This is a genomic window from Acidovorax sp. A1169, assembly GCF_030704685.1.
Lineage (GTDB): Bacteria > Pseudomonadota > Gammaproteobacteria > Burkholderiales > Burkholderiaceae_C > Acidovorax.
This window is the reverse complement of record NZ_JAUZDX010000010.1, coordinates 1-57,671: the sequence shown is the minus strand read 5'-3', so window position 1 is coordinate 57,671 and position 57,671 is coordinate 1. Positions and strand designations below refer to the sequence as shown.

Here is a 57,671-nt window from a genome sequence, read left to right as displayed (position 1 = left end):
CGGCATGCTCGTCGAGCTCCGCGCGGCCCGTGCGCCGCCCGACCTGGGTGACCTCGGGCACCTCGGCGATCAAGGTCTCGGCCAGCGCACCCATGCGGTTGGCTTCGGCCAGCGCCGTGCCGGGCGTGAACACCATGCCCAGCACCAGCGAGCCTTCGTTGAACGCCGGCAGAAAGGCACGCGGAAAGAAGGGCACGCTGGCGGCCGCTGCGGCAACGGCCAGCGCAGCCACCGCGATCAGCGCCTTCGCATGCGCAAACGACCAGTGCAGCACCCGCTCATCGCGCCGCTTGAGCCAGGCCACCAGCGCGCTGTCGCCAAGGTCCAGCCGCTTCATGCGCGGCAGCAGGTACTGGCACAGCACGGGCGTGACGGTCATGGACACCAGCATGGAGGCCAGCACCGAGACGATGTAGGCAATGCCCAGCGGGGTGAACAGCCGCCCCTCGATGCCCGGCAGCGCGAACAGCGGCACGAACACCAGCACCACGATGGCGGTGGCGTAGACGATGCCCGAGCGCACCTCCACGCTGGCCCGGCGCACGACCTCCAGGGTGGATAGCGGCTTGCCCTGGGCGCGGTTCTGCTTGAGCCGGCGCAGGATGTTCTCCACGTCCACCACCGCATCGTCCACCAGCTCGCCGATGGCAATCGCCAGGCCGCCCAGCGTCATCACGTTGATCGACTGGTCGAGCAGGCGAAACACCAGCGCCGTGACGGCCAGCGACAGCGGAATGGCCACCAGCGAGATCAGCGTGGTGCGCGCCGACAGCAAAAAGGCGAACAGCACGATGGCCACCATGATGGCGCCGTCGCGCAGCGCCTCGGTCACGTTGCCGATGGACGCCTCGATGAAGTCCGCCTGGCGGAACAGCACCTTGGGCGCGGCCAGGCCGGCCGGCAGGCCCTGCTTCAGGTCGCCCAGCGCGGCTTCGATGGCGTGGGTGATCTTCACCGTGTCCGCCGCCGGCTGCTTTTGCACGCTGACGATGACGGCCGGCGCACCGCCGTAGCCCGCATCGCCGCGTTTCATGGCAGGCGCAAAGCGCACGGTCGCCACCTGCTCCAGCAAGATTGCGCGCCCATCCTTCCAGGCCACGGCCACACCCTGCAGGTCTTCCAGCCGGTTGGTGCGGCCGATGTGGCGGATCAGGAACTCACGGCTGTTGAGGTCGATGAACCCGCCGCCGGCATTGCCCGCAAAGCCCTTGAGCGCTTGCTCGACCTGGGTCAGGGACACGCCGAACTGCGCCATGCGCGCCGTGTCGGGCTCCACCCGCAGCTGCCGCACCTCGCCGCCGATGGGGATGACCTGGGATACGCCAGGGATCGACAGCAGCCGGGGCCTGAGCACGAAGTCGGCGTACTCGCGCGCCTGCATGGGCGTGGCCTGCGCGGCCTTGCCATCGCCTGCGGAAAGCGGCAGCGCGATCAGCATCACCTCGCCCATGATGGACGACACCGGCCCCATGACCGGCGCGATGCCGGCAGGCAGTTGCTCGCGCGCCTGCGCCAGGCGCTCGGCCACGAGCTGGCGGTTGCGGTAGATATCCGTCCCCCAGTCGAACTCGGCATACAGGATGGACAGGCCCACCCCTGAGGTAGAGCGCACCCGCGTGACACCCGGCATGCCGTTGAGCGCCGTCTCCAGCGGAAAGGTGACGAGCTGCTCCACCTCTTCGGGGGCCATGCCACCGGCCTCGGTGAGCACGGTGACCAGGGGCTTGTTGAGGTCCGGGAACACATCCACCGGCGTGCGCCAGGCGGTGATGGCCCCCCAGGCAAGCAGCAGCGCGGCGGCTGCCAGCACGAACAGCCGGTTGTGCAGGCTGTTGCGAACGATCCAGTTGAACATGGCGTGGCGCTCCGTTCAGCGGATCTGTGCGATCAGCGGTGCACCCTGCACCACCACGCGGTTGTCGGCACCCAGGCCCTGGGTCACCACCACGGTGGCGACGTCGAGCGAGCGGTACTGCACGGGCTGCGGGATGTAGCGCTCGGCACCGGACTTGATCCAGACGATGGGCTCATTGGCGCTGTTGCGCACCACGGCCTGGGCGGGCAACACGAAGCCCTTCACCTGCTCCTTGAGCGCGGCGACCACCGTCACCGGCTGGCCCACGGCCAGCGGCAAGGGGGTGCCCGCCTTGTCCGATGCGGCCCGAAAGGTCATGGGCAACACCCCGTCGCGCAGGCTGCGCGCCGCACCGATCAGCTGCAGCGTCACGCCAGCGACACCCTGCAGGTGCGCGTTGCCCGTGCGCGCCGGCAGGCCCGCGTCGGCGGTGGTGGCCTCGACCAGCACGCGGGCCGGGTCAATGACTTCGAACAGCACCTCGCGTGCCTCGACCACCTGGCCCCGGGTTGCATCGGCCCTGGCGATCACGCCGGACACGGGCGCCCGCAGCGCCTCGCGCGCGCCCAAGCTTGCGGAGATGCTTTTTTCCCTGGCGCTAAAGCTTTGCAGCTCGGCCCGCGCGGCCTCGATTTCCTTGCGTGGCACGGTGCCTTCCAGGCCTTCGAGTCGTTTGACGCGCTGGGCCGCCAGGTCGCGCCCGCTGCGCAGCTCGGCGAGCTGGGCCTGCTGGTTGGCCAACGCATAGGGCTCGGCATGGTGGGCGACATAGGCGAGGATGTCCCCTTGGCGCACCGCCTGGCCTGCCACCGGCAGGCCTTTGGGGCCAGCTTCCATGCGCCCGCCATGGACCGCCTGGACCCGGCCGCTGGCATTGGGGTCCACGACCACGCGGCCCGGCAGCTCAACCGTGCCTGCAGCCTCGGACTCCAGCGCCAGCTGGGTGCGCAGGCCCAAGCGCCGCTGGGCCAGCATCGGCACGTTGACGCTGCCATCGGGCAGGCGCATGAGACCGGATGCGCTGGTGGGTGCCGCCGGTGCATCCAGGTGCTCGCCATTGGGGCCATGGGCGCCGGGCGCTGCCCAGCCGGGGGCTGCGCAAACCGCAAGGGCCAGGGCGAGTGCCGCAGCGTGGGCTTGTCGGATCGACGGGTTCATCATTGCGCACCTCCCACGGACGAAGAAACGGCAGCCTTCTTGCGGCCGAACAGCCAGCCCACCGCCACCAGCACCACCAATGCCAGGGCCAGCCACACCGTTCGGGAGGGCCCGTGGGCATGGCCCTCGTCATGGGAATGGCCGTGGTCATTGGCTGCGGCACCTGGCACGGTGAGCGTCCCGTCGAGCAGATCGCTGTCGGCGCCCGCCAGGATGGTGACCACCAGGGAATGCTCCCCTGGCGCAGCCAGCGCCTTGAGCATGGCCGCGTCGTCCACGGCGTAGTCGCCCATATCCGCATGGAACTTGGCGGGTGCCTTGAGCGTGCCGGTTTCCACCTCGACCGTGGCGTTGAGCACTGGTTCGTTGGTGGCATAGCGGTTGATCAGCAGGGACAGTTCGCCGCCCTGCAGCCGGCCCACCAGTTCGAAGGCCTCCGAATGGGCCTCGATGCGCGGCACGGTGCCGCCGGTGCTGCCGGCCTGGGCGGGGGCGTCCAGATGCTCCCCGTTGGGCCCGTGGGCACCCGGGGCTGCGATGGAGGGGGCTGCCGACAGCAGCAGGGCCGCAAAGCCTGCGCAGAGCAGCAGCCCTGCACGGCGACGGGAGGTCGAGAAGATTGCGTGGTTCATGGAAGGTTTCCGAGGGCTTGTTCGAGTCGGGCCTGGGCCAGGCCCAGCGCTGTGTGCTGGCGGGCCAGGCCAGCGTCGGCCTGGGCTGCGGCGGAGACGGCGCGCAGCAGTTCTGGCAAGGGGGTTTCTCCGGCCTTGAAGGAGCGGTCGATGAGGCCGGCGCGTTCGCGCAGCAAAGCTGCGCGCTGCCGTTCTGCTTGCAGTTGCTGCTCGGTGGCGCGCACCGCTGCCTGCGCCTGGGCTGCTTCGGCGGCCAGCCGCTCGTGCGTGCGCTGCGCCCTGGTTTCGGCGACGTCGATCTCGCTCAGCGCAGCCGCCGCAAGCGGCTGGTTGCGGCCCTCGGTGCCCAGGGGGATGCGCACGCCGATGCCGATGCTGTGCTGCGCCGATTCGCCGCGCCCCGGCACGTCCTGGCGCAGGCGCAGCAGCAACTCGGGCGGGTCGCGCCGCGAGGTGGTCACCACGTCGAGCTGCTTGCGCGCCCGCTCCAGCGCCAGCCGGGCCAGGCGGGCATCGGGGTGGGACTCGACCGGCAAGCTCGGAGACTGCAGGGAGGCGGCTGCGGATGGCGCGACATCGGGGGCCAACTGCAGGCCCGTCAGCAAGGTCCATTGCGATTGGCTGGCTGCCAGCCGCTGCCGGGCCGCAAGGAGCAGCGCATTGGCTGCGAGCGTCTCGGCATGCGCGGCAAGGGCATCCGCGTGGGCCAGGTCACCGGCCTGCACGCGGCGCTGCACGTCGTCGGCCATGCCCTGGAGGTAGCGGACCTGGGCATCCGCCAGGCCGACCTCTGCGCGCTGGGCGGCAATGGCCCAGGCCGCTTCGCGCACCAGCCCGGCGTAGTGCAGCCGGCCAGCATCCACAGCCGCCTGCGCCAGTTCCAGGTCGGCATCCACGGCAGCGCCACGGGCGCTGCGCTGGCCCGGCAGCCACAGCGGCCAGGCCAGGCCGGCCTCGGTCTCGCGCCGGCCAGCGGATGTCTGCCAGCGGTCGTCCCGGTGCGACAGCTCCAGCGACGGGGGCGCGGCCCACAGGCTGGACGCGGCGGCCCGCTCGGCCTGTGCGCGCCGGGCCTGGCCATCGGCTTCGCGCGCCTGGACGGCCCGCTGCCAGGCGGAATCGACCGCCTGCGCCAAGGTGGGCGCGCTGGCGGATGCCGCGATGGGAGGTGATGCAGGGGTGGGCTGTGCAAGGCCTGCGCCCATGAGAACGCAGCCCAATGCACTGCCTGCAGCGACACGCGCCACAAGCCCGGGGATGGAGAAACTCACGTGAATCCTGACTGATCAACGGCGATCAGCACTGGCCCCGGAACACGCACAGGCGCGGGGCCACAGGCACTGATCGCACCGACAAACAACCGGGGCCTTGGGAACCAAGGCGCCGGCGCTACGGTGGGGTCAGGAGATCAGTCGAGGGGGCCTTCGCAGGCCGTCAAGGTAAGGAGGTGGAGCGGCAGCTTCGGCCACCTCTGCCGGAGCAGGCGGGCGGTCGACGAGCAAGGCCAGCACCGGAGCCTGGATCAGCGCCGCCGTGCCGGGGCCGGCATCGGCGAGCATGTGCGCGATGGACTCGGAGGAGTCGTCCTGGTGCGCCACACCGTCTTCGTCATGGTGGTGCGCAACGCCTTCCCAGTGCATTTCAGCATGGCTTGCCTGGAACGATTCGCCATGGCCCAACGCCACCAACTGCCCGGCCGTTGCAAAGGCCTGGCAGAAGAAAGACAGCAGCAGGAGAACGGCGAGCAGCCGGCGCATGGAGCGGGACGGTTCCAATGGAGGACAGGCCACCATGATAACCGTACCCGTGCCGGGTTCCATCCGCAGTGCCGCGGTGTCCATGCCCATGGGCAATCGGCAACCCACCCCAGCGCGCAGGGCACGCCCGCCCCGACGGACACGCCTGCTGCCTGCGTGCCAGGCGACATGGCTGCCTCACTGCGCGTGACACGCGTGCCCTCATCGCACCATGCAAGGCGCCTTGTTGTTGAACTTCCACCCCGGGATCAGGTACTGCATGGCGATGGCGTCGTCGCGCGCACCAAGGCCATGCTCCAGGTACAGGCGGTGGGCACGCTCGACCTCGTCCATGTCCAGCTCCACGCCCAGGCCGGGCTTTTGGGGCAGCGCTATGAACCCGTCCTTGATCTGGAACGGCTCCTTGGTCAGGCGCTCGCCGTCCTGCCAGATCCAGTGCGTGTCGATGGCGGTCACGCGGCCGGGGGCGGCGGCGCCCACGTGGGTGAACATGGCCAGCGAGACGTCGAAGTGGTTGTTCGAATGCGAGCCCCAGGTCAGGCCGAAGGCCTGGCACATCTGCGCCACGCGCACCGATCCGGCCATGGTCCAGAAATGCGGGTCGGCCAGCGGTATGTCCACCGACTGCAGAGCCAGGCTATGCGCCATTTCGCGCCAGTCGGTGGCGACCATGTTGGTGGCGGTGGGCAGACCCGTGGCGCGGCGGAACTCGGCCATCACCTCGCGGCCCGAGAACACGCCCTCGGCACCGCAGGGGTCTTCGGCATAGGCCATCACGCCGTGCAGGTCGCGCGTGATGCGGATGGCGTCTTTCAGCAGCCAGCCGCCGTTGGGGTCGAGCGTGACACGCGCTTCGGGAAAGCGCTCGTGCAGCGCGCGGATGGCCTCGACCTCTTCCTCGCCGCGCAGCACGCCGCCCTTGAGCTTGAAGTCGGCAAAGCCATAGCGCTCGTACGCCGCCTCGGCCAGGCGCACGATGCCATCGGCGGTCATGGCCTTCTCGTTGCGCAGGCGAAACCAGTCGTTGTCGGCACCGGGCTCGGTGCGGTAGGCCAGGTCGGTCCTGGCGCGGTCACCCACGTAGAACAGGTAGCCCAGCATCTGCACCGCATCGCGCTGCACGCCCTCGCCCAGCAGCGCGGCCACGGGCACGTTCAGATGCTGGCCCAGCAGGTCCAGAAAGGCCGACTCCACCGCCGTCACGGCGTGGATGGTGATGCGCAGATCGAAGGTCTGCAGGCCGCGCCCGCCCGCATCGCGGTCGGCGAACTGGGCGCGCATGGCGTTGAGCACGGCGTTGTGGTGGCCGATGGGCCGGCCCACGATCAGCGGCCGTGCGTCCTCGATGGTCTGGCGGATCTTCTCGCCACCGGGCACCTCGCCCACCCCGGTGTTGCCTGCGCTGTCGCGCAGGATGATCAGGTTGCGCGTGAAGAAGGGGCCGTGCGCGCCGCTCAGGTTCATGAGCATGCTGTCGTGGCCCGCCACGGGCACCACGCGCAGCTCGGTGACGACGGGGGTGCTGGTGGCCAACGGTGTAGAAGAGGCGTTCATGGTGTCGAGAATCAGGTAGGGAGGCGCGAAGACGCCTCATGGAGAAATCAATCGGCAGTTATCTTGCGGGTTTCGATCACTGTCTTCCAGCGCGCGAACTCGCGCGCCTGGTAGGCGGTGAAGGCTTCGGGCGTGCTGGCCACGATCTCCAGGCCCTGATCGAGCATGCGCTTCTTCACGGCGGGGTCGTTCATGGCGGCGATGGCGGCGTCCGAGAGCTTCTTCTTCACGGCGGCGGGCAGGCCCTTGGGCGCGGCCATGCCCTGCCACGAGTAGACCTCGGCGCCGGCCACGCCGGCCTCGGCGAGGGTGGGCACGTCGGGCAGCACGGGGCTGCGCTTGTCGCCGGTGACGGCAATCGCATGCAGCTTGCCGGCGCGGATGTGCTGCAGCACGGCGTTCACGTTCTGGAACGAGAACTCCACCTGCCCGCCCAGCAGGTCGTTGATGGCCGGTGCGCCGCCCTTGTAGGGGATGTGCAGGCCTTCGGTGCCGCTCTGCTGCCAGAACACTTCGGCCGAGAGGTGGTCCGACGAGCCGTTGCCCGAACTGGCGAAGCTCACCTTGCCGGGGTTGGCCTTGAGCTGGGCGACCACCTCCTTCACGGTGCGCGCCTTCTGGTTGGGCGCGGCCACCAGCACATTGGGCGCCTGCACGGGCACGCTGATGTAGTCGAAATCCTTGAGCGCGTCGTACGGCACGCTCTTGAGCAGGTGCGGTGCCACGACGAAGGCGCCCAGGGACGACACCAGCAGCGTGTAGCCATCGGGCGCAGCACGCTTGACCGAGCCGGCGCCCAGCGTGCCCGTGGCACCGGGGCGGTTGTCCACCACGAAGCTCTGGCCGAGCTTTTCGCCCATTTGCAGGGCCATGGCGCGCGCCACCATGTCGGTGGAGCCACCGGCCGGGAACGGCACGACGATGGTCACGGGCTTCTCGGGCCAGGGGGTGGTCTGCGCCGTTGCGGCAAAGGCCAGGGTGCAGGCGCTGGCAAGCAGCAGCAGTTTTTTGACGAACATGGTGGATGTCTCCGGAGGGGGTGGTGTCGTTTCGGCAGCCCTCTGCGGGGCCTTGGTGATCAAAGGGTTTGCGTGGGGCGGAGGCTGCGCTTACTGCGGGCCGAGCTTTGCAATGAGCGCTTTCAGTTGCTCCACCTCGGCGGGCTTGAGGTCCGTCAGCGGCGCACGCACCGGCCCCGCACCATGGCCCACGATGGTGGCGCCGGCCTTGATGATGCTCACGCCATAGCCTTCCACCTTGTTGCGGATGTCCAGGTAAGGCATGAAGAAGTCCTTGAGCAGCCGGTGCTGCGTGGCCATGTCGTCGGACGCCACGGCCTTGTAGAAGTCCATCGCCGTCTTCGGGATGAAGTTGAACACCGCCGACGAGTACACCGGCGTGCCCAGCGCCTTGTACGCCGCTGCATACACCTCGGCCGTGGGCAACCCGCCCAGGTAGGAGAAGCGGTCGCCCATCTTCATGAAGATCGAGGACATGGTCTCGATGTTGCCCACGCCGTCCTTGAAGCCGATCAGGTTCGGGCAGCGCTCGGCCAGGATGGCCAGCGAGTTGGCCGTCAGCTTGGTGCGGTCGCGGTTGTAGACGATGACGCCGAACTTCACGCTGTTGCAGACTGCGGCCACATGCTCGATCAAACCCTCCTGGCCGGCTTCGGTCAGGTAGTGGGGCAAGAGCAGGATGCCGTGGGCACCCAGGCGCTCGGCCTCCTGGGCGTGGGCGATGGCGGTGCGGGTGGGGCCGCCGGCACCGGCAATGATGGGCACCTTGCCGCGGCAGGTGTCCACCGCGGTCTTGACGACCTGGCCGTACTCGGCGCCCGAGAGCGAGAAATACTCACCCGTGCCGCCGGCGGCGAACAGGGCGGTGGCGCCATAGGGGGCCAGCCATTCCAGGCGTGCGGCGTAGCCCTTGGGGTTGAAGTCGCCCTGGGCATCGAAGTCCGTGACGGGGAACGAGAGCAGGCCGGAGCCCATGATGGATTTGAGTTCTTGCGGGTTCATGGTGGTGGCGGGGCTGGTGGGTGGTCAGAGCGGATCAACAGGTCGTACAAGTGCCTCTCGGCAGCCTTTTCACCGGCACAAGGCAACGGTCTTGGGGCTGGCAGGGGGCCATTCGGCATGGTTGCGCCCTTCGCAAACGCACTTCAAACCGCGTCAAATGGCTGGAATGGGTTGATGTTAACGTTAACATTCACACATACCATAGGGAAAACCCTTTGTCATGCGACATCTTTGATTTTTGCAGTGCGGGTGTTGGCCAGCCGAGCAATCCCGCACTGCCCGGCACCGCCGCAGGACCTTGCCCGCCCCGGCTGTGCTACGGCACAGCTGGCGCTGCCGCAAACACCTCGATGGCTTCGAGCGCCGACACTGAGCGGCCGGCCTTGCCATCGCCGGCCACCACCAGCCGCGCCATGCCGCGCGCCAGCGGCTGCTCGTCCAGGCGGTAGGCGATCAGCACGCGCTGGTTGCCCAGCTCGGGGCTCATTTCGGCCAGCGATACCAGGGCCTGGTAGCCATCGGCCCCGGTGGCCACCAGGTACATGCCCTGCACGTTGGCACCGCTGGCCCTGTCGGCCTCGATACCGGCCACGGCGCTCAGCAGCGCCCACAGGTCCACGCCGGTGTAGCGGCGCCCGCCCACCACCTGCGTGACCGCCGGCAGCGCGCGCAGGGCCGCTTCATCGAGGCGCAGGGTGTTCTTCACCGCGCCCAGCACCTGCACGGCCTGCGACTGCGCCGCACCGCTGCCCGCGCCCACCGAGCCGGACGCGCGCACTTCGAGCCGCGTAAGCCCGGCGACATAGCGGCTGCCCTGCAGGTCGCCCGGGGCGGTGATGCGCAGCGACGGCGCTGTCCCCGCAGCATCGGCATCGCCTGCCCCAGCCTCTGCATAAGCCACGACGCTGGCCTTGTTGCCGAAATCCGGGTGCAGCTCGCCCACCGAGAACACGGCGCTGTAGCCCTCGGCCCCGCTGGCGAGCACATAACGGCCCAGCGCCGCTGCGCGCTGCCCATGGAGGTCCGTGGCCGAATCCGACTGCAGCGCGCAGGCCTGCAGCAGCGGCCACAGCGCGGCGCCGGTGTAGCTGCGCGCCTGCGCGCCGGTGTCGTCCTTGAAGTCCACCTGCTGCTGCACCACGCCCTGCTGGCGCAGGTCCACCACCGACTCGGTGGCCGTGGCGTCCACCGCGCACACCACCTGCACGCGGGCGCGGCCGTCTGCCCGGGTGGCACATCCCTGCAACAGCCCGAGGGCGGCGATGCAGAGCGCGGCCTTGAGGGTGATCGGCAAACTACGCTGGCTGTTCATGGGGCTCCGTCCATATTCTGGTGATGGGCCCATTCTGGCACTGCCAGCGGCGCAAAACGCATGGCCAGGGCCTGCAGGCCCTGATAACTTGTTTCCGAAACACGCACCGGTCCGCTTGGTAGGCTTCTTGCATGCGGCCACGGCCATGGCCGCCCTGCCGCTTCGCACACCACACGCACTGCACGCCCCGCATGAACCATGAGCCCAATTTCTTCGACAACCTGCGCCAGGAGCTGAGGGACGGCCGGCGCTGGCTGGACCGCTCCATCGTGCTCGCCTACGCCTGCGCCGCCGGCTTGTGCGTGGTGGCCTTCACGCTGCTGGCCGATGCCGCGTTCGAGCTGTTCCTGCACATCTACCGCTGGCAGGGTGGCTGGGCCGTGCTGCTGTGGATGCCGGCCGTCACCGCGGCCGTGGTGTGGGCCACGCGGCGCTGGGCGCCCGGTGCGGCGGGCTCGGGCATACCGCAGGTGATCTCGGCGCTGGATTCCAGCCTGGAGACAGGACGGCGCGGGCGCTTCGTCTCGCTGTGGCTGTCGTTCGCCAAGATCGTGCTGGCCAGCGCGGGCTTCCTCGCGGGGCTGTCCATCGGGCGCGAAGGCCCCTCGGTGCAGGTGGCGGCCGGCGTCATGCACCATGCGCGCCGCTGGTTCGACCACCGCTCGGGCATCACCGCCCATGCCCTGCTGGTGGCTGGCGGCGCGGCGGGCATCGCGGCGGCCTTCAATGCGCCGCTGGCCGGCGTGGTCTTCGCCATCGAAGAACTCTCGCGCAAGATGGAGTCGCGCAGCAGCGGCGTCATCATCGCCGCCATCGTGCTGGCGGGGCTGATGGGCGTCTCGGTGTTCGGCAACCTGAGCTACTTCGGCCGCATCCAGGTGCCCCACCTGGGCTGGGACGCGCTGCTGCCCGGCCTGTGCGTGGCGCTGGCTTGCGGCGTGCTGGGCGGCCTGTTCGCCAAGCTGCTGGCCGCCTCGCTCACCGGCACCTCCGAGCGCGCCTGCCAGTTGCGCGCACGCTTTCCCATCCGCTTCGCGGCGGTCGGCGCGCTGGTGGTGGCGGTGATCGGCCTGGCCACCGGCGGCGCGACCTTCGGCGCAGGCTCCGAAGCGGTCAAGCACATGCTGGCCGGCGAGGCGGACATGCCGGCGTTCTACGTCACGCTCAAGTTCATCGCCACCTGGCTGTCGGCCTGGCTGGGCGTGCCCGGCGGCATCTTCGCGCCCTCCCTGTCCATTGGTGCGGGCGTGGGCCACAACGTGTCGCTGCTTCTGGGCACCGACATCGCGCCTGCCCTCATCGCCATGGGCATGGCGGCCTTCCTGGCCGCAGTCACGCAGGCGCCGCTCACAGCCTTCATCATCGTCATGGAGATGGTCGACGGCCACGCCATGGTGCTCAGCCTCATGGCAGCCGCCATGCTTGCCAGCCTGGTCTCGCGCATGCTGGCGCGGCCACTGTACGAAACCCTGGCGCTGGCCATGCTGCAGTCCATGGCGCCACCGCCGGCGCCCGCGCCGACCCCTTCGCCCGCGCCCTTGCCTGCACCTGCGCCCAGGGCCGTTGCACCTCCCGCACCGCCGCCGTGACCTCGGCCCGCAGCGGCCCCGGAGAAGGGTCGCCACCCTCCGCAACAGCACAGGTGGCGACCACGGCAGACGTCGCACACAGGCTTTGCCCTATTGGAGACGACCATGATCGCCGCCACAATCCAAGCGCCCACCTTTGACGCCACGGACGCCATGACCGCTGATCCCCTCGCCCTCTTCCTCGCCCAATCACCCTGGATGTCCAGCCTGACCGCCGAGGAGGCCGCGCGCGTACGCAAGGCGATCACGGTGCGCAGCTACCCTGCGGGCGGTGCGGTGTTTGCGCGCGGCACGCCCACGGCGCACTGGGCGGGGGTGATGGAGGGCATGCTCAAGCTGGACAACATCACCGCCGAAGGCCGCACCAGCACCTTTGCGGGCGTGCCCTCGGGCGCCTGGTTCGGCGAGGGCTCGGTGCTCAAGGACGAGCCCCGGCCCTATGCCGTGACGGCGCTGACCGACAGCGTGGTGGCGCTGCTGCCGCGCAGCGAGTTTTTACGCCTGCTGCACGAGAGCCATCCGTTTGCGCTGTGGCTGATCGGGCAGCTCAACGCGCGCCTAGCCCACTATGTGGCGCAGGTGCAGACCGACCGGCTGGGTGACACCACGGCGCAGGTGGCCTACAGCCTGTCGGGGCTGTTCAACGATGCGCTATTCCCCAACACCGCGCGGCGCATCACGCTGTCGCAGGAGGAGCTGGGGCGCCTGTCGGGCGTGTCGCGCCAGGTGGCCAACCGGGCGCTGCAGGAGCTGCAGGACCGCGGTGCGATTCGGCTGGGTTACGGATCGATCGAGGTGATCGACCTGAAGGTGCTGCAGTCGATCGCCCGCGAAGGCTGAACGCTCAGCCTGCGGGCTCGGGCTGAACATGCGCCAGCCGCGTGATGGCCTCGCGGCTGCCCGCGATCTCGCGCAGGCGAAACTTCTGGATCTTGCCGGTGGCCGTCTTGGGCAAGGCCTCGAACACGACCTGGCGCGGGCACTTGAAGCGCGCCAGATGGCTGCGGCAGAAGGCTATCAGTTCCTCGGCGCTCACGCTGCCCACCGCGTCGGGCTTGAGCTCCACGAAGGCGCAGGGCACCTCGCCCCAGCGCTCGTCGGGCTGGGCCACCACGGCGGCCAGCAGCACGGCGGGGTGGCGGTGCAGCACGTCTTCCACCTCCACCGAGGAGATGTTCTCGCCGCCCGAGATGATCACGTCCTTCGACCGGTCGGTGATCTGCACATAGCCATCGGGGTGCAGCACCGCGATGTCGCCGGTGTGGAACCAGCCGCCCGCGAAGGCCTTGGCCGTGGCGCCGGGGTTCTTGAGGTAGCCCTTCATCACCGTGTTGCCGCGCAGCATGATCTCGCCGGGGGTCACGCCATCGGCCGGCACGGGCTGCAGCGTGTCGGGGTCGAGCACGCGCAGATGCTCCAGCGCAGCAGCGCGCACGCCCTGGCGCGCCTGCAGCTGGGCGCGGCCGGCCTCGGGCAAGGTTGCCCAGCCCGGCTGGCGCACGCAGCTCACCGGCGTGCCCGAGACCTCGGTGATGCCGTACACATGGTCCACGTCGAAGCCCATGGCGGCAATTGCCTGCAGGATGGCTGCGGGCGGCGGCGAGCCCGCCGTGAGCACGCGCACCGGGCGCGGCAGCGCGATGCGCTCGTGCGCCGGCGCATTCGCCAGCATGGCCAGCACCGTGGGCGCGGCGCAGAAATGGTCCACGCCATACTCGGCAATGGCTTCGAATATCGCCTTGGCCGTGACCTTGCGCAGGCACACATGCGTGCCCTCTGCCGCCGTGATGGCCCAGGTGAAGCACCAGCCGTTGGCATGGAACATGGGCAGCGTCCACAAGTAGACGGGCTTGCGCGGCATCGCCCAGTCGGTCAGCTGCAGCAGGCTCATGAGGTAGGCGCCGCGGTGGCTGGGCACCACGCCCTTGGGGTCGCCCGTGGTGCCCGAGGTGTAGTTCAGCGCGATGGGGTCCCACTCGTCCTCGGGCCACAGGCCTTCGAAGGCCGGGTCGCCCTCGGACAGCAGGGCTTCGTAGTCGATTGCACCGAAGGCCGGCTGCGCGGGCAGGCCCGCATCGTGGATGGCGACCACCAGCGGCGGCTGGTCCAGGCCCGCAACGGCCTTGTCTGCCAGCGCCGCGAACTCGCTGTCCACCAGCAGAATGCGCGCCTCGCCGTGCTGCAGGATGAAGGCGATGCCCTCGGCATCGAGCCGGCAGTTGATGGCATTGATGACCGCACCGCACAGCGGGATGCCCAGGTGCGCCTCCAGCATGGCCGGGGTATTGGGCGCGAGGATGGCCACGGTGTCGCCGCGCTGCACGCCGCGACGTGCCAGGGCGCTCGCCAGGCGGTAGGCGCGCTCGCGGGTCTGTGCCCAGGTCTGCGTGCTGCCTGCATGCACCACGGCAATGCCGTCGGGGTGCACCTGTGCGCTGCGGTCCAGAAAACCCAGCGGCGTGAGCGGCAGGTGGTTGGCGGGGGTGCGCTCAAGGCCCGTCTGGTAAGGGCTGCTGGGAGTGGCGTGGTTCACTGTTGTGTCTCCTTGGTGGTGCGCTTACGGGTGAAAGGTGGTGAACGACTCGACGCTCTCGCGCTGCGTCACCAGCGTGTTCTCGATTCCCGCCGGGTCGGCGTAGCCCAGGCTCATGCCGCAGACCACCATCTCGGTATCGGGGATGCCCAGCTCGGCGGCGATGACCCGGTGGAACTTCGTGAACGCCACCTGCGGGCAGGTATCAAGAGAGCGCGCGCGGGCCGCCACCATCACGCTCTGCAAGAACATGCCGTAGTCCATCAGGCTGCCAGCCTGCATCACCCGGCTCACCGTGAAGATCAGCCCCACGGGCGCATCGAAGAAGCGGTAGTTGCGGCCGTGCTGCGCGTGCATGCGCGCCTTGTCGCCTTTGGCAATGCCGAGCAGGCCATACAGGTCCCAGCCCACCTTGCGGCGCCGGTCCACATAGGGCGAGACCCAGTCGAGCGGGTAGTAGTGGTAGGGCTCAGTGAGGGCTGCCGCAGCATCCCCATCGTTGTCCACGGCGGCGATGGCGGCGCTCAGCCGCTCCTTGGCGCCGCCCGTGAGCACATGCACCCGCCAGGGCTGGGTGTTCATGCCCGAGGCCGCATGGCGCGCCACGTCGAGGATGGCATGCACCTCGCCCGGCCCTACCGGCGTGGGCAGAAAGGCGCGGATGCTGCGCCGCGAGACGATGGCCCAATCCACCGCCTGGCGTAGCGGCTGTGCCGCGACGGGGGCTGCGCCAGGCGAGCGATCGGGGTGCGCGATGGAAGGGGCAAGTATGGCCGTGGGCAGGGGTGAACAGGTCATGCCGGCATGCTAGGCAGGGCCGCCGTTCGTGACTGTCGATGCGATGACATTCCGGGAAATCCCGGCCCCCGGCTCAGGGAAGAAAAAGCACCAGCCCGAACACGGCGAACAACGTGAGGTGCATCAGCCCCTGGATCGGCGAGCTGCGTTGCCCATTGAAGCTGAGCATGGAGAGCGCGACCGTCAGCACCAGCAACACCACTTCCGTGCCCGACAGGCCCATGGCCATGCGCTGGCCCGTGGCCACGCCGATGAGCAGCACCGCAGGCACCGTCAGGCCCACGGTGGAGACAAAGGCGCCCAGGCACAGGTTGATGGCGCGCTGCATCTCGTTGCCCATGGCGGCGCGCACGGCGGTGATGGATTCGGGCGTGAAGACGATGATGGCGATGAGCACCCCGCCCACGGCAGCAGGCGCCCCGGCGGCGGCGATGCCGTAGTCCGTCACGATGGCCAGGTAGTGCGCCAGCAGCACGATGGGCAGGACCAGCGCCAGCAGCACGGCCGAGCGCACGGCCATGGCCCGCCGCCCTGCCGGGCCAGGCATCGCTGCGGTCTGGCCGCCCCTGGTCCGTTGCGCCGCTGCCGGCACCGCCATGCTGCCGGCCGCAGGCTGGATGAAGTAGCGCCTGTGGCTGCGCATCTGCAGCCACAGAAACGCCGCGTAAAGACCGGCAGTGAGGGCGGCCATGCCCAGCGCCTGCGGCGTGGAAAACGCGCCCGCCCCACCCAGGTGGTTGGGCAGCACCAGCGCCGTGCCGGTGAGCAGCGCGATCATGCCCAGGTAGGCCGTGGCGCCCTGGGCGTTGTACTCCTGGTCGCCATGGCGGGCCGACCCGGCCACCAGGCAGATGCCGATCACCAGGTTCATGATGATCATCATCACCGCGAAGATGGAGTCGCGGCCGATGGCCGACGAATCGCCCGGTCCCAGCAGCACCGACGCGATCAGGATCACCTCGATGGAGACGATGGACAGGGTCAGCACCAGCGTGCCATAGGGCTCCCCCAGCTGCTGCGCGAGATGGTCGGCCTCATGCACCACCCCGAAGGATGCCGCGAGGATGGTGGCGAACAGCAGCCCGAAGGCGCCGGCCGCGACGCCCGTGGTCAGCGGGGCCGCCAGCCAGGTGCTGCCAAAGGCGATGAAGAGCCCGGCCACCAGCCACGCGCCGGCCAGCAGCGCCCAGGTGGTGGGCGCCACCAGGCGCGGCTGGCCAGGGTGAGCGGGATTCGCTGCGGCGCTGTGAGGAGTTTTGCGAAGGTTCGGCTTGGGCATGTCGTCCCACGGTAGGAAAACAAGGGCCGTCCCCCGGGAGTCGGTACATGGCCGAAGTCGTCCACGGCCTGGCTGGCGCAGGGTGCGCAAGCGCCGCCATGCTACCACCCTGCACCCCGGCATGCGCGCCGTGCGCCCTGCGTGTGCCCCACGGTGGGCCTTCGCCAGGCGCGCGTTCGGGGGTTTGTCCCGCCTAGCGCAATCGCAAGCTGCGGCGTAACATGTTGTCACAAGGATACGGGGGCAATGTGATGGCCCACATGGTGCGCGACCGGCATGCAACGACCTCCTTGGCACTGGGGGTGCTGGGTACCACTTTTGCCTTCTTTCTGGTGCTGCGTTCGGCCTTTCCCCACCTGGCCCTGGGCAAGGCCTTCGCTGATTCGGTAGAGCCCGGCATCCACGCCGCGCTGATCCTCCTGCTTCTGGGCGCCGCCCTGTGCCTGCGCGCCCTCCCCCATACCCACCGGCCCGCACAGGCGGCGGCCTCGGTGCTGGCGCTGGTGGCAGGCGTGTACGCGGTGCTGGCCCTGTGGCGCGCGCTGTCGGGACACGATGCGGCGGCCGACCTGCCGGGGTTCATCACCGGCACCACCCTGCGGGCACCAGGGGCCCACAGCCTCTCGCCCAACGGTGGCGTGGCCTTCATGGCGAGCGCCGCCGCCCTGTGGTGGGCCGCCCCGGCGCGCCGCGACCGCTACCGGCGCGCCGGCCTGGTGGCCCTGGCGCTACTGGCCGCCGTGGCCACGCTGGGCCTGGCCGGCCACCTGATGGGGCTGGAGCTGCTGTACCGCGTGGCCTCGCACAACCATGTGCGGCTGACCACGGCGGTGGCGCTATTGGTGCTGGGGGCAGGCATCTGGCAGCTGCGCGACAGGGTTCTCATCGACAGGGCACGCGATCCGCAGTGGCTGGAGCGGCGCATCACCTACCGCGCCATCACCGCGCTCACGCTCGTCGCCGTGGGCGGGGGCATCGCCGGCTTTGTCGCCATGCGCGAGACCTTCGAGAAATCGGTGCTGCAGGCCATGGAGCAGTCGGCCCGCACCTATGCGCTGGCGCTGGACGATGCGCTGCGCAGCAGCCTTGCGCTGTCGGCCGCCGTGGGCGACCACCACGCCGTGGCCCAGGCCATGGAGCGCCTGAGCGGCTCGCCGCGCGACGCCCAGGCCGGCGAGCAACTGGAGAAGCTGACGGCCGGCTTTCTCATGGGCGGTGTGGACGGGGTGCGCTTCCTCGATGCGCGTGGGCACCTGTTGCACACGGCCGGCCTGTTTTTGGGCGACAGTGCGCGCTCCATCGAGTCGCTGGACCTGGACGGCTCGCAGCAGGCCGAGCTGCGCTGGAACGCCGGCTACGTGCTGCGCACGCTGGTGCCCATGCACCAGGGCGGCACGGTGGTGGGCCAGGTGGTGATGGAGCAAAAGCTCAGGCTGTTCGACAGCCTGATGGACCAGATGCGCCGCTCCACCGAGTCGGCCGACGCCTTGATCTGCCGCCGCCGCGCCGACGTCGCCGCCTGCGCCCCGAGCCGGCTGTACCCCACACCCTTCACCGTGCCCCTGTGGACGGCATCGGGCAAGCCCAACCTGCCCGTGAGCCTGGCGCTGCTGGGCCAGAGCGGCGTGAACTATGCCCGCGACCTGCGCGGCGTGCCGGTCGTGGCGGGCTACGGCCCCATTGGCGGCTACGGCCTGGGCCTGGTGCTCAAGACGGACGTCACCACGCTGTATGCCCCCCTGCGCGGGCAACTGCACCTGATCGTGCTGTCGGTGCTGGCGCTGGTGGCCGCCGGCACCTGGGCGCTGCGCCGCCGCGTGCGGCCACTGCTGGCCACGCTGGTGCAGGAGCAGCAGCGCACGGCCGACATCCTGAACACGGCCGGCGACGCCTTCATCGCCGTCGGGGCCGATGGCCGCGTGACCGACTGGAACCCCGAGGCCGTGCGCATGTTCGGCTGGAGCGCCGCTGAAGCCATCGGCCGGGACGTGGCGCAGCTGATGGTGCCGCGCATCCACCCGCATGCGCCGCTCACGGACTTCGCGCAGCTGGTGAACCTGGGCAGCAACCAGGCCGTGAGCCGCCACACCGAGCTGGTGGGCCACCACCGCAACGGCAGCGAGGTGCCGGTGGAGATGATGATGACGGTGCAGCCCACCGCCAACGGCCCAATTGCCAACGCCTTCCTGCGCGACATCCGCTCGCGCCGCGAAGCCGAGCAGCGCCTGGCCCGCAGCGAACAGCGGCTGCGCGACGTGCTGTGCAACCTGCCGGCCGTGGTCTGCCATTTCGATGCGCGCCAGCGCTGCCTGTTCGCCAACGACTACGCGCTGCAGTCGCGCGGGCTGATCGCCCACCCGCAGGTCGGCCTGTACGCCCAGGAGCTGCTGGGCGACGTGCAGTACGCCCTGCACCTGCCCTACCTGCTGGAGGCCCTGGCCGGCCGGCGCGCCCAGTTCGAGGGCTGCGTGGACCACGAGGGCACGCTCCGGCACCTGCAAAGCCACCTGATCCCCGAGTTCGATGCCGGCGATGGCGAGGGCAGCACCGGGCCGGCGGTGGTGGGCTTTTACCTGATGTCCTTCGACGTCACCGCTGTGAAGGAGCTGCAGCTGCGCCACGAGCGCACCGAGCGGCGGCTGCGCGCCATTGCCGACAACCTGCCGGTGATGATCACCTACATCGACCGCGCGCACCGGCTGCAGTTCCTGAACCACACCTTCGAGGAGTGGACCGGCCTACCCATTGCCAACGCCCTGGGCAAGCCCCTGCCCGAGGTGATCGGCCCGGCCCTCTACGCCCAGCGTGCAGACCCCCTGCGCCGGGCCCTTTCGGGCCAGCGCGTGCAGTTCGAGGTGGAGTCCCAGGCCCTGGGCATACGGCGCATCCTGCAGACCGACTACATCCCCGACATGCTGGCCGTGGGCGAGGTGCTGGGCATCTACACGCTGACCACCGACGTGACCGCCATCCGCCAGTCCGAACGCCGCATGAAGGAGCTGGCCATGACTGACACGCTCACCGGCCTGGCCAACCGGCGCCAGTTCGACATCCACCTGGCCGCCGCCCTGCAGGCCAGCCAGGTCTCGGGCACCGGCATGGCGCTGATGTTCCTGGACATCGACCACTTCAAGGCCATCAACGACACCTGGGGCCACGCCGCCGGGGACGCCGCCCTGATCGCCATGGCCGAGCGGCTGCAGGGCGCCGTGCGCAGCACGGACTTCCCGGCGCGCATCGCGGGCGACGAATTCGCCGTGGTACTGCCCCACCTGTCGTCGTGCGACGAGGCGCAGACCGTGGCCGACAAGGTGCTGCACGCCATCCGCGAACCCCTGCCGCTGCAGCACAACATCCCCCGGCAGATGACCACCAGCGTGGGCGTGGCCTACCTCGCCCCGGGCGACCCATCGGTGCGCCCCACCGACCTGCTCCTGGCCGCCGACCGCGCCCTCTACGCGGCCAAGCACGGCGGGCGCAATGCCTGCGCGGTGCATGTGGTGGATCTGCGGGAGGTAGGGTGAGCCGGGCCAGGTGCAACACCGTGACGGCCTCCCCGGGCACACGCCCCCCTGCGCAAGACCATGAAAAAAGGAGCGCTAGCGCTCCTTTTTTGCGTTGGCCGCCCCGTCAAGGGGCCATCCAGGCCCCGCTGACCGGAGCCATCATGTGATGCGTATCAGGCAATGAAATTGCCTGCGACGATGCTGCCCGCACCGGTCAGCTTGACGATGAAGTCGGTGGCATCCACCGTGCCCACCGTGCCGCCAATGTTCTGGAACGCGTAGGTACCTGCCGACGTGCCCGCCGATACGGTAATGATGTAGGCTTGCGTATTGGCCGCCAGCGTGGCGCCCGCGCCCGTGGCCGCCGTGGAGATGGAGGCGGCCAGCGTGGCGGTGTCCGCGCTGGCAATGGTCAGTGCCGTCAGGGTGGTTGCGCCAATACCCGTCTTGAAGACGTCAGCGCCAGCCACCCTGAAATTGGCGACCGTATCGATGTTGCCGATCACGGACCCGTTGGTGATCGTCTCGGCCCCCGTGGCCGTGGCGGAAAGGTTGATGGTGTCCACCCCCGAACCGCCAGTGACGGTGACTGCGGTGGCGGAGGTGCCGAACAGGTTCACGGTCTGCCCGCCGGTCCCCAGGACCACCACGTCGCCCGTCGCCCCCTTGGAGTAATTGAGCGTGACACCAGCACCGTTTTCATTGGTGAAGGTATAGCCCGTCGCAGCGGAGCCGGTAATGTTGATCGTTTCGATCCCGGTCACCAGCGCAGAGATGTTCAGGTTGGCGCCGATGGCACCGATGTTCAAAACGTCCGCGCCCAGACCGCCATCCACGGTGGTGGCCCCCGCAACCTGGGTGGCGGTGTAGTTCAAGGTATCGGCCCCGTTGCCGCCCACCACGGAGACGGTGTTGGTGCCCGCCGTGAACGTATTGGTACCGTTGGCCAAATGAAAGCGCTCGATGGCAGCATTCGCAACGATGGTGCCCGCCGTGGTAAGCGCGATCGTCTCGAAATTGCCTGCTGTAAACGTGCCGGTGAAGCCGTTGTACTGCGCGGCCGTCATGGTGTAGACGCCGGTCGCAGCGAAGGTGACATTTTCAAAACCGCTGACCGTGGCGCCCGACAGATTGGTGCCAGCGGCCAGCACCAGGGTATCGGCGTCCGCGCCCCCGGTGAGGGAGCCCGTGGGCGCGTTGGTGGCCCCATTGATGGTCAAGGAGTCAATGCCGGCCAGAAGATCTACATTTTGTGCGTTGGCAGCCAGTACGAGGGCGTCCGGGCCCGCAGTGCCCAGGGTCACCACAGGCGCGGGTGCGGGGGCAGGCCCGCTGTCACCGCCGCCGCCCGGTGCCGGCGCAGGTGGGGGCGTGAGCGACAGCCCGGTGGATTTTTCGTACGACTGGGTCACCTCCGCATTCCAGGCCAGGGCAGCAGTGCCGTAAGTGGCGTCGGACTCCCGGCCCGCCAGGATGTTGCCCAGTTGCAAGGCAACGATGCCGATATTTGCAGTGCCCACAGATCCGATGTAGTCGGTGAGTGCAGCAAACAGCGAGAGCGGAGCCTTGTCCAACCCCAGGTTTGTCAGCAGCGAAACAGCCAGCTGCGCAGGGGTCTTGCCCGCCGCATAGGTGGCGCCAAAGGTTTTGGCGAACGCCAGTTGCGCTTCGTTGGTGGTACCGGCCTGTGCTACCTGGCTGGTGAAAAGGGAAGAAGACGGTGTGGAATCGGCCAATGCGCGGTTCAATGAACTGACGACTGCGCTGGCACCAAAGACGAGTTGGGGCATGGATGTTTACCGTAAAAAAGGTGGATAAATAACGAACCGCTGCATTTCTATGGAATACCGGAAACCCGCTATTCAGCGAAATGCGGGAAAACCCGATGTGACGCCGGTTTAATCGAGTCCTTCCTGCTCTTTGCCCGAAGCGTCCATTTGCATTTGAAGATTCACCGCACTATCGACAGTCAAGAAAACATATTTCCGCTCGGCCCAGCATCCTCTGCACAGGCCCCGCGAATCGCGGCAAGACGGACCACAATGGCCACAGGGCATCTTTTTTTAGCGAATAACCCAGCCATTGGCAAGAAAAATACCGCCGGGGGCCTTCGCACTACGTGCTATCGACAACCAAGTAATTTACCGAAGGTCCTCTTCGGGAACTCCTGGTGACCGATCACCGCAATCATTGACACAATTAGATACTAATTCCAAATAATTGTCAGTGCAAGGTATTTAGTGCGCCCCAGTCTGGTTGCAGGATTCATGAAAGCGCTCCCGGGCAGCATTCGCGACGATGGTTGCGGGAGATGGGGTGAGCGGGCGCATCGCGATAATAGGCATCCACCCCACCGGTGTACCGTCTCTGCGGAGTACGGAAATGCACCCAACCCAGAAACCCCATGCGCCCTGGCTGGAACCCCGTTCGAAGAAACAGGAACATCGGCACCCCTGCCCAAGGCCACGGGGAGGACAACCGGCTGACGATTCCTGAATCCCGGCACGACCGGAGCTTCTTCTACGAGCGCCTGGGACCGTGCGCCACCTTCACGCAGCGGGTCAACGGCCACCACCTCCGATTCTTTGTGGAGCCCACCCGGACTGGCTGGTTCCACCCCTGCTCTGTCGAGGACGCGATGGGGCTTCTTTCTCATGTCCCGGCCCAGGACCTCGCGATCCTCGACTTCATCGTGATGCGCCAGCCCACACGCAAGCAACGCGTCCTGCGGCCCGTGTGGGGACGCGCGGTGTTCCAGTTCGAGCTGGCGCCCCATGTCGGCACTGCCATCGTGCTTGAGGCACAGCACCTCGCACCCACCGTCTGGCGCAATTCGCTGGCGCCCGGAGACCAGTGCGAGCTGGACCGGCTGCAGGCCGACGGGCACCAGGTCCGCAAGGACCGGCGCACGATAGAGATCCAGCCCACACCCGCTTCTCTTCGCAACACGGTCCTGTATCGGACGCTGCTGCATGAGCTGGGCCACCATGTGGACTACCGGCGCTTCTCGCCCGAAGAGTGGGACAGCCGCACTTCGGCGCAAAAGGAAGACTATGCGCACCGCTATGCAAGCGAACACTGTGCAAGGCTCCGGCAGGCAGGTGCGGTTCCGTTCGATCCGCAGCCATTCGCTGCGTTGCGGCAAGAGAAGGGGCTGAAGGATGAATGGTTTCTCTCACCGCATGGCACTGTGGAGCCAAGGCCGTGCTCACCCTCGACCACCTGACCCTCATCGCGCCCTCGCTCGAAGCGGGCGTGGCCCATGTGCGCGAATGCCTGGGCATCGACATACCCTATGGCCGCAAGCACCCCGACATGGGCACCCACAACCACGTGCTGCGGCTGGGCGACGATGTGTACCTGGAGGTCATCGCCATCGACCCCGCTGCCCCGCCCCCGGCGCATGCCCGCTGGTTCGGGCTGGACGACCGGCATGCCGTGCAGACGGCCTGGGATGCCGGCCTGCGCCTGCGCGGCTGGGTTGCGCGCACGCAGCACATGGATGCGGTGCTGGCGCAGCACGGGCACCTGCTGGGCCGCAAGACCCAGCTGTCGGCCGGGGCTGCGCCACCCTACTTCTTTGCGATCCCCCCGGGCGGCGGTTTGCCCCTCGCAGGCGTGGCTCCTTCGGTGATCGACCGGGGCCAACGCCCTCCCCCGGTCGCGTCGATGCCGGACCTGGGAGCGCGGCTTGTCCGCTTCACCATCGAGCACCCGGACCCCGGCAGAGTCGAAGCGCTGTTCGAATCGCTCGGCATACAGCACGCGCCGCAGGTGCAAAAGGGAGATGCCTTGCGCTACCGGGCAGACATACAGACGCCTGGCGGAATGAAGACGCTGTGCTGACCGGTGGCCGAGCCAGATCCGCAATCATCTACAGCTTCAGCACCTGCTCCCAGGGAGCCTGCACAGGCACCAGGGCCTGTTCACCCTAATTTCGGGGTCGCGAAGGCTCTTGCCGGCGGGCCAATCTAGGCGCGCGACGCCGCGTGTGCTCTTGCACACGCAAGGAACGCAACGACGAGTGGCGCGCCGGCAAGGGCCTTCCCGTCGGGTTGCCCGGCCTGGGGGCCGTCTGCGGCGTTGCCCGCGCTTGCAAGGTGCACACCTTGCTGCGCACGGGCGCCTAGCATCCAGCCCCCAGGCCGGGCAACGCGATCCCCAAAATTAGTGTGAACAGGCCCTAGACCATGAGACCGGCCATCCATTGGTACAGCGGAATGCCCACCAGCAGATTGAAAGGGAACGTGATGCCCAGCGACAGCCCGATGTAGACGGCGGGGCGGGCCTCCGGGACCGCATGCCGAAGCACGGCGGGCACGGCGATGTAGGAAGCGCTGGCCGCCAGCACGGCGAGCAGGGTGGCGTCCTCGACGCCCACCCCTGCCACCCGTGCGAGTGCCAGTGCCAGAGCGGCATGCACCACCGGGCCCAGCACCGCGTAGGCAAACAGAGAGGGCGCCAGCGAGCGCAAGCCCGCCATCTGGCGCGCAGTCAGCAGGCCCATGTCCAGCAGAAAAAAGGCCAGCAAGCCTTTGAACAGGTCGCCGGTGAAAGGTTGCATCGCCTTCGCCCCGGCGGGGCCCGATACCAGGCCCACGAGCAGGGCGCCCACCAGCAGCACCGTGCCGCCGTCCGTGAGGGCTTCGCGCAGCACACCCGCCATGCGCGGCGGTGCATTGCCGATCGCCATCGCCGCAGCGCCAGAGCCCCCAGGGGCCATGCCCTGGGTGCGGGCCCACTGCGCACCCACCAATGCCAGCACGATGGCCGGCGACTCCATCAAGGCCATGGCTGCGGCCATGTACCCGCCGCCGGGGTTGCCCTGGGACTCCAGGATGTGCGCAGCGGTCACAAAGGTCACAGCGCTCACGCTGCCGTAGGTTGCCGCCACGCTGATGGCGTCCAGTGGAGGCAGTGCGCGCTTGAGAAACTGCCAGTCCAGCAAAGGGATGAGGATGGCCAACAGCACAGCACACCCGAGGGCCGCCAGGACAGCCGGTGTCACCCCGGTCTGGCCCAGAGCAAAGCCGCCCTTCAGGCCCAGGGCCATCAACAGGTACAGCGAGAGAAATCGGGACAGGGGTGGCGGCACTTCCAGATTGGAGCGCAGCAGCCCGGCGGCAACGCCGAGCACGAAAAACAGGATGGCGGGGTCCAGAAGGATGTTCATGGCTGCGAATGGTATGGACAAGCTCCAATCGAGGAAAATCAATAGTATCGATACGACCCATAGATAAAACCCTATGCATGCAACCTTTCGACAACTGCGCCTTCTGGTGGCCTTGGCCGACACCGGGTCCGTCACCGGCGCGGCCCGCGCATGCCATGTGACCCAGCCCACCGTGTCCATGCAGATCAAGGAACTGGCCGATGCCGTGGGCATGCCATTGCATGAGCAGATTGGCCGCGCCCTGTACCTGACACCTGCCGGCGAGGCTGTTGCGGAAAGCGCGCGCGCCATGGTGGCGGAGTGGGAGGCGCTGGAGCAGCGTATCGCGGGCCTGAAGGGCCTGCGACAGGGGCGTTTGCGGGTTGCGCTGGCCAGCACGGCCAAGTATTTCATCCCGCGCATGCTGGGCCCCTTTTGCGCCAAGCACCCTGAGGTGGACATCGAGCTGCAGGTACTGAACCGCGATGGCGTGGTGCAGCGCATGCGCGCCAACCAGGACGATCTCTACATCCTGTCCCTGCCTCCAGAGGACTTGCCGCATGAGCGGCTGGCATTGCTGGACAACCCGCTGGTCCCGATCGCCGCGCTGGGCCATCCCTTGGCAGGCGCCTCCCGCGTGCGTGCCGCGCGGCTGCAGCAAGAGCCCTTTATCCTGCGCGAGCGGGGGTCAGGCACGCGACTGGCCGGTGATGCGCATTTCGGGCGCCTGGGGCTGCACCCTCGCGTGCGGCTGGAGCTCGGCAGCAACGAGGCCGTCAAGCAAGCGGTCGCTGCGGGCATGGGGCTGGGCCTGGTGTCCCGGCACGCCCTGGCCGGCCAGCCTTCGACGGAAGGGCTTGCCGTGCTGAAGGCGAACCGCTTTCCTGTGCCCTCTTCCTGGTCGGTGCTCTGGCTCAAAGGCAAACGCCTGTCGCCGGTGGCCAGCGCATTTCTGGAACACCTGCAGGAGCTGGCAACCCAGTGGGAGGTGCATTCCTGATGGGCCCTGCCCCACGCGAGGCGATACCCGGAATAACCAACGGCATGGTGCAGCCGCGGGTGGACTGCAGGATCACGCCGAGGGCCCGTGCTCTTCAATTCAATTCAATTTTCGGTGTATTGTATTGAGACCATGCGCAGCAGCTCCCCGCCCAATCTCGACCAGTTCCTTGACCAGCTTGCCCACGAAGCGCTTCCCGGCGACCGGCTGCCCACCATCCGCGAACTGATGAAGCGCTTCGGTGCATCGCAGATGCTGGTTCAGCGCGCCTTCCAGGGCCTCAAGGACAAGGGGCTGATCGATTCGCAGGTGGGCCGGGGCACCTATTTCCGAGGTGCAGGATCACGGATGCCGGCGGCGGCAACGGTGCTTGGCGATACCGAGCGGGCCAAGGCCTCTGCGACCGGCGCCACAGCATCCACCAGCGTGAAATCCGTGCTGCTGCTGCGCCGCTCCATCAGCATTGCGCGCGGGCGCGTGCTGGTCGAGGGCCTGCAGCGCCGCCTGGCAGACGAGGGGCACCGGGTGCTGGAGCTGTCGTACACCGACCCCGACCACGCGCTCACGGTGCTCAAGGGGCTGCCGCGCTTCGACGCCTGCGTGGTGCAGTCCACTTTCAAGGCCATCCCCATCGCGCTGCTGGCCGCGCTGCGCGACAAGTGCGACGTGCTGGCGGTCGACGGCGCGGCGCTGGTGGGCGCCGACGTCGAGGCCGTGGGCACCGAGTGGGGCGAGCCGCTGGCCGCGGCCATTGCACTACTGGTGCAGCAGGGCCACCGGCGCATCGCCTATGCCAGCACCTCGCACCCCTTTCTGGCCACGCAGCTCGGTCAGCGGCGCTTCGAGTACCTGCAGAGCACTTTGCCTGGCGTGGAGCTGCAGGCCATCACCCTCGGCATGCTGCCGCACGAGGACTACACCACCCGGCTGGTGCAGCAGTTGCTGGCCAGCGCTGGCAGCGATGGCGCCCTGCCCTTCACCGCCCTGGTGGCCTGGGGCATCGAGGATGGCGCACTCTTCCAACGCCTGCTGGCCCAGGCAGGCATTGCCGTGCCCGCGCAGCTCAGCGTGGTGCTGCTGGGCCGCACCGACCTGGCCAACGAGCACGCGGATTTCTTCGACGTGGTGGGCTGCAGCGTGGCTGACCAGGTCGACGCGCTGCACCACGCGATCACCGCGCGCTGGGCCGATGCCGGCACGCCCTATGGCGTACACCTCACGCCGGTGGTGCGGCGTGCGGGGGCATCGGTGGCGCCAGCGGCGGCTTAGCTACCCGCCGGGTACCACGCGCGCCACGGTCTGCACCGTGAGCGCGGCCGATTCGCCCACATAGGCCGCTGCATCCAACGCCTGCAGCAGGTCGGGCGGTAGTTCAGCGCCGTCAAACGGGGGCAGCGCGCGAATCGCGTCGACGAAGGGCACGCCCTCGGACTGCGCGCGCTGCGCCGCCGCATAGAGCAGGCGGTGCGCCTCGTGCCGGCCCATGGTGCGGGTCAGCCGCATCATCACCGCTTCGGACGCGATCAGGCCCTTCGTCAGCGCGAGGTTGCGGCCCATGGCCTGTTCATCCACCACCAGACCGCGGGCCAGGCGCGCCAGCGTCTCGGCCACCGAGGTGGCGATGATGGCGATCTCGGGCAGCAGGGTGTCGGCCACGTTGGTGGCCGATGAGTCGCCTTCGTCCATGCGCACCATGGTCTCCATCGCGGCCTGCGTGCGCGTGCGCAGCATGCGCGCCAGGCTCACCAGCAGCAGCGCGGTCGATGGGTTGCGCTTTTGCGCCATGGTGGAGCTGCCCACCTTGCCGATGTGGAAGGCCTCGGCCACCTCGCCGATCTCCGTGCGCTGCATGAAGACCACGTCCTGCGCGATCTTCTGCGCCGTGCCGGCCAGCAGGCCCAGCGCGGCCAGGTAGTCGCCCACCCGGTCGTAGGACGAGCGCAGCGGCAGGGCCGCCGGCAGCAGGCCCAGCTCTGCGGCCAGCCGTGCCTGCACCGCAGGCCCCAGCGGCCCGGTGGCGGCGAAGGTGCCGATGGCCCCACCCATGCTGGCCGGGAAGGAGCCGGCCAGCCGCTCGGCCAGGCGCTGGCGGCTGCGGTCGAGCTCGTCCACCCAGCCTGCGAGCTTGAAGCCCAGCGTCATCGGCAATGCGTGCTGGCCATGCGTGCGCCCAGCCATGGGCGTGGCCTGGTGCGTGAGCGCCAGTTCGGCCAGCGCGCCAATGGCCGCGTCCAGGTGCCCGGCCAGCAGCCGGTGCGTGCGCACCATCTGCAGCGCGTTGGCCGTGTCGAAGATGTTCTGCGTGGTGGCACCCCAGTGGATGTACCCGGCCGCCGGCTCACCACACAACTGCTCGAAGCGGTGCAGCACCGGCACCAGCGGGTGCTGGGCAAAGGCGATCGCTTCGGCCAGCTGCGGCAGGTCGAACAGCTCGGCGCGTGCGTGGGCGGCAATCACTGGCGCCGCCTCGGGCGGGATCACGCCCAGCCCGGCCTGCGCGCGGGCCAGCGCGGCCTCCACGTCCAGCCAGGCCTGCAGGGTGGCGGCATCGCTCCAGACCCCCTTGGCCTCTGCGCTGAACCAGTGGCCCGTGATGAAGGATTCAAACATTCCGACCGCCATATGTGCTCCGTTCATACAACCTAGGGTATGTCCCTGGATTGAACTTGTATTGCATTGATTTGCCTCTGGACGATGCGACTACCAACGCCTCAAATCTTCTCGGCGCCGCATAGATTGAATTGCATTGTATTGCACAATTCAAATTCAATACATACAATTTGCCCGTCAGCCACAAACCCCATCCAATCGGAGACAGATCCATGACACGGCACTCCCCCGCAGGCACCCTCGCCTGCTCCACCCCTCACGCTCTGCTGCTGGCACTGGCCGGCCTTGGCGCCTTCGGCGTAGCGCAGGCGCAGTCCTCGCTCACCATCTACGGCATCGTGGACCAGGGTCTGGCCCGCGCCAACGGCGGCACCACGCCGGGCGCGCTGCTGCCCGGGCGCGGCGTCACACCCCTGGTCTGGACCATGAAGGCCGGCAACACCTCGCGCCTGGGCTTTGCGGCGCGCGAGGACATGGGCGGTGGCCTGTACGCGCGCTTTCAGCTGGAGCACCGCTTTGCCGCCGACACCGGCGCGCCCAGCAACGCCAGCGTGTACTGGCTGGGCCGCTCGGTGGTGGCCATGGGCAGCAAGGATTGGGGCGAGGTCTACGCGGGCCGCGAATACTCGGCCGCCTACACCGTGGCCCTGAACGCCGACCCCACCTACTGGAGCTATGTGAGCCAGCTGGGCTCGGCCTACACCTATGCCAACTACACACCGGTGGCCACCACAGTGGAGGCCTCCAACATCCGCTGGGCCAACACCGTCGGCTACAAGTCCCCCACCATCGCCGGCGTGAGCGCGGAGATTGCCGGAGCCCTGGGCGAGGGCACGCGCAGCAACGCCACCTCGGGCAACCTGCAGTACAAGAACGGCCCTGTATGGGTGGGCGCGGCGTTCGACCGGCTCAACTCCAGCACCCACATGGAGCTGGTGGCCGGCGGCTACGATTTCGGCGTGGTGCAGGCCAAGGCCAGCTACACGCGCGCCAAGGGCGGGCTCAACGGCGATGCCACGGCCTACAGCGTCTCGGCCCTGGTGCCGCTGAGCTTTGGCCGCACCTACATCATGTATGGCACCCTCAAGCCCGCCACCAACCTCGATTCGCAGATGATCGGCCTGGGCCTGCAGTACGACCTGAGCAAGCGCACCCTGCTCTACACCAACCTGGGCAGCGCCAAACGCGACGGGCTCACCCGCACCACGGCGATCGATTTCGGCGTGAAGCACACATTCTGAACAGGAGGCATGCCATGCAACGCAGACAACTCCTGAACCAGGCCACAGCCATCGCAGCGGGCGCGCTGGCCCCCGGCATGGCGGCACACGCCCAGGGCGACAGCAGCAACAAGCCTATCTCGCTCATCGTGGGCTACTCGGCCGGCGGCAGCGCCGACCTGGTGGCGCGCATCGTGGGCGCAGAGCTGGGCAAGCGACTGTCACGCACCGTCATCGTCGAGAACGTGGCGGGCGCCAGCGGCATGCTGGCCGCGCAGCGCGTGCTCAACGGCCCCACCGACGGCAGCTTGATCTACATGGGCGGCACCGACACCGTGGTGGTGCCCATGGTCAACCCCAAGGTCAAGCTCGACTGGGAGAACGACCTGGTGCCCGTGGGCCGCATGAGCACGGTGCCCATGATTTTTGCCGTGCCCAAGGCCGCGCCGTACACCAGCCTGGCTGACCTGATCGGGGCGCTGCGCAAGGGCGGCAAGGACAGCATCAACTTCGCCACGCCCGGCATCGGCACCATGCAGCACCTGTACGGCGCGCTGATCAACAAGCAGGCCCAGGTGTCCATGCTGCACGTGCCCTACCGCGGCGGCACGCACATCACCAACGACCTGGTGGGCGGCCAGGTGGACAGTGCCATGCTGGTGCTCTCCACCGCCATGCCCTTCCTCAAGGACGGCAAGATCCGGGCGCTGTCGGTGTCCGACACGGTGCGCGTGCCCCAGTTGCCCGACGTGAAGCGCATCGGCGAGGAAGACGGTTTCACCGGCATGGCGCTGCCGCTGTGGCAAGGGCTCTTCATGAAAGCCGGCACGCCTGCCGCCACGGTGGCCGCGTACGACAAGGCCCTGAAGGACACGCTGGCCCAGCCTGAGCTGCGCCAGAAGCTGCAGGACGCAGGCATCACCGTGGCGCCGCTGGGCGGGCCCGAGTTCAAGGCCTTCATCAAGCCGCAGGCCGCGCTGTACCGCGACATCGTGACCACATCGAAAATCACGATGGAGTGACGGCAGCGCGGCGGCGAGGCCGCGGACCGTTTCTGTTGCGCAAGGCACTGCACTCTCCTGGTGGCTTTGGTGGTGCCTTGGTCGCGATGGCGGGCTGTGCGGGGTTCCGATGGGGCCCCGCACCATGCCCGCCAGTTTTTAACTGCGGCTCTGTGATCGTCACCGGCACCCGCGCGCACCGAGGGACTGTGCATGGGCCAACCCCTCGCAGAGGAACTGCAGCGCGCCAGGCTGCAGGTGCGGTCGGACGACGCGTTCAATCAGCGCATCCACATCGCGGCGTTGGGCTGGAAGCGTATCGGCCTAAGCGGCCATTGGCTGAGTCGGTCCAACTGTAAAATTTCGACGCGACAGAATGGCAGGCCAACTCAGCAATGGGTTCCAGAGGCTAACGCTGACCGCGCCCAGGGTCTTGGGCACCGGGTGAGAAAAGGGCAGCTCACTCCATTGCTTCTGTCGCCGCCAATTTCCTGCTTGTGAATGTCCGTTCAGGGCCCAATCCAGCCCATTGCTACCATGGAGTGCGGCTAAAAGAAGGTAGTCATGAAGTATCCAAGGCGCTCGAATTCGGAAGGCAAGCTCCAACCAGGACCTGCCAATGCTTAATCCATCGCTCCAGCTGATCTCCCTGCGGCACACCGCTTACCTTCAACCTGAGGCGTAGCTGATGTACAGGCTCTATCCACTTGGCGCGGTAGCCCACGATCCGGGTGCACTTTGGCTTTCTTACGAATGGGGAGAATCTTACGACAACCATGAGTGGCGTGAATGTGTCGAATATTTCCTCGCCGAGCTTAGGCAGCTGGGGCATCAAATCACTCCACTTTCAGTGCCGCCATTCATGCCTACAGAAGATTGCGTTGAGGTCGTTTATCTAGTGAATGGAGGCAGAACAGTGTTCACCTCCGATCACTTACTCTCCCTCATCACAATTCATCCCGACAACCCGAGCATTCTCCGTAGTGCGTGGGAAAACATCGGGAACAGAGTTGGATGGGAAACTACATGAGGTCACTCAGAACAAGGTTGCCAGGTGGTCACGCACACAAAAAGACGCAGCCATCGGGCGAATTTCTGCGAGGGCAGCGTCAATTTTTTGGGAGAAGTTCTTCGTCCATGTTGCCTCCTAAGAGCGAGGCTGAATGCCGGCTCTTGACTGGCTGCCGTCATGTTGGCTGCAGCCCTATCGAAATCGAATTGGATAGACGGTAAGCCTGACGAGGCTGGGCTAGCTGCACTGGAACTTGAACGATGCGTGCAGCCCGCGCAACAAAGCCGCCCCGGGCCATCATCAACGGCGCCCTGCCTACCCTCCCGCGCCCCAAGCCTGCGCACTGCACAATCCCCTGCATGCCACCGCAGCCTTCCTCTCCCACGCCCCATCCATCACCACGCACACAACCCCTCTGGCTGATGCTGCTGGTCCTGCTGTCGGGCTTCGCGCTCAGCCAGGCCTACCGCACCACCGCCTCCATCGTGGCCCTGGGGCTGCAGGCGGACTTTGGCCTGGGGGCCTCGTCGCTGGGCGCGTTTGCCGGGCTGTTCGGCCTGTCGTTCGGCGTCGCGCAGCTGCTCATGGGCATCGCACTGGACCGCTACGGCCTACGCCGCACGGTGCTCGCGGCCGCGCCGCTGGGTATCGCCGGGGCCGCCTTGTCGGCGCTGGCGCCCAGCTATGGCTGGCTGATGGCCGGGCAGGTGCTGATCGGGGTCGGCTACTCACCGGCGTTTGTGGCCTGCACCCTGTTCATTGCACGGTATTTCGCGGTCGAGCGTTTTGCCTTTTACTCGGGCGTGAGCATGGGTGTAGGCAGTTTGGGGCTGATATTCACTGGCACGCCGCTGGCCTGGGTGGTGCAGCACTGGGGATGGCGCACGGGGTTCGGCCTGCTCGCCATACTGAGTGCGCTGTCGTGGATGCTGATTTTCGCGCTGGTGCGCGAGCCCGCGGTCCCTGACGCACCGCCCACCCCGCAGGAAAGCTGGGGGCAGTCGCTGGCGCGCTTTGCCGAGCTGCTCACCGTTCCCCACACCTGGGGCATCGTGGTGCTGGGCATGTCGTGCTATGCCGCGTTCCTCACGCTGCGCGGCCTGTGGCTGGGGCCCTTGCTGACCGAACGGTTCGACTTCTCGCTGCTGGACAGCGGCAATGTGGCGCTGGCGCTTTCGTTGATCGCGGTCTTCACCCCGGCCGCGTTCGGGCGCATGGACCCGGGCATACACCGGCGCCGCGCCTGGATTGGCAATGCCTCGCTGCTGATGGCCAGCCTTTTTGCGGTGCTTGCATTTCTGCACCACGAGGTCGCCGCCGTGGCGCTGATCTTTCTCATGGGGCTGTTGTCCGGCTATGGCGTGCTGCAGTACAGCGACGCACGCGCATCCTATCCGCCCGAGATGACCGGGCGGGCACTGTCTCTGTACACCATGTCCATGTTTTTGGGCGTGGCCCTGATGCAGTCGCTGACCGGCGTGGTGGGCGGCTGGGCCGGGGCGCGGGGCATCGAGCCTTACCAGGTGGTGTGCCTGGCCATTGCGGCCTGGTTGGCGCTGGCTTCGTTGGCGTTCCGGCTTCTGCCGATGTCTCCGCTGATCCAGCGCCCCTGAACCTCTCCAGGATGGCAGCGGCTCAGCGCCGCACCACGCCCGCCAGTTTTTTGACCAGCGGCCCCATGGCCTCCACCGGCACCTGCGCATAGCCCAGCAGAAAGCCGCGCCAGGGCTGGGCGCGCAGGCCCACGGCGTGCAGGCTGAGCGCCGGGGCCATGATGCCGTGCTGATCCAGCAGCCGCGCGCTCAGCGCCACATCGTCCACTGCAACGTCGTGCAGGCGCAGCGCCAGGTGCATGCCTGCGGAGCCGCCGTGCACGATAGCCACATCGCCCAGGTGCCGTGCGAGCGCGGCCACCAGCGCATCGCGGCGCTGTCGGTACAAGCGGCGCATGCGCCGCAGGTGCAGGCTGAACTGACCGCTGGTGATGAACTCGGCCAGCGCCAGCTGCTCGGCCGTGCGGCCGCGAGGTGCGGCCCGGGCCAGCATCTCGGACAGGGCGGGCGCCAGCGCCGTGGGCACCACCATGAAGCCCATGCGCAGCGCCGGAAAAAGCGTCTTGCTGAAGGTGCCCAGGTAGACGACGGGCGCATCGACTGCCAGGCCCTGCATGCAGGCCAGCGGCGGGCCGTCGTGGCGAAACTCGCTGTCGTAGTCGTCCTCGACGACGAGGGCCCCGGCCTGGCGCGCCCCGTCGATCAGCGCCAGGCGCCGCGCCAGGCTCAGCACGCTGCCCACCGGGTACTGGTGCGAGGGCGTGGTGTAGATCAGCCGGGGCCGCTGGCGCAGCCAGTCGCCCGCCGTGGGGGCCATGCCCTCGGCATCCACCACGATGCCGATGGTCTTGAGCTGCGCTGCGCGAAACGCCGCCACCGCGCCCTGGTAGCCGGGGTTCTCTAGCCACACCTTGTCGCCCGCATCGGCGAACGCACGGGCGCACAGGTCCAGGCTGCTTTGCGTGCCGTCGGTGATGAACACCTGGGCGGCATCGACCAGCGCGCCGCGCGCCACGCGCAGGTGTGCGGCAATGGCCTCGCGCAGCGCGGGCTCGCCCGCCGGATCGGCATAGTTGAGCTGCGCAGGTGTGAGCGAGGCCCAGGCCCGGTCAAGCATGCGCCGCCAGCGCAGCACCGGAAAGTCCCCGAGCGCAGGCACGCCGGGTGCAAACGCGGCTGCGGTCTCCGAGCCGGGCAGCGCCGGCATATTCTGCGCGCGCCGCGACAGGCTGGCCCGTGGTGCAGGTGCGTTCAGCCGGGGCTCAGCAACCGCCAGCCGCCCGGCCAGGGCCGCCACCACGCTGCCGCGCCGGCTGGCGACGAGGAAGCCCTCGCTCGCCAACTGCTCGTAGGCATAGAGCACGCTGTTGCGCGCCACACCCAGCTCCGCCGCCAGCGCGCGGCTGGCGGGCAGGCGCGCACCGCTGGCCAGTGTGCCGCTGCGGATGCCCTGGCGCAGGCACTCGTGCAACTGGCGCTGCTGCGGCCAGCGGGCGTGCGCCGGTTGCGCCTGGAAGGCGGTGAACAGCAGCTGGAACTCCATGGCGCTTCTGTGGCCCTAAAAAATAGTGGTGTTGTGGGTCTTATTCTGGCACCACAAAGGCCTTAGATTTCGCTTCCTCACCAACTCTCCACCGGAAAAACGACCCGTGAACGACACCCCAGCCACCGCCCTGCCCCCGACCGATCGCACCCGCGTGCGCCGCGTGGCCGAGAACGCCGCCTACGACCGCGCCACGCTGCACGCCATCATCGACGCCGCCTACCTGTGCCACGTGGCGTTTGCCGACGACAAGGGCACGCACTGCATCCCCACGGCCTGCTGGCGCGAGGGCGGGCACCTGTACATCCACGGCTCCAACGGCGGGCGCCTGATCAAGTGGCTGGGCAAGGGAATTCAGGCCTGCGTGACCATCACCCACCTCGACGGCCTGGTGCTGGCACGCTCGGCCTTCAACCATTCGATGAACTACCGCTCGGCCATGGTGTATGGCCGCTTCGAGCCCGTGGCCGACAAGCACGCATCGCTGACCGCCCTCATGGACCACCTGGCCGTGGGCCGCCAGGCCGAGGTGCGCGCCGGCAACGACAAGGAGTTTGCGGCCACCACCGTGATGCGCATCGCGCTCGATGAAGCCGCGTGCAAGGTGCGCAGCGGCCCGCCGGTGGACGATGCCGAGGACATGCAGCACCCGGTGTGGACCGGTGTGCTGCCGCTGGTGCAGGTGCGCGGCACGCCCGTGGCAGACCGACTGAACACGGCTGCTACGCCAGGCTATGTGGCAGCCTGGGCTGCGGAAACTCAGGCCTTGTAGATCAGCGCAGCCGCCCGCGCCTCCATCGCCAGCCCCTGCCCCACGGGCCCCAGGCGCTCGGCCGTCTTGGCCTTCACGTTGACCTGGTCGGGCGCGACATCGAGCGCCTTGGCAATGCATTCGCGCATGCCGGGGATGTGGGCCGCCAGGCGCGGGGCCTGGGCCACCACGGTGCTGTCCACATTGCCGATGGTGTAGCCCGCGGCGCGCACGCGGCGCGCGGCCTCGGCCAGCAGCACGGCCGAGTCGGCACCGCGGAACTGGGCGTCCGTATCGGGGAAATGCGTGCCGATGTCGCCCAGGCCCGCCGCGCCCAGGATAGCGTCGGTGATGGCATGCAGCAGCACGTCGGCATCGGAATGGCCGAGCAGGCCCATGGTGTGGGGAATGGTCACCCCGCCAATCACTAGCGGGCGCCCCGGCACCAGCGCATGGGTATCCCAACCTTCCCCAATTCTGAAATTCATGCGTTCCTTTCCACGCGCCCACACGGGGCGCGAAGTCATACATCCGCTTGCGCGGTCTTAGAGCGGATAACAAAACTCAGCGAAGCGGTTCTGGCTAGGCGCTGCGTCGCAGGCAGTACAGGTAGTACGACAAGACGCAGCAACGACGCCAGAAGAGTTTTGTTAGCCGCTCTTAAAAAATCGTCTTGCGCCCCGTCTCGGTGGCGCCCTGGCCGCGCTCGCCGCCAAAGCGCGCCAGCGTGGTGCCGTAGCCGCGCTGGGCCAGCACGGCCTCGGCCAGCGCGAAGTCGTCGGGGTAGGTCACCTTGAAGTTCTGCGCGCCGCCGGGCACCAGGCGCGGGTGCAGGCCCATGGCCTCCATGGCGCTGGCCTCGTCGGTCACGTTGGTGCCCACCCGGGCCAGCGCGTCCAGCAGCGGGCCGATGCGGAACATCTGCGGCGTCTGCGCCAGCCATTTGTTGCTGCGGTCCACGGTGGAGGCCACGCGCACGCCGCCGGGTCCGTCGATGGAGGTCTTGAGCGTGTCGGCCAACTGGTGGGCCAGCAGGCCGCCCACGCTGTCCTGCGCGCACACGTCGATGAGGCGGTCGATCTGCTCGGCCGTGACCAGGCAGCGCGCCGCATCGTGCACCAGCACCCAGTCATCGCGCTGGGCGCCGCGCTCCTGCAGGGCCTTGATCCCGCCCTGCACCGTGGCCGCGCGCGTGGGGCCGCCGCATTCCACCACGAAGTACGAGGGGTGGTCGTGCGCGTCCAGATACCGGTCGCCCGGCGCCACGGCCACCAGCGTGCCCGCCAGGCGCCCCACCCCCGCGAATGCGGCCAGGGTGTGCATGACCATGGGGTGGCCCGCCACCAGGTGGTACTGCTTGGGCAACTGTGGCGGCGTGGGTGCCAGGGGCTCGCCCGCTGCCCCGGCCAGCGCGCCGAACGCCGAGATGGTGGAGCCCGCCGGTGCAGCCGGGGGCGCCGCCACCGCGCGCGAGCCCGTGCCCGCGCACGGCACCAGCGCCCAGAAACGCCCCTGCACAGACGTGGGGGCATGCGAAGCGGTGAGCGAGGGTTGCAGCAGCGGGTCGATGGTCATGAGGGGGCCATTTTAGGAGGCTTGGCGCCTCCCGCCCGCCAATGTGTCAAGGTCTCTCGTGCAGGAACCAGGTGCCGTAGTCCAGCAGCCCCAACGCATGGTGGCGCAAGGCGATGCCGGGCAGGGCGAGGGTGCAGGGCGCTGCCAGGTCATGCTCTCTGGCCAGCGCCAGGGCGCTGTCGAAGTCCTGCGGCGGCTGGCGCACCGTGAATTCGAGCATGGTGCCGTAGTGCGCCCACAGTTCGGCGCCATGCTGCTCGCGCCAGCGGCGCAGCAGCGCGATGAAGCCGTCGGCACGGCCGCGCTCCATGCCGTACCAGTGCAGGTAGGCCAGGGCTTCTTCGCTGTGGGGTGTGGGCAGCAGCACCAGCCAGGCGTTGTCAGGATCGAAGCGCTCCTGACGACCGCGCTCGGGGTCAGCAGCACCCTGTGCCTCTTCGATGGCAGCCAGCCAGTGCTCGAAGCGCAGCCGGTCCCCAGCGCATTCGGCCCACGCGGCGTCGAAGCCGGCGCAGGCCTCTTCGGCCACGCCGGCCGCAGCGAGTTCGCCGCGCCAGACGCCCAGTTGGTCCTCTTCGTCCAGGGGGTAGAAGCTTTCTGCCAGCTCGGCCAGCACCTCGTCGGCGCCGATGCCGCGCGCAGTGGCGATGAAGGACCGGGGCGACACATCGTCGCGTGCGGCACCCTGCTCGTAGGGGAAGCGCATGAAAAGGTCATCGGCCAGGGCTTCGGGCCCGGGTGCCTCAGCGGCGCCGGACCACAGCGTGGTCACCACGGGCCAGCGGCCACTGCCCCGCTCCACCAGCGCCCGCGCCGCCAGCCACAGGGCCTCGCGTTCTGACACAGGCACCTGGGCCGCCCAGGCGACTTCGCCACTGGCCGCGCCGCCATGGCCAGGCACCGGCAGCGCCAGCCAGTCCAGCGCCGCCAGGGGCGTGCCCTGCAGCCGGGCGAGCCAGGCTTCGCGCGACTCCGTGGGAGTGGCTGGCGGCACCGCCGCTGGCTGCTCAGGCGCAGGCGTAGATGCCGCCCGCGTGACCAGAGCCGCCCGCCATTCGGCCACCGCCCGCGCATCCACACCCACCGCCGGCTCCAGGCGGCCCGTGCGCAGCAGCTTGCCGGCGGCAGGCACCACGGCCAGATCGAGCAACCCCGTGGCAGCGGCCGGCGCATCGTGGGCCAGCCAGGCGGCGGCGACCTCGGTGGCATCATCGCCACGCCCCTGCCCCGCCAGCAGCAGCCAACTGGCCTGCCAGATGTTGTGCACCAGGTAGCCACCGGCAAAGCCCGTGGCGCGCAGGTAGCCGGCCATGGCGCGCGCAATGGCCAGGGTGTCCGTGGCCTCGGCCGCAGGCGCCACGTCGATGTGGCCGGCCGACTGCAGCTGCGCCAGCATGGCGGCCACCTCGTCTTCGGGCAGGCCCAGCGCGATCAGGTCATCGGCTCGGGGCACGTCGGCTAACAGGGCATTCGACGCGCCGAAGTGCTGCGCAATGCGGGCCTTGAGCACCAGCTCGGCATCCATGCAGAACGCACCAAAGGCCAAGTGCGGCCGCGGGTCGCCGGCCGCGCCCTGGCGCTGCGCCAGGGTGGCGAGGAAGGCGGGCGACCAGCCTTCGCCCGCAGGCGCCAGCTGCAGGCGGCCCGGCAGGGCCAGGGACTGCAGCAGTGGCCCGGCCTGCTGCCCGGCCCAGTCGGCCTGTTGGTCACAATCCATCGCCTCCTGCTCCCCCACGGCAGGGCAGCCTTGCCCGGCCAGCAGCGCCACGGAGGGCAACAGCCGCTGCACCTGCGCGACCAGCGCGCCGTGGGCCGGCAGGCGCCATGCCCCCTCTCGCTGCAGCAACAGGCCCAGCGCGGCCAGTGCCTCGGGCGCATGGCCGGCCACGGCGGCAAGCCGGGCGTTGGCGAGCAGTTCGTCCAGGGCATCGTCAAGGCGCTGGTCGTTCAAATGTCGAGTGGTCAGCGGGATCAAGGCGATTCCTCCTTTTGGCGCGCGAGTGTAGGGACACAGGGCTGTGGACGTAGGCATGGCCCGACGAATGGGCGGAAATGGACGACGGTCAGCGCGGGCCACGCGGCGCCTGGGCACTTGTCACAGCCTGTACGCCCCAGCAAAGATGCGTTCCACCACCTAAAATGGTCTGTTGCCCCCCATCCAGCCCGTGCGCGTCTCGCGCCCCTGGGGATGCGGTGGCCCAGACGACCCGTACCGTCCGCATGGAACTGCCCAAACTCTCCCCCGGTAAACGTTTCACCCTGCCCCGCCCCGTGGGCAGTGCCGATTCCCTGCTGCTGGCCCGCCTGGCCGAACGTGACAAGGCAGGGGGCCGCACCACCGCCATCGTCACGGCCGACGCCACCGATGCGCAGCGCCTCATCGAAGAGATGGCGTTCTTTGCGCCCACGCTGCGCTGCGCGCTGTTCCCGGACTGGGAGACGCTGCCCTACGACACCTTCTCGCCGCACCAGGATTTGATCAGCGAACGGCTGGCCACGCTGTGGCGCATCAGCCAGGGTGAGGCCGACGTGGTGCTGGTCCCCGCCACCACGGCGCTGTACCGGCTGGCGCCGCCCTCGTTCCTGGCGGGTTACACCTTCCACTTCCAGGTCAAGCAAAAGCTCGACGAGGCCAAATTCAAGGCCCAGCTCACGCTGGCCGGCTACAGCCATGTGTCGCAGGTGGTGAGCCCCGGCGAATACGCGGTGCGCGGCGGGCTGATCGACCTGTTCCCCATGGGCTCGCTGGTGCCCTACCGGGTGGACCTGTTCGACAACGAGATCGACAGCATCCGCACCTTCGACCCCGACAGCCAGCGCAGCCTGTACCCCGTGCCCGAGGTACGCCTGCTGCCCGGCCGCGAGTTCCCCATGGACGACGACGCGCGCGCCAAGTTCCGAAGCCGCTGGCGCGAGATGATCGAGGGCGACCCGACCAAGAGCCGCATCTACAAGGACATGGGCAACGGCGTGGCCACCGCCGGTATCGAATACTACCTGCCGCTGTTCTTCGATGACACGGCCACCGTGTTCGACTACCTGGGCAGCGAGGCGACCGTGGTGCTGCACGGCGACCTGGAGCCGGCCTTCCAGCGCTTCTGGCAGGACACGAAGGACCGGTTCCGCCTGGTGCAGGGTGACCCGGAGCGCCCGGCGCTGCCGCCCGATGCGCTGTTCCTCTCGGTGGACCAGTTCTACACCCGCGCCAACCTGCATGCGCAGCTGTCCATCCGGCCCGGGGTGGAAGACATCGCCGACAACCCGCACTTCCAGAAGCTGGGTGATCTGTCGGTGGTGCGCGGGGCCGAGGACCCACTCGCCCGCCTGCACGCCCATATCCGCAACACGCAGCACCGTGTGCTGCTGCTGGCCGAGAGCGCGGGCCGGCGCGAGAGCCTGCTCGACTTTTTGCGCGCCAGCGGGGTCAGCCCGCCGGCGTTTGATTCGCTGGCCGAGTTTCAGGGGGATGCCACCGAGAAGGTGGGCATTGCCACCGCAGGCCTCACGGTGGGCTTCAGCTGGATCGAGGACGGCATCGACTTCGTGACCGAGACCGAGCTCTTCGCCGCCGGCCCCACCACGCGCCGGCGCAAGAAGCAGGAGCAGGTGAGCGACGTCGAGGCGCTGATCAAGGACTTGGCCGAGCTCAACGTGGGCGACCCCGTGGTGCACAGCGCCCACGGCATCGGCCGCTACCGCGGCCTGGTCAACATGGACGTGGGCAACAAGAACCCCGACGGCTCGCCCGCCATGCAGGAGTTTCTGCACCTGGAGTACGCCGACAAGGCCGTGCTCTACGTGCCCGTGAGCCAGCTGCAACTCATCAGCCGCTACACCGGCGTGAGCGCCGACGAGGCGCCGCTGCACAAGCTGGGCAGCGGCCAGTGGGAGAAGGCCAAGCGCAAGGCCGCCGAGCAGGTGCGCGACAGCGCGGCCGAGCTGCTCAACATCTACGCCCGCCGCGCTGCGCGCGAAGGCCACGCATTCCGCTACAGCCCACAGGACTACGAGACCTTTGCCAACGACTTCGGCTTTGAAGAAACGGCCGACCAGAACGCCGCCATCCACGCGGTGATCCAGGACATGATCAGCCCCCGCCCCATGGACCGCCTGGTCTGCGGCGACGTGGGCTTCGGCAAGACCGAGGTGGCGCTGCGCGCGGCCTTCGTGGCCGTCACGGGCGGCAAGCAGGTGGCCTTTCTCGCTCCCACCACGCTGCTGGCCGAGCAGCACTACCAGACGCTGATGGACCGCTTCGGCAAATGGCCGGTGAAGGTGGCCGAGGTGTCGCGCTTTCGCTCGGGCAAGGAGATCTCCGCTGCCATCAAGGGCATTGGCGATGGCACGGTGGACATCGTGGTGGGCACGCACAAGCTGCTCAGCGAATCGACCAAGTTCCACAACCTGGGCCTCCTGATCATCGACGAGGAGCACCGCTTTGGCGTGCGCCACAAGGAGCAGATGAAGGCCCTGCGCGCCGAGGTGGACGTGCTCACCCTCACGGCAACGCCCATCCCGCGCACGCTGGGCATGGCGCTCGAAGGCTTGCGCGACCTGTCGGTCATCGCCACCGCGCCGCAGCGGCGCCTGGCGATCAAGACCTTTGTGCGCAATGAGGGCACGGGCGTGATCCGCGAGGCGGTGCTGCGCGAATTGAAGCGCGGCGGGCAGGTGTACTTTCTGCACAACGAGGTGGAGACCATCGAGAACCGCCGCCAGAAGCTCGAAGAAATCCTGCCCGAGGCCCGCATCGCCGTGGCCCACGGCCAGATGCCCGAGCGCGAGCTGGAGCGCGTGATGCGCGACTTCGTGGCCCAGCGCTACAACATCCTGCTGTGCTCGACCATCATCGAGACCGGCATCGACGTGCCCACGGCCAACACCATCATCATGAGCCGCGCCGACAAGTTCGGCCTGGCGCAGCTGCACCAGTTGCGTGGCCGGGTGGGCCGCAGCCACCACCAGGCGTACGCCTACCTGATGGTGCCCGACACCGAGGGCCTGACCAAGAACGCCGCCCAGCGCCTCGATGCCATCCAGCAGATGGAAGAACTGGGCAGCGGCTTCTACCTGGCCATGCACGACCTGGAGATCCGCGGTGCCGGCGAGGTGCTGGGCGAGAACCAGAGCGGCAACATGCTGGAGGTGGGCTTTCAGCTGTACAACGAGATGCTCAACGAAGCCGTCAAGGCGCTCAAGGCCGGCAAGGAGCCGGACCTGCTCTCCCCGCTGAGCGTGACCACCGACATCAACCTGCACGCCCCCGCCCTGCTGCCCGATGACTACTGCGGCGACGTGCACCTGCGCCTGTCGTTCTACAAGAAGCTGGCCACCGCCAAGACGCCCGACCAGATCGACGGCCTGCTCGAAGAGATCGTGGACCGCTTCGGCAAGCTGCCGCCGCAGGCCCAGACCCTCATCGACGTGCACCGCCTGCGCGTGCTGAGCCAGCCCTACGGCGTGGTGAAGGTGGATGCCGCTCCGGGCGTCATCAACATCACATTCAAGCCCCAGCCGCCGATCGACCCGATGCGCATCATCGAGCTGATCCAGAAGAACAAGCACATCAAGCTGGCCGGCAACGAGAAGCTGCGCATCGAGCGCGAACTGAAGGACCCCAAGGACCGCGCGCAGATGGTGCGGGACATATTGCGGTCGCTGGGGCAGCCGCAGGCGGCAACCGCCTGAATTTGTGTGTGGCGGGCGCATCTGGCACGATCCCTGCAAAGGTGTTGTTGACATGACAAGCCCCGCTGCCCCGGCATCTGGCAGCCTCCGGCACCATCGCAACAGGCAGCGCAACCGCGCCCGTGGTCTGCACCGTGCGCCAGGGCGACGCCATGGGCAGCCCTTCGGCCATCGCGGTGCGGCCCTGCTTCGATGCGCAGGGTGCCATGTCCGGCTGCTGGCTCAGCGGCGAGGTAGTCGGGGGCGCGGCATGAATACCGAAGCAGTGCACACCACGCCCGAAGAGCGCCTGGCCACCGCCGGCCTGGTGCTGCCACTTGCGCCCCAGCCACGCGGCAGCTACGCGCCCTGCCATGTGCACGAGGCGGCGGGCCAGACTGGGTCGCGGTGAGCGGCCAGACCAGCCGCATCGATGGCCACCCCCTGGCCGGCATCTGCGAGGAAGGCCGCGACCTGGCGCCCGCTCGCCACGCGGCCACGGTGGCCATGCTCAGCACCCTGGCCGCGCTTCGCACCGCCTGCGGCGGCGAGCTCGCCCGCGTGCAGCATGTGGTGCGCCTGCGCGGCTTCGTGCGCTCGGCACCCGGGTTTGGCGCGCACCCACGGGTGCTCGATGCCGCGTCGCACGTGCTGGCCATTGGCTTCCCGCAGCTTGCACTGCCGGCACGCAGTGCCATCGGCGTGGGCAGCCTTCCCGATGGGGTGTGGGTGGAGTTGGAAGTGGACGCGGTGGTGGACCCTGCTGCCTGACCTTCAGGCCCGGCGCGCCTGTGCGACCAGCCTTTGCGCGTCGCGCGCAGGTGGCGCGCCGAACTGTCGCGCGTACTCGCGGCTGAACTGGGTGGCGCTCTCGTAGCCCACGGCAAACGCGGCGCCGGCCACGCTGGCGCCCTGGGCCACCAGCAGCATGCGCGCCTGCAGCAGGCGCAGGCGCTTCTGGTACTGCACGGGGCTCTGGGCCGTCACGGCCTTGAAGTGGCGGTGAAACGCCGACACGCTCATCGCCGCCACCTCGGCCAGCAACTCCACGCGCAGCGGCTGCGCGAACTCGCGCCGTATGTGGGCAATGGCCTGGCCCACGCGCGCCATGGCCGAGTCCGGCGTGGCGATGGCGCGCAGCATGCCGCCGTGGGGGCCCTGCAGCACGCGGTACAGGATCTCGCGCTCGCACCCGGGCGCCAGGGCCGCGATGTCGGCCGGCTTGTCCATCAGGCGCAGCATGCGCACCCAGGCGTCCATCAGCTGCGGCGTCATCGCCGCCACCGAAAAGCCCGGCTCCCAGGCATCCGTGGCGGACACATCGGAGCCACCCCTGGGCAGGTCCGCAAGCAGCGCGGCCACCACCGCCGGCTCCAGCGTCAGGCTGACCGCCAGGTAGGGCGCGCCATCGGCCGCCGCATGCACCTGGCCCACGGCAGGCAAGTCGATGGACATCACGAAGTACGTGGCCGGGTCGTAGGCCAGGGTGTGCCCGCCGATGGTCATGGTCTTGCTGCCCTGCAAGATCAGGTTGACCATGGGGTCGTACACCGCGGCCAGCTGGTGCTCCGGAATGGCGCCCTGCACCATCGCCACGCGGGGGATTCCGGTGTCCGTGCGCCGGTTCTCGGCGCGCGAGGCCAGGTGCCTCAGTTCTTCGAGCGGGCTTGGGTTCATGGGCTCCGATCAGACCGCAAAGCCGGGCTCGGCACAAGTGAAAAAGCAGGATTAGGCAGCAATGCGGCATGAGCAGGCACGCCAAAAACGGCGGCACTGCCTAAGCTCTATCCATCGATTCACAACCCCTCAAGGACCTGAAAAATGAACACTATCCTCATCACCGGCGGCAGCCGCGGCATCGGCGCCAGCACCGCCATCGAATGCGCACGGCGCGGCATGGGCGTCATCCTCACCTACCACCGCAACCCCGAAGCCGCGCAGGCCGTGGTGCAGCGCATCGCCCAGGCGGGTGGCAAGGCCGTGGCCCTGCCGCTGGACGTGGGTGACGCCGACAGCTTCGGCGACTTCCGCAGCGCAGTCGAGCGCAGTCTGCACGAGACCTGGGGCCACGGCCACCTGGCGGGCCTGGTCAACAACGCCGGCTACGGCCTGTTCAACCCGCTGGAGAGCGTGACCCCGGCGCAGTTCGACGGGTTGATGAACGTGCACCTCAAGGGCCCGTTCTTCCTCACCCAGGCCCTGCTGCCGCTGCTGCAACCGGGCGCCGGCATCGTCAACCTGACCAGCGCCACCACGCGCGTCGCCACACCCGGCGTGGCGCCGTACGCAGCCTTCAAGGGCGGGCTGGAGGTGCTCACGCGCTACATGGCCAAGGAGTTCGGCGAGCGGCGCATCCGCGCCAACGCGGTGTCGCCCGGCGCAATCCGCACCGAACTGGGTGGTGGACTGCCGCCCGACTTCGAGGCCCTGCTGGCCGGGCAGACCGCCCTGGGCCGCGTGGGCGAGCCCGAAGACGTGGCGCGTGTGATCGCCAGCCTGCTGGGTGAGGACAGCGGCTGGGTCAATGGCCAGAGCATCGAAGTGGCTGGCGGGTATATGGTGTGACCCAGCGTAACAAGGAACAAGCCCCATGCTGGACCACGTATTCCTCACGGTGAGCGACATCGATCGCTCCATCGCCTTCTACACCGCGGCCCTCAAGCCGCTGGGCATCACCACGCGGCACGACTTCGACGGCAAGGACGGCCCGCCAGGCCACCCGGACCTGAAAGGCTTTGGCGCCAACGGCCGCATGTTCCTGTGGCTCAAGGCCGGCCCGGCCGACGGGTGCGCCGCGCACGTGGGCTTTGTAGCCAGCAGCACCGCCGAAGTGGATGCCGCCTACGCCGCCGCAATGGCTGCGGGCGCCACCGACAACGGAGCCCCCACCGCGCGCCTGCACTACGATCCACGCTACTACGCCGCCAATGTGCTGGACCCCGATGGCTACAGCCTGGAGTTCGTCTACAAGAGCTGGCAGCACGCGCCTGCATGAACTAGTGCGCTGCCCTGGCGGCGGGCACAGCACTGCGCGTGGCCCACCAGAACAGCAGCGCCAGCAGGCTGACCGCCGCGCCCAGCAGGCACACGCCCTGCCAGCCGGCAGCGGCATAGGTCGCTGTGGTGCCGATCGCGCCCAGCCCGCTGCCGACCGCGTAGAACAGCATGTACAGGCCCACCAGCCGGCTCTGCGCTTCGGGCCGGGTGCGAAAGATCAGGCTCTGGTTGGTGACGTGCAGGGCCTGGCCGCCCAGATCCAGCAGCACGATACCGATCACCAGCGCCCACAGGGATCGCTCCATCATTGACAGCGGCCACCATGACAGCAGCAGCACCACCAGGGCCGCCGCGCTGGTGCGCTGGGCGTAACCCAGGTCTGCCCACCTCCCGGCACGTGCAGCAGCCAGCGCACCCACCGCGCCTGCCAGGCCGAAGGCCCCGATGGCGGTGTGCGAAAAGCCATAAGGGGCTGCGCTCAACGGCAGCACCAGTGCACTCCAGAAGATGTTGAACGCCGCGAACATCAGCAGCGCCAGCATGCCGCGCACCTGCAGCACCCGCTCCTGCCGCAGCAGCGCCAGCATGGAGCCGACCAGGCGCAGGTAGCCCATGGCATGCGGCGCCGCGGGCCGCTTCGGCAGGTGCGGCAGGCGCCGCCAAAGCACGGGCGCCATCACCAGCATCAACCCGGCGGCGCAGAAGTACACGCCCCGCCAGCCGGCCAGATCGCTTACACCGCCCGCAAACACGCGGGCCAGCAGCAGGCCGATGAACACCCCGCCCTGCGCCGCCCCGACGACCCGGCCCTGCTCCTGCGGCGCGGCGGCGCTGGCCGCGTAGGCGATCAGCCCCTGCGTCATCGCCGTGCCCAGCAGTCCAACACCCAGCATGCCCGATAGCAGCACCGGGGCCGAAGGCGCCACGGCCACCAGCGCGAGCGCCGCCACCAATGCCAGCAACTGCACGCCCATCAGGCGCCGGCGTTCCACCAGGTCACCCAGCGGCACCAGCAGCAGCAAGGCCAGCGCGCAGCCGACCTGGGTGGCCGCGATGACGCCGCCGACTGCGGCATGGCCGATGCCGAAATCCCGCGCCAGCGCATCCAGCAAGGGCTGGGCGTAGTACACGTTCGCCACGCTCAGGCCGGCAGCCATGGCGAACAGCAGCACCAAGCTGCGCGGCATGCCTGCCGACCGGCTGGGCGCTTGGCGGCAGCACGGCAGTGGGGTTGAAATGGAAGATGCCTTCATGGTTCGTAGCAAGCTCAACTTGGTTTCAAAACAAAACCAGTTGAATGCTAGGCCAACTAGTTTTAAAATGCAACCAATAGCCCTGACCACCCAGGAGATCCCATGCCGCGCCGCAAACCCACGCACGATGAACCCTGCCCCGTAGCGCGCGCCGTCGATAGCGTTGGAGACCGCTGGTCGCTGCTCATCGTGCGCAACGCCTTCGACGGCATGCGCCGCTTCAGCGACTTCCAGCGCAGCCTGGGCGTGGCCCGCAACATCCTTTCGGATCGCCTGCGCAAGCTGGTGGAGGCAGGCATCCTTGCAACGCAGCCGGCATCCGACGGCTCGGCCTATCAGGAGTACGTGCTGACAGCCCAGGGCGACAGCCTGTTTCCGGTGGTGGTGGCGCTGCGGCAGTGGGGAGAGCAGCACCTGTTCCAGCGTGGCGAACCGCATTCGGTGCTGATCGACAAGCGCACGGGCAAGCCGCTGCCGTACATGGCGCCCCGCAGCAAGGAAGGCAGCGCCGTGGCGCCGCAGGCCACCGAGGTACGCAAAGTGCCACAGTGAGCGGAGCGCGCGTGCCGCCGCGGACGGGCCCGCGCGCAGGCTCTGGTACAGGACTTGCATGACACGCCTGTTTGCGGCATACCTGCTGCTGCCAGCCCAGTCCTGTCCCTGTACGGAGGAGTCCCCATGCAACGCCGAAGCCTGATGTCCACCCTTGTCTGCGCCCTGCTAGCGCCAGCCGCCGCCACCACCGCCTTCGCCCAAGGTGCCGTCTACCCCGACCGCCCCGTCAAGGTCATCGTGGCCCTGCCCGCCGGCGGCAGCGCCGACATGATCGCCCGCGTGGTCACGCAGAAGATGGCGGCCGAGCTGGGCCAGCCCTTCGTGGTGGACAACAAGGCAGGCGCATCCGGCCAGATCGGCACGCCGCTGGTCTCACGCGCCGCGCCCGATGGCTACACGCTGATGGTCTCGCCGGCGTCGTTCCTCACCACCAACAAGAGCATCTTCAAGACCCTCCCCTACGACCCCGAGGCCGACTTCGTGCCCATCACCAAGTTCGTGAACCAGCCCATGGTGCTGGTGGTCAAGGACAAGCAGAAGTTCCCCACCGTGGCCGCCGTGCTGGCTGCGGCCAAGGCAGCGCCGGGCAAGCTGACGTATGCCTCATCGGGCGACGGCAGCCCGCAGCACCTGGCGGGGCTGATGTTCACCACCCGCACCAAGACCGACCTGCTGCACGTGCCCTACAAGGGCGGCGCCCCGGCCATCAACGACGCGCTGGCCGGCACGGTGGACATGCTGTTCGCCGTGCTGCCCGAGGCCCTGCCGCACATCCAGTCCGGCAAGCTGCATGCCCTCGGCCTGATGGCCGCACAGCGCACCGGCACCCTGCCGCAGACCCCCACCATGGTCGAGGCCGGCGCGCCCGAAATGAACCTATCCGCCTGGGTGGGCCTGCTCGCCCCGGCCAAGACACCGCAGCCCATCATCGACCGGCTGCAGCGCGCAGCGCACGCTGCCCTGGCCGATGCGGACATCAAGGCCAAGCTGGCCGCCAGCGGTATGGAGGTGGCGCCGGGCAGCAGCCAGCAGCTCAAGGATGCGATCACGCAGGAGATCAAGGTCCATGCAGAGCTGGTGAAGGCGGCGGGGCTGGTGCCGCAGTAGCGCCGCCAGCCTCGACGCCCCTCAATGCCCCCCGAACCGCCCCACCTGCCGCAGCCCGCTGGCCAGACTCCAGAGGGTGATGCACCACCCGTCGCAACCCTCGCTGACCACCAGCCCTGGCAGTTGGGTGGCTTGGTCGATATCGGCAAAGCTGACAGGCTTGCCGGGTACCTCGCCAAGGTACGAAACGCTACTGCCGTTCTTGGTGAACACATGGTGCCTGCGCGCATGGTAGAAAGCGGCGCGATCCTCCACCACCCGCCCGGGCACGATGATGGCCAGGGTTGGGCTGCCAGGCTGGCTCACCACCGATGCCGTGGCGAGCTTCAATTGCCGCTGCACCGCACCCAACCGCTTGGTGTCTGAGCGCAGCAGTGCCGCAATGGCCTCCACTTCCGGTGCAGAGATACGGCGCGTAGCCCACCGGGTGGCGCGCACGGGTGCCATGGAAAAAAGCCCGAACTGCCGTGTGTCCGACTTGGGCGATTCGCCCTGCACCGAGGCTTGGGCCGAATCCCATTGCTCCTGCCCCAAAGCGTTCTTGGGCACCTCCATCTTGCACTGGTACTTCACGCCGGTCTGGGTGGAAAAGACACCACGGCCCGCATTGCAGTGGCGCGCCAGTGCCCGCACGTGGGCGGCATCGTCAAACTGCACCACCACCGATCCATCATCGGGCGACAGCCATGCGAAGAAAAGGCCGGGGCGCGCGCTGTGGCTTTCCTTGGCCTCACCGGCAACCGATGGCGCGACGACGGCCAGGCCAAGAACGAGCGCCGTGATTCCCCGCTGAAGCAACCGCATGCTGTTTTCCCCCGCAATGGATCTCGCAAAGCCAGCAGGATAAGCGCAACGCTGTGGCTATGGTTTACTTCTGCGATGCTGGCACATCGGCACCGGCCGATTCCCCCGTTTTGCAACCCACTTTGCATGAACCTCATCACCCTCTCCGAGCTCACCCCCGACAGCGTCGATGCGATCTGGCGCCTGGCCAGGCAGCCCGACAAGGCGCTACGGGGCCATGTCGCCTGGTCCTTCGAAGGCAACGGCATCCGCACGCGCACGACCTTCGTCCAGGCGTTTCGCGACCTGGGCCTGGCCTTCACCGAGCTGCCCAACCTGCTCAAGACCGCAGAGCGCGCTTGCGACCTGGCGGGCTACCTCGACCCGTTCTACGACCTGTATGTGGTGCGCGAATCCAACCACCAGCGGCTGACCGAGTTCGCTGCGGCGTCGTGCAGGCCCGTCATCAACGCCATGTCGGGCGCGGGGCACCCGTGCGAGGTGTTGGCCGATGCGAACTACATCGACAGTGCGCTCATGCCGATCAGGGACGCGCGCATCTGCCTGTGGGGCCCGACCACCAACGTGCTGCGGTCCTGGCACCAACTGGCTCAGGTGCTGGGGCTGCCGCAGCTGCACCACGTGTGCGACGCGCGCCTGCACGACGAAACGCTGCCGGGCGTGCGCTTTGCATCGGAGCCCCCTGGCCCTATGGACATCGTCATCACCGATGGTTGGCCGAGCGACGCCGACGCGCCAGGCAGGCCTCTCACGCTGGCCGACCTGGAAAGCATGGGCCACCCCGTGCTGCTGCCGACGCCGCCGTTTTCCATCGGGCGCGAGCTGGCGTTCGACCCCCTGCTCTACCCGCGCTTTGCAGGCTACGGGCAAAAGCAGTTGCTGCTGCCGGTGCAGAAGGCGATCATCCGGCACCTGCTCGGCGCCTGAGGGCCGCTGCCTACTTCCCCGGAGCGGCGGCGATGACGCGCGCCGCAAGCTCCGCAAACTGCCCCAGGTCCACCGCATTGCGCTTGAACCAAAGCCGGCTGTTGTCGACCCGGTGCACGAGCACGATGTCCCGCGCCCGGTCGATCAGCATGAACTGGCCGCCGCTCCCGTCCGCCAGCACCAGCTGGTTGCCAGGAAGGCGCCATTGCGCAAATGCCACGAACGGCAGCCACCACATGTAGCCATAGCCGCTGCCGCCCGAGACGGCGCTGTACGAGGTCGTGCTCTCGCGCAGCCAGGCGGACGGCACCATCTGGCGCCCTTTCCACTGGCCGTCGCGGCTCACCAGCAGGCCGATGCGCGCCAGGTCGCGCGCAGACAGGAACATCAGGTAGGCGGGGTGCTCCGAGCTGCGCTCGTACTCGAACTTCGTGTCCTGCGGGTAGCGGAAATCCTCAAACTGCAAAGGTTCCGCCAGCTCGGTCTTGAGTGCCTCGAAAACATCCTTGCCGGTGCGGCGCTGGAAGATGGTGGCCAGCGTGTTGAAGTCCCAGTTGTTGTAGTACCAGAAGGTGCCGGGTGCGTGGCTGCCGCGTTCCGGCCGCCGCTTCTTGGCCGCCGGCGTCTCGTAGGCCGCCTCGTGGTAGACCCCGGAGCGCGACTGCAGCAGTTGCCGCACGGTGGCGGTCTGCTCCACGTCGGACAGCCCGCCCTTGTCCGTGATACCCAGGGACGCCAGGCTCTGGTCCAGGTCGATGGCGCCCGAGCTGACGTGCATGCCGTACAGGACACTGAGCACGCTCTTGCGCACCGACGCGAGGTTCATCGGCCGGCGGATGTCGCCATAGGCATGCACCAGCACACCGCGGTGCACCACGAGGTAGGCGTCAGAGCGCAGCGAGTCGGCATAGTCGTCGGCCCGTTTGAGCTTGTCTGCCGACCACCCGCTCGGCTGCCCGCTGATGGCTGGCGTGCTCCAGGCCGCACCAGGGAAGACGCCTTGCGCCCCGGCCTGCTGCGCTGCTGCCGTTGCGATGGCAGCCGGGGTGTCGGCGCGTGCTGATGCACTTCCCATGGCGATGGTGGTGGCGGCCAGGGCAGCGATGGCAGTGGTGCGCAGTCTGTTCAGCATGGCAATGGCTCGGTTGCCGCCCCTCGCCGCCACAGGGTCCAGTGCAGCAGAAGTTCGGTGGGTTTCGGCCCATTCTGCCGCAGCTGCCAGCATGGGCGTTGCGCCTGCGCAGACGCGCCGCCATCGGCGAGAATTGGAAGCTCCGTTGCCAGCCCTCTCGCCCTCTCCCTTTCTATTTTCCGATTGGTTCCAAGACCCGTGCGTCCATCCAAATGAAGGGTTTCATCCTCACGCGCAACTGGCGAGACACACCTGCGGGCACCGAAATCGAATACTGGCTTGCGACCGACGCCGGGCCGCTGAAGGTGCTGCTGACCGGCCAAACCTCGGTGGCTTTCGTCGAGGCCAAGCACAAGGGCACGGTGGATGCCCAACTCATGGCCCTGCCGGACGTGGAGTTGCGCGCGCTGGACCTCAAGAGCTTTCAGCAGGAGCCCGTGATCGGGGTCTATGCCAAGCACTTTCGCCAGCTGGGGCGCCTGGCGCGCTCGCTCCAGCAACTGGGCATATCGCTGCTCGAAGCCGATGTGCGCCCGCACGAGCGCTACCTGATGGAGCGCTTCATCACCGCCGGCGTGCTGGTGGAGGGCGGGCACGCCGAGAACGGCGCCCGCGTGGACTGCAGGCTGGCGCCTGCGCCCGACTACCGGCCGGCGCTGAAAGTCGTGTCGCTGGACATCGAGACCAGCCAGCACCAGGAGCTGTACTCCATTGCGCTCGACGGCATGGCCGAGCGCGTGGTGTACATGCTCGGCGAGCCCCCTCACGAGCGTCCTTCCGAGCCTGCGGAGCTCGAGGGCTTTGCGCTCGTCTACTGCCCCACCCGCAAGGCCATGATCGACCACCTCAACGACTGGGTGGCCCGCAACGACCCGGACGTGGTCATCGGCTGGAACGTGATCCAGTTCGACCTGCGCGTGCTGCAAAAGACGGCGGACGACTGCGCCACGCCCCTGCTGCTGGGCCGCGAGCGCCGGCTCATCGCCTGGCGCACGCACCCTGGCAAGCAGGGCTACCTTTTCGCGCCCATGCCCGGCCGAGTGGTCATCGACGGCATCGAGGCGCTGCGCGCCGCGGTGTGGAGCTTTGCTTCGTTCAGCCTCGAGAACGTATCGCAGCAACTGCTGGGCGAAGGCAAGGAGATCGGCGACGAGTACGACAAGATGGCCGAGATCGAGCGGCGCTACCAGCACGACAAGCCCGCGCTGGCCACCTACAACATCCGCGATTGCGAGCTGGTGCTGCGCATCTTCGAGAAAACGCGGCTGCTGCAGTTTGCGATGGAGCGCGCCCACACCACGGGCCTGCAGATGGACCACTTCGGCGGCTCCATCGCCGCGTTCAGCCATCACTACCTGCCGCGCATGCACCGCCTGGGCTACGTGGCGCCCAATGTGGGCGAGATAGAGGGCCAGTCCTCGCCCGGCGGCTACGTGATGGATTCGAAGCCGGGCTTCTACGATTCCGTGGTGGTGCTGGACTACAAGAGCCTGTACCCCTCGATCATCCGCACCTTCCTGGTCGACCCGGTGGGGTACGTGGAAGGCATGCACGCCAGCGATGTGGCACCGCTCATCCAGGGCCCGCTGGGCACGCGCTTCTCGCGCGACAGGCACTGCCTGCCCGAGATCGTCACCACCCTCTGGCGCGCGCGCGACGAGGCCAAGCGCGCGAAGAACGAGCCCCTGTCACAGGCGCTCAAGCTGGTGATGAACTCCTTCGCCGGGGTACTGGGGGCGTCGGAATGCCGCTTCTTCAACCCGCAGGTGATTTCAGCGATCACGCTGCGGGGCCACGAGATGGTGAAGCTCACCCGCGAGTTCGTCGAGAAGCGCGGGTACCAGGCGATCTACGGCGACACCGACTCGATCTTCATCTGGCTCGGGCGCACCCATACCAATGCCGAGGCGCATGCCGTGGCAGCGGAGCTGGTCAAGGACATCAACGCCTGGTGGACACGCAGGCTGCGCGAGGAGCAGAACCTCGACAACCACCTCGAAATCGAATTCGACACGCACTACAAGAAGTTCTTCATGCCCACCATCCGCGGGTCGGACGTGGGCAGCAAGAAGCGCTACGCCGGCCTGAGCGTGGACACCCAGGGCAAGGAGGAGATGGTCTATCGCGGCCTGGAGATGGCCCGCAGCGACTGGACGCCCCTGGCCCGGCAGTTTCAGGAAGGGCTGCTCTCGCGCGTGTTCCAGGGCGCGCCCTACCGCGAGTTCGTGACCGACTACGCGCATGCCACGCTGGCCGGCGACAAGGACGACCTGCTCGTCTACCGCAAGCGCCTGCGCCACCGCCTGGATGCCTATGTGGCCAACGTGCCCCCGCAGGTGCGCGCGGCGCGCATGGCCGACGAGTACAACACCCGCATGAACCGCCCCCAGCAGTACCAGAGCGGCGGCTGGATCCGCTACGTCATGACCCGCAACGGGCCGGAACCGCTGGAAGCGCGCCATTCGCCCATCGACTACGGTCACTACCTCACCAAGCAACTGCAGCCGATTGCCGATGCCATTTTGCAGCCGCTGGGGGAAAGCTTTGCCGCGTTGACATCGGCACAGCAGGACCTTTTCTAGACGTGTTCAACCGACGGCCGCTGGCGCTAGTTGCGAACGCCTCCCCCAGTTGCGCATTTCGGTCACTGCAGGAAAGTCTGTGCGAATTCGATTGGTCGGCGTGAACTGGACACACAGATCGGCCCTCGTGGATGTTCCCAGGTCGCAGACGACGAGCATCTGGTCAGCTTCGCTGAGTCGCCTTCTTGGGTGATGCAGGGCACGGGTGCGAGCAGCTAGACTTCCGATATCGGCCGAGGCTGTGTGAAAACGCGCGTTTCGCCCTGGTGTTGCCCGGTCTTCTCAGAAATCGACCGCTCAGAACGGCCTACAACGCACTATCTCGATGCGAGCAATGGTTGGAGTACCCCTGCAAAAGTCGTTTATCGACGTTTTCACACAGCCTCGGCCAGAAGCGGACGAAAAAGTGACATTCCAAATCATCGGCAGGGAACAAAATGCAAAACTGGCTGCGAAGTGCTTTTAGGCTTCTTCTTTGCATCGCTTCCTTTGTCTTGCTCGAGGTTGGCGTCGCCTGGGGCGCCTCCGCACTCGCTGTCGCTTGGTATAGGAACAAATACGGCATTCCTGATCAAGAGGATCTCTCGAACGACATGGGGCTCGGTATGGTCCTCATGTTTTCGGTTCTGCCTGTGCTTTTTGTTGCCTTTCCATTTTCGCTGTGGGGCAGCCTTAAGGCGGCGAGGAAAGTCCTTCCTGAGAGATGACCGGTTTCAAGCATAAGCAAAGACCGCAACGGGCCCGTGGCTGCCGCGTGTACGATGGCTGCCATCGGCCAGAGTGTTGGCGCCGATGTAGAAGTAAACCACTTTTGACTCATGTGCCGACGACCCCGTGAGCCACGCGAGGCTCTTTACCCACACGCCTGTTGGGTGCGGGGGCGGAACAAGTGGCGCAGTCGAAGGTCGGCGCGGTGGCTCACTCCGGTCTCGGCGGCAGCAAGCCTGACCGTCGGCATCAGTCTGGTCCAGCCCAAGGCGCGACCAATCAGCCTTCGCGGAAGGCGGTTGCCTCAACCCGGTGTCTGCCCCGACTTGGTAGACGCCGCGGGCTTCACCAGCCGCGTGATCTCACCACCGCACGCGCTGAAGTTGCTGGCGTATTCCTCGGGGTTGTCGAACATCACCTGGGCTTGCATCAGGCGGTCGAGTTCCTGTTTCGCGTAGACCAGGATGCCCGCGCTGTGGCCGCCCGAGGCCCAGGGATAGTCCAGCTCGCGGAACTGGCGCGCGATGTCGCGGTGAATGCGCACATGCGTCTGCTCGTGTTTCATCACGTGCGCATAGGCACAGCTGCCCGGCGGGAGCTCGCTGGCCACGCGCAGCACCGGTTTGATGTAATCCAGCCGCACGACGACGCCCTGGCAACTTGTCTGCGGCATCACCGCCAGCTTGGTCTCGACAACGACGTGGCCGAGTTGCGTACCGCTGCGGCCGGCGCCCGCGCCGATCTTCGTCAGTTCGGCGGCCGATTTGGCGTTGTCCACTTCCGGGTCGGCGAACCAAGCCGCACTGAAACGCACCGCCTTGCCGCAGGGAGGCAGGTTGGCGGACTGCGCCTGGAAGCAGGCGCTGACCAGCAGCAGAGCGAGGAGGCTTTTCATCGTAACCTTCTGGTTATCGGCAAGACGCGCTCGTCCTGAAGCGGTGGCCGCAAGGCGGCTAGCCTGACAGGGGCGGACGAGCATGCCCGGCGTCGGCGGGTCGCCGGTTGGCGTTTTTTCAGCCTCCGATCGCATTGCCTGAAATCGTATTCGACCTGAATTGGCATCGACGCAATGACTCGCATCCCGCCCAGCTTTGGTTCAGAGCACTAATCGCAGAGTGCTCGGCATCGTTGTGACCAGATACACCTGAAGCTCGCGGATAGAGGAGCCGCGCTGTCGCCCAAACGCGATACGCGACGCTGTAGACCGGATGGCAAATGGAGCGAAGCCTAAGGCGCTTGACTCGTCATGCGAACTCAGGGCCTGCTGCTGCCAGTGAATGCAAACATTCGGCGAGTGCTTTCTCAAACCGCCAGCGGCAGCTCTTGCCCGATAGTGCGCCTTAGATGGCACGGTTTGGATGTCAGCAATCGCAGCAAAGCGGTCACTCCGGTCAGCTGCGCTAAGGCAGCTTTGGGCCCATAGCAGCTCACCAGCAACTCGGATTCAGTCCCCGAAAGCTGCCTTGCGCATTCCAGAAGGTATTGGCTTGTCCACAGCTGAAATGCTGACTTTGTCGGATGCAACCGAGCGGTGACCCGCACGTCAATCCCGCTACCAACCATTGCTGCCAGGATCGCCTTTGAATGGCCCGGTCAACTCTGGCGTGATCCATCCGCCATAAAAACCTCCAGATTGCGCAATAACCTTGGCGCCGCCCACTGTGCAAATGAGATCGTGAGCGTAAAAAGCGAGGCATTCAGCCAGCGGCTCTGCTCCTGCCAAGGGTTGGGGGTAGCTCCAAGCTACCTGCGCCAAGCAATGTGCTCCATCGACTAAATCCCAATATTGCGCAGGGCCTTTCCATTCGCAAAAGGAGCCAGCGCCTACCGGACGTAACAACGACCGCTGAACATCAGCAAAAGGCAGGTAGAAAGTTGGAGGGTGTGCAGTCTCTCTTACTGCCCAAGCAGCGCGCGTTCGAGCCACTTCCAGATCTCCCCAAAGTACAACGACCTCGCGCAGTTCACGAACAAGCTCTGGTGGGCGTGGGAAATCCCACACTGATATTTGTCCATGTGAGGGAATGACAGCAAACGGCGGACGGTCCGTTCCTCGCCAGCGCCATTGAGCGCGGACTCGTGCAATCAGGTCGGGATGGTGGCCAGTCATCGTTGAATCTTATATGGCAAAGTTCGTCTGGGTTGCAGCGTGCGTATTTCGGCTCTCCTGAACAGCCAGTTCGGCACCGTGGACATCGAGTTCGGCCGCGCGAGCAGAGGGCAGCACATGGCCTGCTAAACCATCGCTGAGGAACAGTTCGGGCAGTGGGCTAGGAGTCTGCGCGGCAGAAGTTGGGCGCCCGCCTTTTGCGGTCCGCTGAACGGCGCGGGTTGCGGTCGGCCGGGCTTGTGGCGGTTTGCGGGTGTGGTGGATGCGCATCAAGCCCTGGCACGACCTGGATCAGAGCCCGGTGGGACGTTTGTGACCGCAGCTGCGGGCTTTTTACACGGTCATCACCGCCATTCGCCGCAGGTTCAGCGCCATGCACACGAGCTTCCACTCGGCCTGCACCGTATGCAGGCCTCGC

46 protein-coding genes (1 of these 46 running past the window's edge) are annotated in these 57,671 nt (G+C 67.8%); 21 read left to right on the top strand and 25 right to left on the bottom strand.

The features are described from left to right. The 9 genes from QYL93_RS17155 to QYL93_RS17115 all read right to left on the bottom strand — a co-directional run. Positions 1–1,855 carry the 5' portion of an efflux RND transporter permease subunit gene (locus QYL93_RS17155; protein ID WP_305744764.1) on the bottom strand. The gene continues 1,292 nt to the left of window position 1, outside the view, so 1,855 of the gene's 3,147 nt are visible here — the first part of the coding sequence; it begins with the start codon at positions 1,853–1,855; its stop codon lies off the left edge, out of view. A gap of 15 nt (positions 1,856–1,870) precedes the next feature. Next, positions 1,871–3,016, bottom strand: a complete 1,146-nt coding sequence (locus tag QYL93_RS17150; RefSeq protein WP_305744763.1) for an efflux RND transporter periplasmic adaptor subunit — start codon at positions 3,014–3,016, stop codon at positions 1,871–1,873. Beyond that, positions 3,013–3,645, bottom strand: a complete 633-nt coding sequence (locus QYL93_RS17145; protein WP_305744762.1) for a hypothetical protein — start codon at positions 3,643–3,645, stop codon at positions 3,013–3,015. The genes QYL93_RS17150 and QYL93_RS17145 overlap by 4 nt, the downstream gene beginning before the upstream one ends. Further along, a complete protein-coding gene (locus QYL93_RS17140) occupies positions 3,642–4,916 on the bottom strand; it encodes a TolC family protein (protein ID WP_305744761.1) in 1,275 nt (424 codons plus the stop codon). The genes QYL93_RS17145 and QYL93_RS17140 overlap by 4 nt, the downstream gene beginning before the upstream one ends. A 129-nt stretch (positions 4,917–5,045) precedes the next feature. Continuing rightward, complete coding sequence (locus QYL93_RS17135) at positions 5,046–5,492, bottom strand: hypothetical protein (RefSeq protein WP_305744760.1); 447 nt, start codon at positions 5,490–5,492, stop codon at positions 5,046–5,048. A 111-nt stretch (positions 5,493–5,603) separates the two neighbouring features. Continuing rightward, positions 5,604–6,956 carry a glucarate dehydratase gene (gene gudD / locus QYL93_RS17130; RefSeq protein WP_305744759.1) on the bottom strand — a complete coding sequence of 451 codons (1,353 nt, stop codon included), beginning with the start codon at positions 6,954–6,956 and terminating at the stop codon, positions 5,604–5,606. Between the two features lie 47 nt (positions 6,957–7,003). Continuing rightward, complete coding sequence (locus QYL93_RS17125) at positions 7,004–7,975, bottom strand: tripartite tricarboxylate transporter substrate binding protein (protein WP_305744758.1); 972 nt, start codon at positions 7,973–7,975, stop codon at positions 7,004–7,006. Between the two features lie 90 nt (positions 7,976–8,065). Further along, positions 8,066–8,977 (bottom strand): 5-dehydro-4-deoxyglucarate dehydratase, encoded by a 912-nt coding sequence (gene kdgD, locus QYL93_RS17120; protein ID WP_305744757.1) that lies wholly within the window; start codon positions 8,975–8,977, stop codon positions 8,066–8,068. 316 nt (positions 8,978–9,293) lie between these two features. Then, positions 9,294–10,289, bottom strand: a complete 996-nt coding sequence (locus QYL93_RS17115; RefSeq protein ID WP_305744756.1) for a molybdopterin-binding oxidoreductase — start codon at positions 10,287–10,289, stop codon at positions 9,294–9,296. Between the two features lie 191 nt (positions 10,290–10,480). On the opposite strand from QYL93_RS17115, the gene QYL93_RS17110 reads away from it, so the two are divergent. Both QYL93_RS17110 and QYL93_RS17105 read left to right on the top strand, forming a co-directional pair. Further along, entirely contained in the window at positions 10,481–11,878 is a 1,398-nt protein-coding gene (locus QYL93_RS17110) for a chloride channel protein (RefSeq protein WP_305744755.1), read from the top strand. A 105-nt stretch (positions 11,879–11,983) separates the two neighbouring features. Next, positions 11,984–12,718, top strand: a complete 735-nt coding sequence (locus QYL93_RS17105) for a Crp/Fnr family transcriptional regulator (protein WP_305744754.1) — start codon at positions 11,984–11,986, stop codon at positions 12,716–12,718. Positions 12,719–12,722: 4 nt separating this feature from the next. Here the strand turns inward: QYL93_RS17105 and QYL93_RS17100 are convergent, their stop codons facing one another. The 3 genes from QYL93_RS17100 to QYL93_RS17090 all read right to left on the bottom strand — a co-directional run bounded on the left by QYL93_RS17100 (position 12,723) and on the right by QYL93_RS17090 (position 16,488). After that, a complete protein-coding gene (locus QYL93_RS17100) occupies positions 12,723–14,411 on the bottom strand; it encodes an acyl-CoA synthetase (protein ID WP_305744753.1) in 1,689 nt (562 codons plus the stop codon). 24 nt (positions 14,412–14,435) lie between these two features. After that, complete coding sequence (locus QYL93_RS17095) at positions 14,436–15,209, bottom strand: nitroreductase (RefSeq protein WP_305744752.1); 774 nt, start codon at positions 15,207–15,209, stop codon at positions 14,436–14,438. A 73-nt stretch (positions 15,210–15,282) separates the two neighbouring features. Then, on the bottom strand, positions 15,283–16,488 hold the full coding sequence (locus QYL93_RS17090) for a calcium:proton antiporter (RefSeq protein ID WP_305744751.1): 1,206 nt from the start codon (positions 16,486–16,488) through the stop codon (positions 15,283–15,285). A 221-nt stretch (positions 16,489–16,709) separates the two neighbouring features. Between QYL93_RS17090 and QYL93_RS17085 the strand changes: the two genes are divergently transcribed. Continuing rightward, on the top strand, positions 16,710–20,012 hold the full coding sequence (locus tag QYL93_RS17085) for a bifunctional diguanylate cyclase/phosphodiesterase (protein WP_305744750.1): 3,303 nt from the start codon (positions 16,710–16,712) through the stop codon (positions 20,010–20,012). Positions 20,013–20,167: 155 nt separating this feature from the next. On the opposite strand, the gene QYL93_RS17080 is transcribed toward QYL93_RS17085, so the two are convergent. Then, positions 20,168–21,784 carry a hypothetical protein gene (locus tag QYL93_RS17080; RefSeq protein ID WP_305744749.1) on the bottom strand — a complete coding sequence of 539 codons (1,617 nt, stop codon included), beginning with the start codon at positions 21,782–21,784 and terminating at the stop codon, positions 20,168–20,170. A 614-nt stretch (positions 21,785–22,398) separates the two neighbouring features. Here QYL93_RS17080 and QYL93_RS17075 point away from each other — a divergent pair. After that, complete coding sequence (locus QYL93_RS17075) at positions 22,399–23,220, top strand: ImmA/IrrE family metallo-endopeptidase (RefSeq protein WP_305744748.1); 822 nt, start codon at positions 22,399–22,401, stop codon at positions 23,218–23,220. Then, positions 23,199–23,840, top strand: a complete 642-nt coding sequence (locus tag QYL93_RS17070; protein ID WP_305744747.1) for a VOC family protein — start codon at positions 23,199–23,201, stop codon at positions 23,838–23,840. Before QYL93_RS17075 ends, QYL93_RS17070 begins: the two co-directional genes overlap by 22 nt. A 337-nt stretch (positions 23,841–24,177) precedes the next feature. Here the strand turns inward: QYL93_RS17070 and QYL93_RS17065 are convergent, their stop codons facing one another. Further along, positions 24,178–25,167, bottom strand: a complete 990-nt coding sequence (locus QYL93_RS17065; RefSeq protein WP_305744746.1) for a sodium-dependent bicarbonate transport family permease — start codon at positions 25,165–25,167, stop codon at positions 24,178–24,180. Positions 25,168–25,240: 73 nt separating this feature from the next. Between QYL93_RS17065 and QYL93_RS17060 the strand changes: the two genes are divergently transcribed. Both QYL93_RS17060 and QYL93_RS17055 read left to right on the top strand, forming a co-directional pair. Continuing rightward, positions 25,241–26,146, top strand: a complete 906-nt coding sequence (locus QYL93_RS17060) for a LysR family transcriptional regulator (protein ID WP_305744745.1) — start codon at positions 25,241–25,243, stop codon at positions 26,144–26,146. A 132-nt stretch (positions 26,147–26,278) separates the two neighbouring features. Next, entirely contained in the window at positions 26,279–27,415 is a 1,137-nt protein-coding gene (locus QYL93_RS17055) for a GntR family transcriptional regulator (protein WP_305744744.1), read from the top strand. On the opposite strand, the gene QYL93_RS17050 is transcribed toward QYL93_RS17055, so the two are convergent. Continuing rightward, complete coding sequence (locus QYL93_RS17050) at positions 27,416–28,756, bottom strand: adenylosuccinate lyase family protein (RefSeq protein WP_305744743.1); 1,341 nt, start codon at positions 28,754–28,756, stop codon at positions 27,416–27,418. Between the two features lie 212 nt (positions 28,757–28,968). On the opposite strand from QYL93_RS17050, the gene QYL93_RS17045 reads away from it, so the two are divergent. From QYL93_RS17045 to QYL93_RS17035, 3 genes are all read left to right on the top strand, one after another. After that, on the top strand, positions 28,969–29,997 hold the full coding sequence (locus QYL93_RS17045) for a porin (protein ID WP_305744742.1): 1,029 nt from the start codon (positions 28,969–28,971) through the stop codon (positions 29,995–29,997). 14 nt (positions 29,998–30,011) lie between these two features. Beyond that, positions 30,012–30,998, top strand: a complete 987-nt coding sequence (locus QYL93_RS17040) for a tripartite tricarboxylate transporter substrate binding protein (protein WP_305744741.1) — start codon at positions 30,012–30,014, stop codon at positions 30,996–30,998. 1,413 nt (positions 30,999–32,411) lie between these two features. Beyond that, positions 32,412–33,602 (top strand): nitrate/nitrite transporter, encoded by a 1,191-nt coding sequence (locus tag QYL93_RS17035; RefSeq protein WP_305744740.1) that lies wholly within the window; start codon positions 32,412–32,414, stop codon positions 33,600–33,602. A gap of 22 nt (positions 33,603–33,624) precedes the next feature. Here QYL93_RS17035 and QYL93_RS17030 read toward each other — a convergent pair whose 3' ends face one another. Continuing rightward, positions 33,625–35,085 (bottom strand): PLP-dependent aminotransferase family protein, encoded by a 1,461-nt coding sequence (locus QYL93_RS17030; RefSeq protein WP_305744739.1) that lies wholly within the window; start codon positions 35,083–35,085, stop codon positions 33,625–33,627. A 106-nt stretch (positions 35,086–35,191) separates the two neighbouring features. Between QYL93_RS17030 and QYL93_RS17025 the strand changes: the two genes are divergently transcribed. Further along, on the top strand, positions 35,192–35,857 hold the full coding sequence (locus QYL93_RS17025; protein ID WP_305744738.1) for a pyridoxamine 5'-phosphate oxidase family protein: 666 nt from the start codon (positions 35,192–35,194) through the stop codon (positions 35,855–35,857). Here the strand turns inward: QYL93_RS17025 and ispF are convergent. The 3 genes from ispF to QYL93_RS17010 form a co-directional block, all read right to left on the bottom strand. Continuing rightward, positions 35,845–36,324 carry a 2-C-methyl-D-erythritol 2,4-cyclodiphosphate synthase gene (gene ispF / locus QYL93_RS17020; RefSeq protein WP_305744737.1) on the bottom strand — a complete coding sequence of 160 codons (480 nt, stop codon included), beginning with the start codon at positions 36,322–36,324 and terminating at the stop codon, positions 35,845–35,847. The genes QYL93_RS17025 and ispF overlap by 13 nt on opposite strands. A gap of 172 nt (positions 36,325–36,496) precedes the next feature. Beyond that, positions 36,497–37,411, bottom strand: coding sequence for a 2-C-methyl-D-erythritol 4-phosphate cytidylyltransferase (locus QYL93_RS17015; RefSeq protein WP_305744736.1), 915 nt, complete (start codon positions 37,409–37,411; stop codon positions 36,497–36,499). Between the two features lie 46 nt (positions 37,412–37,457). Next, complete coding sequence (locus tag QYL93_RS17010) at positions 37,458–39,386, bottom strand: DUF4253 domain-containing protein (RefSeq protein WP_305744735.1); 1,929 nt, start codon at positions 39,384–39,386, stop codon at positions 37,458–37,460. A 245-nt stretch (positions 39,387–39,631) separates the two neighbouring features. Between QYL93_RS17010 and mfd the strand changes: the two genes are divergently transcribed. The 3 genes from mfd (at position 39,632) to QYL93_RS16995 (ending at position 43,849) form a co-directional block, all read left to right on the top strand. Then, positions 39,632–43,099, top strand: coding sequence for a transcription-repair coupling factor (mfd, locus tag QYL93_RS17005; protein WP_305744734.1), 3,468 nt, complete (start codon positions 39,632–39,634; stop codon positions 43,097–43,099). A gap of 250 nt (positions 43,100–43,349) precedes the next feature. Continuing rightward, positions 43,350–43,490, top strand: coding sequence for a hypothetical protein (locus QYL93_RS17000; protein ID WP_305744733.1), 141 nt, complete (start codon positions 43,350–43,352; stop codon positions 43,488–43,490). Then, complete coding sequence (locus QYL93_RS16995; RefSeq protein ID WP_305744732.1) at positions 43,487–43,849, top strand: RidA family protein; 363 nt, start codon at positions 43,487–43,489, stop codon at positions 43,847–43,849. The genes QYL93_RS17000 and QYL93_RS16995 overlap by 4 nt, the downstream gene beginning before the upstream one ends. Positions 43,850–43,852: 3 nt before the next feature. Here the strand turns inward: QYL93_RS16995 and QYL93_RS16990 are convergent, their stop codons facing one another. Continuing rightward, positions 43,853–44,755: an AraC family transcriptional regulator gene (locus QYL93_RS16990; protein ID WP_305744731.1), complete on the bottom strand. Its 903-nt coding sequence runs from the start codon at positions 44,753–44,755 to the stop codon at positions 43,853–43,855. 144 nt (positions 44,756–44,899) lie between these two features. Between QYL93_RS16990 and QYL93_RS16985 the strand changes: the two genes are divergently transcribed. Beyond that, positions 44,900–45,643 carry an SDR family NAD(P)-dependent oxidoreductase gene (locus QYL93_RS16985; protein ID WP_305744730.1) on the top strand — a complete coding sequence of 248 codons (744 nt, stop codon included), beginning with the start codon at positions 44,900–44,902 and terminating at the stop codon, positions 45,641–45,643. A 25-nt stretch (positions 45,644–45,668) separates the two neighbouring features. Further along, the gene (locus QYL93_RS16980) at positions 45,669–46,073 is read left to right on the top strand and encodes a VOC family protein (RefSeq protein ID WP_305744729.1); all 405 of its coding nucleotides are present in this window, start codon (positions 45,669–45,671) and stop codon (positions 46,071–46,073) included. A gap of 1 nt (position 46,074) precedes the next feature. On the opposite strand, the gene QYL93_RS16975 is transcribed toward QYL93_RS16980, so the two are convergent. Continuing rightward, positions 46,075–47,328 carry an MFS transporter gene (locus tag QYL93_RS16975; protein WP_370876988.1) on the bottom strand — a complete coding sequence of 418 codons (1,254 nt, stop codon included), beginning with the start codon at positions 47,326–47,328 and terminating at the stop codon, positions 46,075–46,077. Between the two features lie 102 nt (positions 47,329–47,430). On the opposite strand from QYL93_RS16975, the gene QYL93_RS16970 reads away from it, so the two are divergent. Together QYL93_RS16970 and QYL93_RS16965 are read left to right on the top strand one after the other, a co-directional pair. Further along, complete coding sequence (locus QYL93_RS16970; RefSeq protein WP_305744727.1) at positions 47,431–47,880, top strand: helix-turn-helix domain-containing protein; 450 nt, start codon at positions 47,431–47,433, stop codon at positions 47,878–47,880. A gap of 126 nt (positions 47,881–48,006) precedes the next feature. Beyond that, a complete protein-coding gene (locus QYL93_RS16965) occupies positions 48,007–48,990 on the top strand; it encodes a tripartite tricarboxylate transporter substrate binding protein (RefSeq protein ID WP_305744726.1) in 984 nt (327 codons plus the stop codon). Between the two features lie 21 nt (positions 48,991–49,011). Here QYL93_RS16965 and QYL93_RS16960 read toward each other — a convergent pair whose 3' ends face one another. Further along, positions 49,012–49,794 carry a hypothetical protein gene (locus tag QYL93_RS16960; RefSeq protein ID WP_305744725.1) on the bottom strand — a complete coding sequence of 261 codons (783 nt, stop codon included), beginning with the start codon at positions 49,792–49,794 and terminating at the stop codon, positions 49,012–49,014. Positions 49,795–49,920: 126 nt separating this feature from the next. Here QYL93_RS16960 and QYL93_RS16955 point away from each other — a divergent pair, with 126 nt between their 5' ends. Continuing rightward, positions 49,921–50,721 (top strand): ornithine carbamoyltransferase, encoded by an 801-nt coding sequence (locus QYL93_RS16955; RefSeq protein ID WP_305744724.1) that lies wholly within the window; start codon positions 49,921–49,923, stop codon positions 50,719–50,721. A 10-nt stretch (positions 50,722–50,731) separates the two neighbouring features. On the opposite strand, the gene QYL93_RS16950 is transcribed toward QYL93_RS16955, so the two are convergent. Next, a complete protein-coding gene (locus tag QYL93_RS16950; RefSeq protein WP_305744723.1) occupies positions 50,732–51,853 on the bottom strand; it encodes a serine hydrolase in 1,122 nt (373 codons plus the stop codon). Positions 51,854–52,065: 212 nt separating this feature from the next. Here QYL93_RS16950 and QYL93_RS16945 point away from each other — a divergent pair, with 212 nt between their 5' ends. Further along, positions 52,066–54,435: a DNA polymerase II gene (locus QYL93_RS16945; RefSeq protein ID WP_305744722.1), complete on the top strand. Its 2,370-nt coding sequence runs from the start codon at positions 52,066–52,068 to the stop codon at positions 54,433–54,435. Positions 54,436–54,872: 437 nt separating this feature from the next. Further along, entirely contained in the window at positions 54,873–55,142 is a 270-nt protein-coding gene (locus QYL93_RS16940) for a hypothetical protein (RefSeq protein WP_305744721.1), read from the top strand. A 305-nt stretch (positions 55,143–55,447) separates the two neighbouring features. Here the strand turns inward: QYL93_RS16940 and QYL93_RS16935 are convergent, their stop codons facing one another. Both QYL93_RS16935 and QYL93_RS31960 read right to left on the bottom strand, forming a co-directional pair. Then, on the bottom strand, positions 55,448–56,038 hold the full coding sequence (locus QYL93_RS16935) for a hypothetical protein (protein WP_305744720.1): 591 nt from the start codon (positions 56,036–56,038) through the stop codon (positions 55,448–55,450). Positions 56,039–56,695: 657 nt separating this feature from the next. Further along, positions 56,696–57,253, bottom strand: coding sequence for a DUF427 domain-containing protein (locus QYL93_RS31960; protein WP_370876987.1), 558 nt, complete (start codon positions 57,251–57,253; stop codon positions 56,696–56,698). Positions 57,254–57,671 lie beyond the last annotated feature (418 nt).

Bases quoted from the DNA above. Each gene is read 5' to 3' on its own strand.
- QYL93_RS31960 (WP_370876987.1), bottom strand. From the start codon at position 57,253: ATGACTGGCCACCATCCCGACCTGATTGCACGAGTCCGCGCTCAATGG.
- QYL93_RS16985 (WP_305744730.1), top strand. From the start codon at position 44,900: ATGAACACTATCCTCATCACCGGCGGCAGCCGCGGCATCGGCGCCAGC.
- QYL93_RS17050 (WP_305744743.1), bottom strand. From the start codon at position 28,756: ATGTTTGAATCCTTCATCACGGGCCACTGGTTCAGCGCAGAGGCCAAG.
- QYL93_RS16970 (WP_305744727.1), top strand. From the start codon at position 47,431: ATGCCGCGCCGCAAACCCACGCACGATGAACCCTGCCCCGTAGCGCGC.
- QYL93_RS17040 (WP_305744741.1), top strand. From the start codon at position 30,012: ATGCAACGCAGACAACTCCTGAACCAGGCCACAGCCATCGCAGCGGGC.
- QYL93_RS17015 (WP_305744736.1), bottom strand. From the start codon at position 37,411: ATGACCATCGACCCGCTGCTGCAACCCTCGCTCACCGCTTCGCATGCC.
- QYL93_RS17095 (WP_305744752.1), bottom strand. From the start codon at position 15,209: ATGACCTGTTCACCCCTGCCCACGGCCATACTTGCCCCTTCCATCGCG.
- QYL93_RS16965 (WP_305744726.1), top strand. From the start codon at position 48,007: ATGCAACGCCGAAGCCTGATGTCCACCCTTGTCTGCGCCCTGCTAGCG.
- QYL93_RS17125 (WP_305744758.1), bottom strand. From the start codon at position 7,975: ATGTTCGTCAAAAAACTGCTGCTGCTTGCCAGCGCCTGCACCCTGGCC.
- ispF (WP_305744737.1), bottom strand. From the start codon at position 36,324: ATGAATTTCAGAATTGGGGAAGGTTGGGATACCCATGCGCTGGTGCCG.
- QYL93_RS17075 (WP_305744748.1), top strand. From the start codon at position 22,399: ATGCGCCCTGGCTGGAACCCCGTTCGAAGAAACAGGAACATCGGCACC.
- QYL93_RS17060 (WP_305744745.1), top strand. From the start codon at position 25,241: ATGCATGCAACCTTTCGACAACTGCGCCTTCTGGTGGCCTTGGCCGAC.
- QYL93_RS17090 (WP_305744751.1), bottom strand. From the start codon at position 16,488: ATGCCCAAGCCGAACCTTCGCAAAACTCCTCACAGCGCCGCAGCGAAT.
- QYL93_RS17000 (WP_305744733.1), top strand. From the start codon at position 43,350: ATGAATACCGAAGCAGTGCACACCACGCCCGAAGAGCGCCTGGCCACC.
- QYL93_RS16945 (WP_305744722.1), top strand. From the start codon at position 52,066: ATGAAGGGTTTCATCCTCACGCGCAACTGGCGAGACACACCTGCGGGC.
- QYL93_RS16990 (WP_305744731.1), bottom strand. From the start codon at position 44,755: ATGAACCCAAGCCCGCTCGAAGAACTGAGGCACCTGGCCTCGCGCGCC.
- kdgD (WP_305744757.1), bottom strand. From the start codon at position 8,977: ATGAACCCGCAAGAACTCAAATCCATCATGGGCTCCGGCCTGCTCTCG.
- QYL93_RS17085 (WP_305744750.1), top strand. From the start codon at position 16,710: ATGTTGTCACAAGGATACGGGGGCAATGTGATGGCCCACATGGTGCGC.
- QYL93_RS17080 (WP_305744749.1), bottom strand. From the start codon at position 21,784: ATGCCCCAACTCGTCTTTGGTGCCAGCGCAGTCGTCAGTTCATTGAAC.
- QYL93_RS17145 (WP_305744762.1), bottom strand. From the start codon at position 3,645: ATGAACCACGCAATCTTCTCGACCTCCCGTCGCCGTGCAGGGCTGCTG.
- mfd (WP_305744734.1), top strand. From the start codon at position 39,632: ATGGAACTGCCCAAACTCTCCCCCGGTAAACGTTTCACCCTGCCCCGC.
- QYL93_RS17065 (WP_305744746.1), bottom strand. From the start codon at position 25,167: ATGAACATCCTTCTGGACCCCGCCATCCTGTTTTTCGTGCTCGGCGTT.
- QYL93_RS17035 (WP_305744740.1), top strand. From the start codon at position 32,412: ATGCTGCTGGTCCTGCTGTCGGGCTTCGCGCTCAGCCAGGCCTACCGC.
- gudD (WP_305744759.1), bottom strand. From the start codon at position 6,956: ATGAACGCCTCTTCTACACCGTTGGCCACCAGCACCCCCGTCGTCACC.
- QYL93_RS16935 (WP_305744720.1), bottom strand. From the start codon at position 56,038: ATGAAAAGCCTCCTCGCTCTGCTGCTGGTCAGCGCCTGCTTCCAGGCG.
- QYL93_RS16955 (WP_305744724.1), top strand. From the start codon at position 49,921: ATGAACCTCATCACCCTCTCCGAGCTCACCCCCGACAGCGTCGATGCG.
- QYL93_RS16940 (WP_305744721.1), top strand. From the start codon at position 54,873: ATGCAAAACTGGCTGCGAAGTGCTTTTAGGCTTCTTCTTTGCATCGCT.
- QYL93_RS16950 (WP_305744723.1), bottom strand. From the start codon at position 51,853: ATGCTGAACAGACTGCGCACCACTGCCATCGCTGCCCTGGCCGCCACC.
- QYL93_RS16960 (WP_305744725.1), bottom strand. From the start codon at position 49,794: ATGCGGTTGCTTCAGCGGGGAATCACGGCGCTCGTTCTTGGCCTGGCC.
- QYL93_RS17030 (WP_305744739.1), bottom strand. From the start codon at position 35,085: ATGGAGTTCCAGCTGCTGTTCACCGCCTTCCAGGCGCAACCGGCGCAC.
- QYL93_RS17110 (WP_305744755.1), top strand. From the start codon at position 10,481: ATGAACCATGAGCCCAATTTCTTCGACAACCTGCGCCAGGAGCTGAGG.
- QYL93_RS17055 (WP_305744744.1), top strand. From the start codon at position 26,279: ATGCGCAGCAGCTCCCCGCCCAATCTCGACCAGTTCCTTGACCAGCTT.
- QYL93_RS16980 (WP_305744729.1), top strand. From the start codon at position 45,669: ATGCTGGACCACGTATTCCTCACGGTGAGCGACATCGATCGCTCCATC.
- QYL93_RS17105 (WP_305744754.1), top strand. From the start codon at position 11,984: ATGATCGCCGCCACAATCCAAGCGCCCACCTTTGACGCCACGGACGCC.
- QYL93_RS17115 (WP_305744756.1), bottom strand. From the start codon at position 10,289: ATGAACAGCCAGCGTAGTTTGCCGATCACCCTCAAGGCCGCGCTCTGC.
- QYL93_RS16975 (WP_370876988.1), bottom strand. From the start codon at position 47,328: ATGAAGGCATCTTCCATTTCAACCCCACTGCCGTGCTGCCGCCAAGCG.
- QYL93_RS17135 (WP_305744760.1), bottom strand. From the start codon at position 5,492: ATGGGCATGGACACCGCGGCACTGCGGATGGAACCCGGCACGGGTACG.
- QYL93_RS17045 (WP_305744742.1), top strand. From the start codon at position 28,969: ATGACACGGCACTCCCCCGCAGGCACCCTCGCCTGCTCCACCCCTCAC.
- QYL93_RS17150 (WP_305744763.1), bottom strand. From the start codon at position 3,016: ATGATGAACCCGTCGATCCGACAAGCCCACGCTGCGGCACTCGCCCTG.